This window comes from Micromonospora sp. NPDC049801 (assembly GCF_040656575.1).
Classification (GTDB): domain Bacteria; phylum Actinomycetota; class Actinomycetes; order Mycobacteriales; family Micromonosporaceae; genus Micromonospora.
In genome coordinates this window covers 216,005-266,967 of record NZ_JBFAMS010000010.1, presented here as the reverse complement: position 1 = coordinate 266,967, position 50,963 = coordinate 216,005, and the positions used below count along the sequence as shown (strand labels likewise).

The 50,963-nt window shown below is 68.4% G+C and carries 44 protein-coding genes and 5 pseudogenes (1 of these 49 cut by a window edge); 29 read left to right on the top strand and 20 right to left on the bottom strand.

Going from position 1 to position 50,963, the window contains the following annotated elements:
• Positions 1–728, top strand: a 728-nt coding sequence (locus tag AB0I89_RS19975; protein WP_357128565.1) for a DUF998 domain-containing protein, incomplete at its 5' end; no start/stop codon positions are given.
• Positions 729–1,109: 381 nt separating this feature from the next.
• Positions 1,110–1,547 (top strand): SRPBCC family protein, encoded by a 438-nt coding sequence (locus tag AB0I89_RS19970; protein WP_357128562.1) that lies wholly within the window; start codon positions 1,110–1,112, stop codon positions 1,545–1,547.
• Positions 1,548–2,310: 763 nt separating this feature from the next.
• Here AB0I89_RS19970 and AB0I89_RS19965 read toward each other — a convergent pair.
• On the bottom strand, positions 2,311–3,582 hold the full coding sequence (locus AB0I89_RS19965) for an MFS transporter (protein ID WP_357128559.1): 1,272 nt from the start codon (positions 3,580–3,582) through the stop codon (positions 2,311–2,313).
• 278 nt (positions 3,583–3,860) lie between these two features.
• On the opposite strand from AB0I89_RS19965, the gene AB0I89_RS19960 reads away from it, so the two are divergent.
• The gene (locus tag AB0I89_RS19960; protein WP_357128556.1) at positions 3,861–4,829 is read left to right on the top strand and encodes an LLM class flavin-dependent oxidoreductase; all 969 of its coding nucleotides are present in this window, start codon (positions 3,861–3,863) and stop codon (positions 4,827–4,829) included.
• A 427-nt stretch (positions 4,830–5,256) separates the two neighbouring features.
• On the opposite strand, the gene AB0I89_RS19955 is transcribed toward AB0I89_RS19960, so the two are convergent.
• Together AB0I89_RS19955 and AB0I89_RS19950 are read right to left on the bottom strand one after the other, a co-directional pair.
• Positions 5,257–5,616 (bottom strand): hypothetical protein, encoded by a 360-nt coding sequence (locus tag AB0I89_RS19955; RefSeq protein ID WP_357128553.1) that lies wholly within the window; start codon positions 5,614–5,616, stop codon positions 5,257–5,259.
• Entirely contained in the window at positions 5,613–6,122 is a 510-nt protein-coding gene (locus tag AB0I89_RS19950) for a SigE family RNA polymerase sigma factor (RefSeq protein ID WP_357128550.1), read from the bottom strand. The genes AB0I89_RS19955 and AB0I89_RS19950 overlap by 4 nt, the downstream gene beginning before the upstream one ends.
• A 146-nt stretch (positions 6,123–6,268) precedes the next feature.
• Here AB0I89_RS19950 and AB0I89_RS19945 point away from each other — a divergent pair.
• Together AB0I89_RS19945 and AB0I89_RS19940 are read left to right on the top strand one after the other, a co-directional pair.
• Positions 6,269–6,401 (top strand): annotated as a pseudogene (locus AB0I89_RS19945) (IS5/IS1182 family transposase); the annotation flags it as partial.
• Positions 6,402–6,534: 133 nt separating this feature from the next.
• Positions 6,535–6,681 (top strand): annotated as a pseudogene (locus AB0I89_RS19940) (IS5/IS1182 family transposase); the annotation flags it as partial.
• Positions 6,682–6,723: 42 nt separating this feature from the next.
• Here AB0I89_RS19940 and AB0I89_RS19935 read toward each other — a convergent pair.
• The 3 genes from AB0I89_RS19935 to AB0I89_RS19925 form a co-directional block, all read right to left on the bottom strand.
• Positions 6,724–7,644, bottom strand: a complete 921-nt coding sequence (locus tag AB0I89_RS19935) for a LysR family transcriptional regulator (RefSeq protein WP_357128547.1) — start codon at positions 7,642–7,644, stop codon at positions 6,724–6,726.
• 158 nt (positions 7,645–7,802) lie between these two features.
• Complete coding sequence (locus AB0I89_RS19930) at positions 7,803–8,333, bottom strand: GNAT family N-acetyltransferase (RefSeq protein ID WP_357128544.1); 531 nt, start codon at positions 8,331–8,333, stop codon at positions 7,803–7,805.
• 15 nt (positions 8,334–8,348) lie between these two features.
• Complete coding sequence (locus AB0I89_RS19925) at positions 8,349–8,654, bottom strand: hypothetical protein (RefSeq protein WP_357128541.1); 306 nt, start codon at positions 8,652–8,654, stop codon at positions 8,349–8,351.
• Positions 8,655–9,513: 859 nt separating this feature from the next.
• Between AB0I89_RS19925 and AB0I89_RS19920 the strand changes: the two genes are divergently transcribed.
• Positions 9,514–10,404: a class I SAM-dependent methyltransferase gene (locus AB0I89_RS19920; protein WP_357128538.1), complete on the top strand. Its 891-nt coding sequence runs from the start codon at positions 9,514–9,516 to the stop codon at positions 10,402–10,404.
• A 54-nt stretch (positions 10,405–10,458) separates the two neighbouring features.
• Here AB0I89_RS19920 and AB0I89_RS19915 read toward each other — a convergent pair whose 3' ends face one another.
• Positions 10,459–10,971, bottom strand: coding sequence for a MarR family transcriptional regulator (locus tag AB0I89_RS19915; protein ID WP_357128612.1), 513 nt, complete (start codon positions 10,969–10,971; stop codon positions 10,459–10,461).
• Positions 10,972–11,076: 105 nt separating this feature from the next.
• On the opposite strand from AB0I89_RS19915, the gene AB0I89_RS19910 reads away from it, so the two are divergent.
• Positions 11,077–12,282, top strand: a complete 1,206-nt coding sequence (locus AB0I89_RS19910) for an FAD-dependent monooxygenase (protein ID WP_357128535.1) — start codon at positions 11,077–11,079, stop codon at positions 12,280–12,282.
• Positions 12,283–12,547: 265 nt separating this feature from the next.
• Here the strand turns inward: AB0I89_RS19910 and AB0I89_RS19905 are convergent, their stop codons facing one another.
• Entirely contained in the window at positions 12,548–13,099 is a 552-nt protein-coding gene (locus tag AB0I89_RS19905; RefSeq protein ID WP_357128532.1) for a hypothetical protein, read from the bottom strand.
• 513 nt (positions 13,100–13,612) lie between these two features.
• On the opposite strand from AB0I89_RS19905, the pseudogene AB0I89_RS19900 reads away from it, so the two are divergent.
• From AB0I89_RS19900 to AB0I89_RS19880, 5 genes and pseudogenes are all read left to right on the top strand, one after another.
• A pseudogene (locus AB0I89_RS19900) lies at positions 13,613–13,774 on the top strand (TetR family transcriptional regulator); the annotation flags it as partial.
• Complete coding sequence (locus AB0I89_RS19895; RefSeq protein WP_357128529.1) at positions 13,775–14,203, top strand: TetR-like C-terminal domain-containing protein; 429 nt, start codon at positions 13,775–13,777, stop codon at positions 14,201–14,203.
• Complete coding sequence (locus AB0I89_RS19890) at positions 14,200–14,667, top strand: alpha/beta fold hydrolase (RefSeq protein WP_357128526.1); 468 nt, start codon at positions 14,200–14,202, stop codon at positions 14,665–14,667. Before AB0I89_RS19895 ends, AB0I89_RS19890 begins: the two co-directional genes overlap by 4 nt.
• The gene (locus AB0I89_RS19885; protein WP_357128523.1) at positions 14,652–15,017 is read left to right on the top strand and encodes an alpha/beta hydrolase; all 366 of its coding nucleotides are present in this window, start codon (positions 14,652–14,654) and stop codon (positions 15,015–15,017) included. Before AB0I89_RS19890 ends, AB0I89_RS19885 begins: the two co-directional genes overlap by 16 nt.
• 177 nt (positions 15,018–15,194) lie before the next feature.
• Complete coding sequence (locus AB0I89_RS19880; protein ID WP_357128520.1) at positions 15,195–15,602, top strand: alcohol dehydrogenase catalytic domain-containing protein; 408 nt, start codon at positions 15,195–15,197, stop codon at positions 15,600–15,602.
• Between the two features lie 66 nt (positions 15,603–15,668).
• Here AB0I89_RS19880 and AB0I89_RS19875 read toward each other — a convergent pair whose 3' ends face one another.
• From AB0I89_RS19875 to AB0I89_RS19860, 4 genes are all read right to left on the bottom strand, one after another.
• On the bottom strand, positions 15,669–15,962 hold the full coding sequence (locus AB0I89_RS19875; protein ID WP_357128517.1) for a hypothetical protein: 294 nt from the start codon (positions 15,960–15,962) through the stop codon (positions 15,669–15,671).
• A 249-nt stretch (positions 15,963–16,211) separates the two neighbouring features.
• Positions 16,212–17,621, bottom strand: coding sequence for an aldehyde dehydrogenase (locus AB0I89_RS19870; RefSeq protein ID WP_357128609.1), 1,410 nt, complete (start codon positions 17,619–17,621; stop codon positions 16,212–16,214).
• Positions 17,622–17,721: 100 nt separating this feature from the next.
• Positions 17,722–18,594, bottom strand: a complete 873-nt coding sequence (locus tag AB0I89_RS19865; protein ID WP_357128514.1) for an SDR family NAD(P)-dependent oxidoreductase — start codon at positions 18,592–18,594, stop codon at positions 17,722–17,724.
• A gap of 141 nt (positions 18,595–18,735) precedes the next feature.
• Positions 18,736–19,578: an oxidoreductase gene (locus AB0I89_RS19860; protein WP_357128511.1), complete on the bottom strand. Its 843-nt coding sequence runs from the start codon at positions 19,576–19,578 to the stop codon at positions 18,736–18,738.
• 177 nt (positions 19,579–19,755) lie between these two features.
• Between AB0I89_RS19860 and AB0I89_RS19855 the strand changes: the two genes are divergently transcribed.
• Positions 19,756–20,301 carry a helix-turn-helix domain-containing protein gene (locus tag AB0I89_RS19855; protein ID WP_357128508.1) on the top strand — a complete coding sequence of 182 codons (546 nt, stop codon included), beginning with the start codon at positions 19,756–19,758 and terminating at the stop codon, positions 20,299–20,301.
• Between the two features lie 478 nt (positions 20,302–20,779).
• Here AB0I89_RS19855 and AB0I89_RS19850 read toward each other — a convergent pair.
• Positions 20,780–21,091, bottom strand: a pseudogene (locus AB0I89_RS19850) (cation:proton antiporter); the annotation flags it as partial.
• Between the two features lie 223 nt (positions 21,092–21,314).
• Here AB0I89_RS19850 and AB0I89_RS19845 point away from each other — a divergent pair.
• The 4 genes from AB0I89_RS19845 (at position 21,315) to AB0I89_RS19830 (ending at position 26,020) form a co-directional block, all read left to right on the top strand.
• The gene (locus AB0I89_RS19845; protein WP_357128505.1) at positions 21,315–22,202 is read left to right on the top strand and encodes an ABC transporter ATP-binding protein; all 888 of its coding nucleotides are present in this window, start codon (positions 21,315–21,317) and stop codon (positions 22,200–22,202) included.
• On the top strand, positions 22,199–23,827 hold the full coding sequence (locus AB0I89_RS19840) for a hypothetical protein (RefSeq protein WP_357128502.1): 1,629 nt from the start codon (positions 22,199–22,201) through the stop codon (positions 23,825–23,827). Before AB0I89_RS19845 ends, AB0I89_RS19840 begins: the two co-directional genes overlap by 4 nt.
• A 167-nt stretch (positions 23,828–23,994) precedes the next feature.
• A complete protein-coding gene (locus tag AB0I89_RS19835; RefSeq protein ID WP_357128499.1) occupies positions 23,995–25,344 on the top strand; it encodes a potassium transporter TrkG in 1,350 nt (449 codons plus the stop codon).
• Positions 25,337–26,020: a TrkA family potassium uptake protein gene (locus AB0I89_RS19830; RefSeq protein ID WP_357128496.1), complete on the top strand. Its 684-nt coding sequence runs from the start codon at positions 25,337–25,339 to the stop codon at positions 26,018–26,020. Before AB0I89_RS19835 ends, AB0I89_RS19830 begins: the two co-directional genes overlap by 8 nt.
• Before the next feature lie 156 nt (positions 26,021–26,176).
• Here AB0I89_RS19830 and AB0I89_RS19825 read toward each other — a convergent pair whose 3' ends face one another.
• The 4 genes from AB0I89_RS19825 to AB0I89_RS19810 form a co-directional block, all read right to left on the bottom strand.
• Positions 26,177–27,157 carry a hypothetical protein gene (locus AB0I89_RS19825; protein ID WP_357128493.1) on the bottom strand — a complete coding sequence of 327 codons (981 nt, stop codon included), beginning with the start codon at positions 27,155–27,157 and terminating at the stop codon, positions 26,177–26,179.
• Positions 27,154–28,590, bottom strand: a complete 1,437-nt coding sequence (locus AB0I89_RS19820; protein ID WP_357128490.1) for a hypothetical protein — start codon at positions 28,588–28,590, stop codon at positions 27,154–27,156. Before AB0I89_RS19820 ends, AB0I89_RS19825 begins: the two co-directional genes overlap by 4 nt.
• Positions 28,591–28,813: 223 nt before the next feature.
• Positions 28,814–29,608 (bottom strand): potassium channel family protein, encoded by a 795-nt coding sequence (locus AB0I89_RS19815; protein ID WP_357128487.1) that lies wholly within the window; start codon positions 29,606–29,608, stop codon positions 28,814–28,816.
• Positions 29,609–29,741: 133 nt separating this feature from the next.
• Entirely contained in the window at positions 29,742–30,194 is a 453-nt protein-coding gene (locus AB0I89_RS19810) for a MarR family transcriptional regulator (RefSeq protein WP_357128484.1), read from the bottom strand.
• A gap of 84 nt (positions 30,195–30,278) precedes the next feature.
• Here AB0I89_RS19810 and AB0I89_RS19805 point away from each other — a divergent pair, with 84 nt between their 5' ends.
• The 5 genes and pseudogenes from AB0I89_RS19805 (at position 30,279) to AB0I89_RS19785 (ending at position 35,119) form a co-directional block, all read left to right on the top strand.
• On the top strand, positions 30,279–31,193 hold the full coding sequence (locus tag AB0I89_RS19805) for an ABC transporter ATP-binding protein (protein WP_357128482.1): 915 nt from the start codon (positions 30,279–30,281) through the stop codon (positions 31,191–31,193).
• Entirely contained in the window at positions 31,186–31,974 is a 789-nt protein-coding gene (locus tag AB0I89_RS19800) for an ABC transporter permease subunit (RefSeq protein ID WP_357128479.1), read from the top strand. The genes AB0I89_RS19805 and AB0I89_RS19800 overlap by 8 nt, the downstream gene beginning before the upstream one ends.
• Positions 31,975–32,783: 809 nt before the next feature.
• Positions 32,784–33,089: pseudogene (locus AB0I89_RS19795) on the top strand (transposase); the annotation flags it as partial.
• Positions 33,090–33,173: 84 nt separating this feature from the next.
• Positions 33,174–33,767 (top strand): helix-turn-helix domain-containing protein, encoded by a 594-nt coding sequence (locus AB0I89_RS19790; protein ID WP_357128476.1) that lies wholly within the window; start codon positions 33,174–33,176, stop codon positions 33,765–33,767.
• An 83-nt stretch (positions 33,768–33,850) separates the two neighbouring features.
• On the top strand, positions 33,851–35,119 hold the full coding sequence (locus AB0I89_RS19785) for an MFS transporter (protein ID WP_176730629.1): 1,269 nt from the start codon (positions 33,851–33,853) through the stop codon (positions 35,117–35,119).
• Between the two features lie 39 nt (positions 35,120–35,158).
• On the opposite strand, the gene AB0I89_RS19780 is transcribed toward AB0I89_RS19785, so the two are convergent.
• Both AB0I89_RS19780 and AB0I89_RS19775 read right to left on the bottom strand, forming a co-directional pair.
• Positions 35,159–35,929, bottom strand: a complete 771-nt coding sequence (locus tag AB0I89_RS19780; RefSeq protein ID WP_091606449.1) for an alpha/beta fold hydrolase — start codon at positions 35,927–35,929, stop codon at positions 35,159–35,161.
• A 3-nt stretch (positions 35,930–35,932) separates the two neighbouring features.
• Positions 35,933–43,579 (bottom strand): amino acid adenylation domain-containing protein, encoded by a 7,647-nt coding sequence (locus tag AB0I89_RS19775; protein ID WP_357128471.1) that lies wholly within the window; start codon positions 43,577–43,579, stop codon positions 35,933–35,935.
• 128 nt (positions 43,580–43,707) lie between these two features.
• Between AB0I89_RS19775 and AB0I89_RS19770 the strand changes: the two genes are divergently transcribed.
• Genes AB0I89_RS19770 through AB0I89_RS19740 form a run of 7 tightly spaced genes read left to right on the top strand, consistent with a single transcriptional unit; the run spans position 43,708 to position 50,602 of the window.
• Positions 43,708–45,537, top strand: a complete 1,830-nt coding sequence (locus AB0I89_RS19770) for a non-ribosomal peptide synthetase (RefSeq protein WP_357128468.1) — start codon at positions 43,708–43,710, stop codon at positions 45,535–45,537.
• Between the two features lie 16 nt (positions 45,538–45,553).
• Positions 45,554–45,748 carry an MbtH family NRPS accessory protein gene (locus tag AB0I89_RS19765; RefSeq protein ID WP_091606459.1) on the top strand — a complete coding sequence of 65 codons (195 nt, stop codon included), beginning with the start codon at positions 45,554–45,556 and terminating at the stop codon, positions 45,746–45,748.
• 29 nt (positions 45,749–45,777) lie between these two features.
• On the top strand, positions 45,778–47,061 hold the full coding sequence (locus AB0I89_RS19760) for an acyltransferase domain-containing protein (RefSeq protein ID WP_357128464.1): 1,284 nt from the start codon (positions 45,778–45,780) through the stop codon (positions 47,059–47,061).
• Positions 47,046–48,200, top strand: coding sequence for an acyl-CoA dehydrogenase family protein (locus AB0I89_RS19755; RefSeq protein WP_357128461.1), 1,155 nt, complete (start codon positions 47,046–47,048; stop codon positions 48,198–48,200). The genes AB0I89_RS19760 and AB0I89_RS19755 overlap by 16 nt, the downstream gene beginning before the upstream one ends.
• A 40-nt stretch (positions 48,201–48,240) precedes the next feature.
• Positions 48,241–49,440: a hypothetical protein gene (locus AB0I89_RS19750; RefSeq protein WP_091606468.1), complete on the top strand. Its 1,200-nt coding sequence runs from the start codon at positions 48,241–48,243 to the stop codon at positions 49,438–49,440.
• Between the two features lie 27 nt (positions 49,441–49,467).
• The gene (locus AB0I89_RS19745; RefSeq protein WP_357128458.1) at positions 49,468–50,349 is read left to right on the top strand and encodes a 3-hydroxyacyl-CoA dehydrogenase NAD-binding domain-containing protein; all 882 of its coding nucleotides are present in this window, start codon (positions 49,468–49,470) and stop codon (positions 50,347–50,349) included.
• 1 nt (position 50,350) lies between these two features.
• A complete protein-coding gene (locus AB0I89_RS19740; protein WP_357128455.1) occupies positions 50,351–50,602 on the top strand; it encodes a phosphopantetheine-binding protein in 252 nt (83 codons plus the stop codon).
• A gap of 69 nt (positions 50,603–50,671) precedes the next feature.
• On the opposite strand, the gene AB0I89_RS19735 is transcribed toward AB0I89_RS19740, so the two are convergent.
• A protein-coding gene (locus AB0I89_RS19735) for a hypothetical protein (RefSeq protein ID WP_141714744.1) crosses the window boundary here: on the bottom strand, positions 50,672–50,963 show its 3' portion. The gene runs 185 nt beyond the window's last position; the window shows 292 of its 477 coding nt (coding positions 186–477); its start codon lies off the right edge, out of view; its stop codon occupies positions 50,672–50,674.

Below are 50,963 nucleotides of genomic sequence, written 5' to 3'. Positions count from 1 at the left end.
CCACCCACAACGCCGAGGCGCGGGTGTCGGTGAGCACGCTGATCGAGGTGGTCAAGCGGGTCGCCCTGGTGGCCGAGCGCACCACGCCGGTGCTGGGCCCGGTGATCTATCTCGCCGCCGAAGCGATCGCGGCCGCGGCGTGGAAATCGCCTACCTACAGCTACGCCGAAAACTGGATCAGCGACCTCGGATCCGCAACCGCCGGGGTGTTCCAAGGCCGCGAACTCAACTCCCCGCTGCACGTGGTCATGAACACCGGATTCATCGTTCAGGGCATCCTCTTCGGGATCTCCGCGGTGCTGCTATCGCGGACGCTCAGCGGACGGCGCACCTTCACCGCCGTGATGGGGGTCGTGACCATGATCGGCTACATCCTGGTCGGAACCTTCCACGGTTCCCTACAGGCCCAGCAGAACGGCACGCTTCCCCTGCACTTCACCGGAGCAACGCTGGCCATCGTCGGCGGGAACGTGCTCGCCCTCGTCCTGGGCATCCACTGGCGAAAGATTCCCGAGACGCGGCTGATCGGTCTGGTCAGCATTATCGTCGCGGCGTTCGGCCTGGTCTCCGTGACCGCTCTCTTCCTCACCTTCGATGCCGGCCTGCCCTCAGGTGCGATCGAACGCGGCTCCGTCTACACCATCGTCATCTGGCAACTCGTCGTCGCCGTCACACTCCTGCGCAGCCGGGCCGACTCCCGCGTACCCCACGTCACCGCGACCATTTAGTCCATAAGCACGGCATCCACAAGCAGCTGACCCGCCCGCTCCAGAACCCCGATCGACGACCGGGAACAAGCCCCAGGTCCACAACCCCCATCACTTCCAGTGAGTCGGTTGCGCCTATGCACAGCACACCGCCCCGCTGGATGCGGGTTGCCACGAATGCGACCGCGCGCTGGAGCTTCCACGCAGGACTCGCCGGTCACACCCATCGGCAAGGCCGTCCAGCCCGCACGCCGGCGTCTTACCCCACGGTCGCGGTAACGCGACCGAGTCGGCTGCGACGCCTGCCGCGGCGACGTTGTCGTTCGACGAGATGTTCTACCAGTAGCGACCCGATCCGTTGTCGCCCCGTAGGGCTCAACTCATATTCAAGGAGGCGCCATCGTGAGCATAAACAGCATCGACGAGCAAGCACCCGTCATCTCCAGGCACAGGATCGTGATCGCCGCCCCCATCGGAACCCTGTGGCGGCTGCACACCGATGTCAACGCGTGGCCGAACTGGCAGAAGGCCATCGATCGGTCGCACCTGGAAGACGACTTCCGGCCCGGCACGACCTTTGCGTGGGAGACCTACAACCTCACCATCTCCTCCACCATCTACCAGGTCGAGCCGCAACGACACACGTTGTGGGGCGGACCCACTGAAGGCATCACGGGAATCCACTCCTGGACATTCACCCTCGTCGACGGTGGGGTACAGGTTGACACCGAGGAGTCCTGGAGCGGCGCCCCAGTGACCGCCGACGTTGCGGGCATGCAGACCGCACTGGATGGATCACTCAAGGCCTGGCTCGATCATTTCCGCATCGCCGCGGAGTGACCTTCACCAGCCGCAGCAACTCGGCGTGACAGCTCGGACAAGTCGCAGCCCTCGCAGGCAAGACGCCATGTTCTACGGCGACATCTACCTCACCGACGACGCCACCGCCGCCACCGCCGCCACCGCCGCCTTACCCCGATACCGGCCCATCCCACCCCCCGCGAACTACCCCACCCGCCTCAGCGACGCCGCAGGCCCCCCACGCCGACCGCTTCGACCTACTCGACCGACTGCTCACCAAGGACCGACCCACCGAACCCCACTACTACCTCGCGTTCCTAGCCGTGCAACCCACCGCCAGACGCTCCGGACGCGCCACGGCCTTGCTCAACCAACACCGCAGCCGACTCGACCACGTGAACCTCCTGTCCTGGACCAGCACCACCACCGACGCCGAGAACATGCACATCCGCCACGGCTGCATACCACAACCGACCATCAACTGCCCGAAGGCCCAACCCTGAGCACCATGCGCCGAAACCCGCGTCATCACACCCCTGGCCAACCAAAGCCAGTCCCACCACAACCCAACGAATCCGCGCCATTCCATCCAGTTCCCTGAGCATGCGATCCGCAGGCCATCTGTCGACAGAAAGGACGACGACTCCCTCGCCGGGACCGCAAGCCGGACGGCCCCTCGCCTGCGCCTGTCATCCCCTGGACCTTCCGGTAACGCCAACGGCACCGCGATGTACCCGACATGCTCACCCCACTGTCGGACCGCTCAGAAGCTGTGCCCGACTCCACACACGCGCCATTCCCGTCACGAGTTGGCGCGGCCCGGCCGGCGCCCGTGCGCGCGGCTCGTGGCGATGACAGCCGCAGCCGCACCGACCGACAGTGCAATGGCGAAGCCGATCATCGTGGGTGCGAGCGGTACGTGCCGGATTATTACGCTGAACGCGATCGAGGGCAGGCCCATGCCGAGATACGCGATGACGAAGAAGACGGCGAGTACGCCAGCGCGCGACGCCGGCTCGGCTGCGATGGCCGTTTGCGTCACAGCGCCCTTGAACAACAGTCCCGCGCCACCGCCCGCCAGAATGGCTGCTACGAAAAAGAGCGATAGAGCCGGGTGGTAGAGCGAGACCGCGGTAAGGGCGAGCCCCGCCGGGAACATAACAGTTCCGGTCACGAGCAGCGGCCGCTGAGAGAGTCGGCCGAGGGCAATCTGGGTCACGGCGGAGGAGCCGAACGAGGCGAACAGCGCCAGCCCGACCACGAACTGCGACGTGATGCCCAGTTGTCCTCGGACGATGATCGCGCCGAGCGAGGAGAACAGGCCCATGACCGCGAAGGCGAAGAAGCCGATCACACCTGCGGTTCCGAACGCTACGCGCTGGCCGGCACGCAAGCGGAATCGATCGGGGCGGTCCTGGGTGCGCATCGTCCTGTCCACGGTCTCAGGGCTCAGCAGCACCAGGAAGAGCAGCACCGTCATCGCGACCGCGAATACCAGGTACGAGGTGGAAAGGGGACCGCGAACCCACTGAGTTAGAGCGCCGGCGACGACCGGGCCGAGAGCGAGACCACCGAGATTCGCCACCGATGCAACCAGCGCCGGGGTGGGCGATGCTGGCCGATCTGGATAGGCCCGGCGGTACAGGTCACTCAGGTAGGCGGTGGAAGTGGCAGTCATCAGGCCCACCGCGACGCCGGTCAACAGGCGCCCGATGATCAGGCCGGTCAGCGACGGCGAGGCCGCGAGGACCACTGCCGCCACAATGCCGACCACGAGGGCCGGTGCGATGATGCGGCGACGGCCCATCCGGTCGGAGAGGTGACCCAGCGCCAGGAAGCTTGCGGCCGCGCCGACGACCATCACTGCGAAGGCTACCGTGACGGTCGTGGCGCCAAAGTGGTCACGCGCCTGGTAGAGCGGCCAGAGCGGAGTGGGTACCGTGCCAAATGCCATCAGCGTTAGGAAAGCGACAGCCACGGACCAGAAGCCGGAGATGTGCGAGACCTGAGCCGTACGTGTTCCCGACGGCTGGGTCGCGGCCACTTGGTCCGCGACGGAAGGGGTGGTGCTCATGCGTCAGATGCCTTTCGAAAATCGTCTTCGAGGCGTCCCTATGGATGCCCACGAATAACAACGCTGTCTGTTCCAGATCGTATGCCGAATACGCCGCAGCCGCCGCAGATGGATTCCATCGCAAATACAGATGATCGGCCGGGGGCGGTGAAGCACGACTGCGCCTCAGATCGAGACCATCTCCGTCGCAGGTCGTCGCGACGCCCGTACAAGTGTCAGGCTGTGGGTTCAGCAGGACAGGAGCGTCGCTTCACTCAAGGAGAACCAGTGACTGAACCGTGGACGATAAGTCCGCCGACATCCCGGTCGCACGTGTTGTTGCCGCATCAATCGCAGCAGGCCGCACGATGAGTGAGGTGCATCTCGGACTATTCGTGCCGCTGACCCCGGCCGATCGGTCGGCCATCCACGACCGGGTGCTATCCGCCGAAGCGGCCGGTTTCGACTGGGTCGCATTGATGGACCATCCTTACGTGCCGGACAGCCTGGAAATCGTGGCACTCCTCGGCTACCTTGCATCCGCGACGACTCGCATCAATTTCGTGTCGAATGTCTTTAACCTGCCGCTACGGCCGGCAGCGATGCTCGCCAAATCCGCCGCGACGCTCGACATCCTGTCCGGCGGCAGGCTCGCAGTAGGACTCGGCGCGGGAACCCAGTGGGATCGAATCGAGAGCCTTGGCGGGCCGCAACTCAGTCCCGCAGAGGCATTCCAGGCCGTCGTCGAGGCGGTCGAGGTGATGCGGGCAGTCTGGGGCACTGCCGCGACGGTCACGGCTGGCGGCAGATTTCACCGGCTGCAGAACGCCGTCCCCGGGCCGCGTCCGATTCACCCTATCAAGCTGCTGATCGGTGGTGCGGGCAACCGGATGCTCGACCTCACAGGGCGGCGGGCCGATGGGTGGATCGCGCCAATCGGCACGCCGTTCGAGAGCAAGCCGGCTGCTCAGGATCGAATCAGCGCCGCAGCAGTCGCATCTGGGCGCGATCCCCGAGACGTGCAGCGGATCATCCAAGTGGTCGGATCGATTGTGGACCACAGCTCCACCACCGCCGCTCCTCGCAGCGGACCGGGCAACCAACCCGTCCGCGCGACCGCCGACGGTTGGATTGCAATCATTGTGGAGTTCGTCCGAGAGCGTGGATACGACGGAGTGAACCTGATTCTGGAAACGCACACCGATGAACAGGTACGACGGTTCGAAACCGACGTGCTGCCTGCCGCGCGCGCCGTCCTCAAAGGCTGACTTGGATGAAGTCGCTCCGATTCTGCGTACCCGGCTCCTGATGGTATGGCAAAAACTTCGATCTATGACCTGCAGCCGCAACTCGCCGCAAACCGCCGGTACTGGACTGGCTGGGATGGCAGCGAGCCCGACACCGACCTGCCGATCTATCGCACGGGCCTCCCGCAAGGCCTGCTCAACGGAGTCCTACTGGGACACCAGGTCCACCACCCGCCGACTCAAGTGACACCTATTGCCGGTCGCTCTTAGCCGACAACGGCCGGCGATCGCCGCTGAGGATGCGGGATCGCCGGCCGAGGTCGGTCAGCGCTGCTTTCGATCCATCGTGGTCGTCATCTGCTGATATGTACGGCCCCTGCGCTCCGATTAGGCAGTTACGCCACCGCGACGACGGCGTCAGGTTGAGACATGAGAAGAGGGCTGTCGGTTACCGGGCGGGCTTGGTAGGCAGATCAGTCCCCGGGGCGGGCTTGGTAGGCAGATCAGTCCCCGGGGCGGGCTTGGTAGGCAGATCAGTCCCCGGGGCGGGCTTGGTAGGCAGATCAGTCCCGGGCAGCCGTCCGCTTGGCGCGGACGGCTGCGGGGTGGTGTGTTGGGTCGCTGCTACGGCGATCGGTGCGCCGAGCAGGATCGCGGCCAGCACGCCCGCCCCGCTAAGCATGATCGCGCTGCGTCGGCGGTGTCGGAGCCGTTGCTCGGCACGAGGCAGATGGTTGTTCATGATGGGTGCCTCCTCGGCGAGATCGGAGAGGGTGGTGCGGATGAGATGTTCGAGATGCGTGCTCATCGCCGTACCTCCAGGAGTTCGACGTCCGGCAGGAGCTCGCGCAGCCGCGTGACCGCGCGGTGGGTCCGGCTGCGTACCGTCCCAGTGGAGCAGCCCAGCGCCTCGGCTACCTGGGTCTCGGTCAGGTCCTCGTAGTAGCGCAGGACCAGCACCGTGCGCTGCGCCGGCGGCAGCAGCCGCAGCGCCGCGCGCATCGCCAGGCGGACGTCGGTGCCGCCGTTCGGATCGGGCTCGACTGGCTCTACCGCGCCGCTGAGCATGGACTCCCGACGATGGCGCAGCCGCCGCCACCAGCTGACCTGCTCCCGGTACATCACCGCTCGTAGGTAGCCCTCCGGGTCGGCGTTGCGTAGCGTCTGCCACTTCGGGATGGTTTTGGCCAGCGCTGACTGGAACAGGTCCTCGGCCGCGTGTCGATCGCCCGTGAGCAGATACGCGACCCGTATCAGCGCCGGTGTCCGGCTGGTCACGAACTCAGCCAGCTGCGCCCGGTCGTCCTCGTTCACCAACCCCCCCAGTCAATTGTTGTCACGTATAAAGACGCCGGAGACCGGTTCAGCTATCCACCCGCCGGGCACAATCTCTTGCCACACGGCGTACGGTCGAGCATCGGCTGGTGCAGCGGACGCAGCTGCTGCGCGCCGCGGGGGTCCATCCGCTGGGCTGTCACCGTCGACGGATCCCGGACCGGGTCGTGTTCGAGCACGTCGTAGCCGCTTTGGTCCATGGGATCCGGCTATGAACGCGTCGCGTCGGCTGACTGTTCGGACCGGACGATCCGCCGGTCGACCGCGGCAAGGGCGGCATGAAGCGCTGAACCAGCGCTGCGGCCAACCGGCACGACTCGCCACCGCTGCGCGACACCGTCGAAGCGTGCGGCGCCAACTCCGCCATCACTGGCCCGAGCAGGTCGCGGCCTACCTCGATCGCGCTTACGACAGTAACCGCACCCGTGAGCTGCTCTACGAGATAGGCTTCGACGCCGACATCGCCCACGAGGGCGTGCCCGCCCCGATCCAAATCGGCAAGCGGTGGATAGTCGAGCGCACGAACTCGTGGATGAACGACGTCCGTCGCCGATCGGCCCGGTTCACCGGCGTGTGATTACTAGCCGACCGGGAATCCGCGCTGCTCGGCGGTGGCCTCCTGAAGGTGTTCGGCGAAGGCCCGAGCTGCGGCCGATAGCTCCTCGCCGCGAGGCAACGCCAGCTGTAAGTTCCTGGACGGATGGTGATCGCGAACTTCACGACGGAGCAGAACGCCGTCCGGGCGGGAAAGTGCGGAGAGAGCGACGCCCACCGGCGCAAACCCAATGCCCAACCCGGCTGCCACCAACTCGATGAGAAGTACCCACTCATTGACCTCGCAGCGAATCCGCCGTTGCAGGCCCTGGGCGGCGAACGCGGCGTCGTTCACAAGGCGTGCGGACCATCCCTCGTGAACTTCTACGAACCACTCCTCAGTTAGATCCCGCAGACTGATCTCGCCCATTGCGGCAAGGGGATGGTCGTTCCGGCAGATCAGCATCAGCGGCTCAGCGACGAGATCGATCAGCCGCACAGAGGTCTCCCTTCCCGGCAGGGATGGGACCACCGCACAATTCAATCGACCCTCCTCGACCTGCCGCACCATGTTGAGCGCGGAGTCCTGGGTGACGCGCACGTCGACGCCGGGATACATATGAGCGAAACCTGCCAACGAAGCCGCCAGCGGAACCAGGTATTCGGCAGACTGCATCGCGCCAACTCGCAAGGATCCGGTTAGCACCGCGCTCGTGTCCCGGACAAGGGCGCGAGCGTCGTGAGCCGCCGACAGAATCCGTCGTGCCGGCCCGAGCAGCGCCGCGCCTGCGTCAGTAAGACGGACCGGGCGCGTACCCCGTACGTACAGCAGCGAGCCCACGCTGCGTTCAAGAGCATGGATGGAGTTCGACAGGCCGGACTGGACGATCCTTTCCCGAACGGCAGCCTGGGTGACAGCGCCCTCCTCGGCCAATGCTACGAAGTGGCGCAGTTGACGCAACTCCATGCACCCAACCCCCGATCTGCGATGACTGTACGAGCATCCCGTCCATGGAGCGCGGAGATGCAATCGACGACGAATCTACCCGCAGACCCGTCTCGATTCAGTGATCCGTCCAACACGTTTGGCACCCACATGCTAGATACACGAATGCGTGAAGACGGTTACTCCGAGAGTCTGAAGAGACGGTAACGCGTCACCGTCTCGAAGCCGATCTTCTGGTACGCCCGCTCGCCCTCTTTGCTCGCCTGAAGGGTGGCGATGCGCCGGCCGGAGCCGCGGGTGATCCGCAGCGCCTCCTGGGTGAGAGCGGTCGCGATGCCGCGACGGCGGAAGCCAGGGTCGGTCGCAACGCAGTAGAGGGCCCCGACATCGGTGCCGAGCGATAGCGTGCACGTGCCGACGGTCTTGCCGTCGACGATGCCAGCAAGCCGGACCACGTCCAGGAATGCGAAATCCAACTCCCGGTCGACGACGACACCAAGGTCGCCGGAGAAGCCGAGCGGTCCCGCGTATGCCTCGACGTACTCCTGCATCTCCGCCCGGTCGACGACGGTCCGGATCTCCAGGCCCGCCGGCGCCTCGGTCTGCGCTACGGTTGTCACATCCACCGCCATGACCGGCATGTCGCCGATCTGCTCGGCGCCGCGGGCAATCAGTCCCTCGGCCGTGCCCTCATCGCTGTCCGCCCCCACCCACCAACCCCACCTTCAGCCGGTCAAGTGCTGCTTCGCCCCAGCGATTGCGGCGTCGAGCGGCTGATTTCGGGTGCGTAGCACTCCGTTGAGCAGGACGTGCTGAATGTCCGTGCGATAGGTCGGCAGGTCGGTGTCAGATGGAGCACCCGCCCAACCGCACCAGTACCGGCGGTTGGCGGCGAGCTGCGGCTCCAAGTCGTGAATCGATTGGGTTGTCATACCCTCAAGACTCGATCCGGCCGCCACAAGTTCGATTGCTGGGCCAGGAATTTTGAAGTGCTGGCTGCACGATGTGCAGTACAGCCGCACCTCAGTCACCTGGCCTTTCTTCTCGCCAACCAGCAAGATTCGTCCAGGTTGTTGGCCTCAATGATCTGCGGGACACGCCCCGACCTGACGGACGGCTCCCTTTCGGAGCCGCCACCAGACTCCGCGATTTGTGATCTTTACGCCGGGTGCGCCGCTGGTGACTGGTTAGGTGCCCGGGGCGCCTGGCTATCGTGGTTGGCGCGCCGGAGAGCGAACGGTTACCAGGTCGGAAGGGTGTAGCTCGCGCTGTCCACGCCAGTTCAGGTCATCACCGCGATGTCCACGAGGTCCGCGATCACGATCCGGCGCCGCAGGCTTGCGGCTCGCCGCCGTGACGGGCGGACCCTCGTGTCGGAGGTCACGCGGCCGCCACCATGGCGATCGACACCGCGATCCTCTCAAATGGAATGTTGGCGGCTGGACGGTATCGAGCAGGGCTTCACGATCGGCTACACAGCGCAACTTGCGGAGATGGGTGTGACGCCGCTTCTCCCCCGCGCTCGACGGCCGCGACTGACAGGTGACTCATGATCTCCGCCGCCGGGTAGGCGAGAGGCCGGCTGGACTGTGTCCAAACGGCCTCTGACCTGCGGTGCAATGTGGTGGACGATGCTGGTATCGAACCAGCGACCTCTTCGGTGTCGAACAGGACCCCGCACCGACCTTGACGTGCGGCAACGTAGACCTGTAGGCAGGGCTGGGTGCAGTTGAGCGCTGTTTGATGCCGTTGGACGCCCTTCAAGGCTGTTCAGGTCACCCCGCTGCTCCCACCCTGCTCCCCCAACCGGGCTCGCACCGGGCCGCCCACCGATCATGGTCAAGGCTGGTATACGAATGCCCGTGAGCGCGTCCGGGCTACGGTTACCCGGTGGCACCGGACAAGTGGGCACAGTGGCTCTTGACCCGCCGCGACGGCAACAGCGCGGGCTTGCGCGCCCGCAACGCCCGAGATCTGGCGGCATTCCGTGACGGCGTCCTTGAGGGAGCTGACCTAGCGGCCGACGACGTGGTCCTCGACGTGGGCTGCGGGACGGGACTGATCGGGTTCGGCGCGCTGGATCGACTCGGCCCGGACGGTCATGTCATTTTCAGCGATGTCTCACCGGATGTGCTCGACGAGTGCCGGCGCACCGCCACTGACGACGGGCGGTGCAGCTTTGTCGTCGCGTCCGCCGATGATCTCGCCGGAATCGCCGACGCCTCTGTCGACGTCGTGACCACTCGGTCGGTGCTCATCTACTCCGATCGCAAGCCCGCCGCCTTCGCGGAGTTCTTCCGTGTCCTGCGGCCGGGCGGCCGGATCTCCCTGTTCGAGCCCATCAACAGCTTCGCGACGCGGCTTCGGCCCGACGATCTGTTCGGCGTGGGCACCGCACCTGTGCACGACCTGATCGCCAAGGTACGCGATGTCTACCGGGGCACCACTGAGGAGACCACGCGACCGATGATGGACTTCGACGAACGTGACATTGTCGACTGGGCGGTGACCGCCGGTTTCGAGGCGGTGGAACTGGACTACCGCGCCCAGGTCGACGTGCCCGCCGACCCCATCGAGGACTGGGAGACACTCAAGCGCGTGGCACCCAACCCCTTGGTCCCCACGTACGGCGAAGCGACCGCCGCGGCCCTGACCGACGACGAACGCGAACGTCTCGACACGTACATGACCGCCCTGGCCGCGGCCGGCACGCCGACACGCCGCACGATGGCCACCGCGTTCCTTCGCGCACGGCGTCCGCACAGCAGCAGCGCCGTTTAGCGGAGCGGTGTTCGCCCCAGGTCTGCTGATCGAAACCTGCGACACCTCGCACGTTCAGCTTGGTAGACCATCCGACCGCCGGCGTTTCCGCGTCGAATGTGGCCTGCCACCCTCACGGAGCCGGGTGGCCTCGCGCAGCGCCACTTCGCGGCCGGTACGGGCGAAGTCGGTTAGCAGGCGCAGTTGGTCGTCGGTGAACCCGGCGATGCGCTCGGTCAGGTACGCGGCCATCGGCTGGTAGAGCGCGGACAGTTCGTCGGTCCGGTCGGGCCTGGCGTGCACGGTGATCCGGCGGCGGTCGTGCGGATCATGCTTGCGGCGGACCAGGCGCTGCGCCTCCATCCGGTCGAGCATCTTGCTCACCGCGCCGGTGGTCATGCCCATCCGTTCGGCGAGCTGAGTGGGTGTGACGGCAAGACCCGCGCTGACGAGGTTGAGGCAGTGCAGGTCGTTGACCGGTACGCCGAGCTGGTCGGCGACCGCCGACTGGAACAGCGCGGTGGCGCTGACGAACTGCGGGATCTCCACCCAGGCAGCCGCAACGAGCGCCTCGTGCCCCGTTGACATGCTCACCTCCATCAGGATAACTTCCTCAGGAAGTTACTTCTTGGAGAAGCTACTTGCTGAGTGGGATGACACCCCGTCGAAAGCCTAGAACAGGAACGAGATGGCATGGCTCACGCACTGATCATCGGCGGCGGTGTCGCGGGTCTCACCGCCGCCATCGCACTCCAAAAAGTCGGAGTCGACGCCAGCGTCTACGAGGCGTACGCCACCGCGGCTCACGACGTGGGTGCCAGCATGGGCATCTCCCTCAACGGTCTCGACGCGCTACGCACCCTCGACGCGCACACAGTCGTCCGCGACGCCGGATTTCCCGTACCCCGCGGCGTCATGTGGCTCGGCAACGGCAGATGCCTTGGCGAAGGACACACCGGCATTCCACTGCCCGACGGGACACTCCCCATCGTCATCGGCCGCTACGACCTGTACGCCGCGCTGCGTCAGGAGGCCCTCCGCCGTGGCGTGCCCATCCACCACGGCAAGCGCCTGGCCCACATCGGACAACGCGATGACCGGGTCGCCGCAGTTTTCACCGACGGCACGGAAGCTGTCGGCGACCTGCTCATCGGCGCCGACGGCATCGGCTCGACGACCCGGCACTTTGTCGACCCGCACGCACCACAACCCCGATACGTCGGGCTCCTCGGCACGGGCGGGATCACCCGCATCGCCACACCGCAGTCCGATCCCGGTGTGATGAACATGGTCTTCGGCAGGCGGGCGTTCTTCGCCTCCATGGCCAGTCCGGACGGCAGCGTCTGGTGGTTCGCCAATCTGCCCCGGGCCGACGAACCCACCGCAGCCGACCTTGCCGCGACTTCCGGCGCGCAATGGCAACAGCGATTACTGCAAGTCTTCGCCGGGGACAGGTCGCCGGCCGCGCAGCTCATCCGCGCGACACCGCCGGACTACACGTGGTTTCCCATGCACGACATGGATGCCCCGAAGCGGTGGCACCGCGGACGCGTCGTCCTGATCGGTGACGCCGCACATGTGAGCTCACCCAGCTCCGGCCAAGGCGCGTCGATGGCCTTCGAGGACGCCGTGCAACTGGCCCGCTGTCTGCGAGATCGAGACGATCCGCCTGCGGCGTTCCACGCGTACCAACGGTTGCGCGCCGACCGAGTCAGCAAGGTGCTGGCGGGAGCCAAGCAGGTCAACCGCAGCAAGGCGGCCACCGGCGTGAGTCGAGTCCTGCGCGACGTGACGTTCCCCCTGTTCGTGAGGAAATTCAGCACCCCTGAGGCGTTTGCCTGGCTGTACGACCACCGCATCGACTTCGACCGACCGATAGACGATCAGCAGCGTCCATAAGGCGTTTGATGCGAGGTCAGTCCACCTGCCAGCGTGGGTACGGCGTAAGCCGCGACCACCACGCCCGACAGCCAGTGCAAGGGCCGGCAGGCCGTGGGGTCGCGCCGCCTCTGCTCACCGACGCTGGGATGAGTGCCCTGGCTGACTCCGTCGACCTCAGCATGATCGCGTCCTGACCACGTTCCCCATGGCCTTGCTCGGACGAAACGAAGGAGCCGGCCGCCCCTACCACCGAGACCAGACGACCGGCCACCACGAAAATCAGCTAGTCGAGCTTCACGATGTACCCCTCGTCAGCGCACGCCGTCTGCAACCCCGACACGTGCGTCCCCATCGGCCCGATCAGCGCCAACGCACCCCCGCCGTCCTCCATGCCCTGCACTTGCCACAGAATGTCGATCAGCGCCGTCCCGTGCTCCCGGATCTTCGGCTTCCGCGAATCCTCGAAAATCTTCCGCGCTTCCCGGTACTCGGCCTCCGTCAACTTGTCGTCATCCGCCGACTTCGGTTTGCCGTCCATCTGCTTGCCGTCGGCCATCGCCTTGCAGGCGGCGATCCCCGAGTCCTCGCGAATGAACCCGTCGTAGACGGCGTAGCCGCCGACGCCGAGCACGAGAACGGCGGCGAGCGCGAGCGCGGCGACGATGAGCGGCTTACGGCTCGACTTGGCCGGCTGCGGCGGCACGGCCTGCCCGGGATAGCCGAACCCGGGTTCATGGGCGCCGACCTGGCCGGGCTGGTACTGCTGCGGCGGGTAGCCGGTGCCCTCCTGCTGGTTGGAATGCTGCGGCTGCTGGGTGTGGTACGGGTCGGTCAAGGACTGCTCCCCACGTGGTTGCTAACTTGTTGATGTTGGTTGGATCTTGTTCGCCGGGCTACAAACTGTCGGGTTGGTGACTGCGGTTGTGGCTGGTCAGGTGCGGACGTCTGCGGTTCGGCCCGCAAGGCTCGGGCCAACGGCCGAAGGGGGCGATCCCGCCGGCCCAACCCCCGGCAGACCGAGCAGCTGCGTACCGGCGCAACCGGCGGCGACGATCGTTCCGATCTTTGACCCCCGGAACGGCGTCAGGTCGCCCGGGTCGACGCGGCTCCTTCGATGGCCCGGTAGTCCTGGAACGACTTCCATCCCTTCTCGCCGTAATCGTCCAAGTGGCATCGCCGCACGGTGTCTTCCACATTGTGCGATCCGTGTAGCGTTCGGTGACGGGCACGGGGCCGACGTCGTACACGCCGCTGCGGCAGCGCCTGCAGCGCGCCGGTGTGAACATGGCCTCAATCTGGGCGTTGGTGCGGCTCATGTCGGTTCCCCTTCGCGGCATCGCGGTCGCGGATCTCTCGCAGGGGACAGGGTCTGACGACTGAGCGCGTCCCCGAGGCCGCGGCCGAGCTGGCCGACACGCTGGGCCTGGAACGCCTCACGGTCGCGGCCGTCGCCCGTCATTTCGGGGTTGCCGACGCCAGCCTCTACGGGCACGTTCGCAGCCACGAGGCGTTGCTGCACAAGGTCGCGGTGCTGGCCGCGGCGTCGTTCGGCGACCGTCTCGCGCTCGCCGTAGCCGGCCGCTCCGGGCGTCAGATCCTGATCGGTTTCGCCGACGCCTACCGGGCGTTCGCGGTGGCCCACCCTGGGCAGTACGCGGCGACCCAGCTCCAACTCCCAGCCGAAATAGGCAAGTGCCCGGTCGGGCACCTACGGATGATCGAGCTGAGTTACGCGACTCTGCGGGGGTACGGCCTCAAGGAGCCCTACCTGACCGACGCCATCCGATTCGTGCGGAGCACGCTCCACGGGTTCGCGGCGCTCGAGACGGCCGAGGGGTTCGGGCATCCCCGAGACCTCGACGCGTCCTGGCGCGGTGTCCTGTGCGCCATCCACACCGCACTCTCGAACTGGGAAACGACAGAAGGAGAGCAACGATGAACAGCAACGACGAGGAGATCCGATCAGCGGACGGCACCAGGCTACTGGTCCGGCGGGCAGGTGCAGGCGACCCCGTGGTCCTGCTGCACGGCTCGGGCGGCGGCCTGCACTCGTCGGCTTCGGTCGCCGCGCGGCTCGCTGGGTCGTACGAGCTGTGGATGCCGGCCCGACGCGGATATGGTCCCAGCGACGTCCCGGAAGGCCGCAAGTCGTTCAAGGACGACGTCGCCGACCTGCTGGCCGTGGTCGAGACGATCGGGCGACCGGTGCACCTGGTCGGCGGCTCCTACGGAGCCACGCTGGCGCTGCACATGGCGGCAGCCGAGCAGAGCCGGCTGCAATCGCTGGCCGTCTTCGGGCCGCCGCTGTTCGCGGCCGGCAGTCGATCGCGCCACTGCTCGACCGCTATGCGGCCCTCGAGCGGGAGGACGCGGGTGAGATGTCTACCGTGCTCAACGACGTGACCCGGGGGCCACCCGCAATCGTCGCGGCCTTCGCGGCCGCACCAGGCGACAAACGACCTGACCCGGCCGAGGCCCGGCGTTCGGCGATCGGATGGCTGCACGACCTCGAAGCGCTTACCGACGACAGCACAGGCACAGCCCGCTGGTCGTCGATCACCGTCCCGACGCTGCTGATGCAGGGCGCCGACACCTGGGAGCCGATGCCTACCACCATGAACGAGCTGGCCGCGGCTATCCCCACAGCGCGCCGGGTCATCTGGTCACGCCAGTCCCACTTCGCGACCATGACCGCCCCCGACCTGGTGGCCGTTGCACTCCGCGACTTCTTCGCAGGACCCGACAGTCGGTGAGCGGCACCGAAAGCACCGCATGACACGGCGTGACCACCCGAGGTGCGACCGCCAGAGCTTGTCCGAACGGCGAGGAGCGGTGATCACGCGATGAAGGCGGTGCGATCCCACGAGTACGGCGGGATCGATGCCCTGCGGGTGGATGAGGTGAGGCGACCGACCCCCGGCCCCGGGTAGTTGCTGGTCAAGGTCCGCGCGGCTGCGGTCCAACCCGGCGAGGTGATGATCCGCAGGGCGCGGCATGGGCGGTGGCTGGCGAGGTTCCCCTCTAGGCAGGGCAGCGATCTGGCCGGCGTCGTGGCAGAGGCCGGCCCCCAGGTTCGTGGCATCGCAGTGGGTGACGAGGTCCTCGGCTTCACCCACACCAGGGCGAGCCATGCGGAGTTCGTCGTGGTCGATGACATGAATCTGACCCTGCGGCCGGAAGGGCTTTCGCCGACCATCCCCGCCTCCCCAGCGGGATCCAGACTCCACACGACCTGGTCACGCTCCTGCGCAGCAGGAAGATCACCATCGTCTGCCACCAGGAGCACTGCACACCAAACAACAGAAAGATCCGCGCAGGTCAACCTGCGCGGATCATAATCTATTTAGAGCATCCACGCTTAGCGTGGGTGTTCATGTGCTTAACGTACCAGCTCACGCCCTGTTTCAAAGACGCGTCCCCATTGAGTGGCGCGTTGAGAAGTTTATAGATGCCGTGGCGATTAGCTTGAGCGGTTCGCTCGAGCCAGGCAGGCGGGCCTTGACGGCGTCGAGGAGAACGCCTTCGAGGAGGCTGCCGAGCATGATGACGGCACTGGAGTAGGCGCCGTTGCGGTCGCAGACCCATGCTTCGTTGAGTCGGCTTTCGAGGATGGTGGCGAGGTCGGCGTCGCGGACGAGGTCGGCCAGGCCCCGCGCCGGGCCCTCAGCATGCCAACAAAGCGGCAACAGAAACGCCAACCAACTTCATCGAACAGCAGCTATGGATTCCCACTCTAGTGAAAGACCGAGGCTAATCCTCGAAGGAGACCTGCGCGCCGCCGCTGGGCTATCTCCTCCGGGGCCTGGCACTGGATTACCTGCCCGACGAAAGTCGCGAGGAGTTGGGGCACCTTGCCTGCGGCCGAGCGGGGGCGCAGGTGGTGAGCGCCACGGATGCGGCCGGCGGGGACCGGGGCGCACCAGCGATTCAAAGCCCGCCGTCGGCTGTCACCGCAGGCGGGTGACCGTCTTGTGCTCGATGTAGCCGGTCAGGCCGACCTGGCCGTACTCGCGACCGAGGCCGCTGGCCTTGTAGCCGCCGAACGGGCCATCGAAGCTAATCGGCGAGCCGTTCAATGTGACAGTGCCGGTGCGCAGTCGGCGGGCCATGTCCAGTGCCCGCTCGGGGCTCGTCGTCCAGATTCCGCCGGAGAGACCGTAGTCGGAGTCGTTGGCTATCCGCACTGCCTCGTCCTCGTCGTCGTAGGCGATCACGGCCAGGACCGGGCCGAAAATCTCCTCCTGCGCGATGCGCATGTTGTTGGTGACATCGGCGAAAACGGTCGGGGTGACGTAGTTGCCCTGCTCCAGGCCCTGGGGCACCTCGGGGCCACCGGTCACCAGGCGGGCGCCTTCCGCGATACCCAGCTTGATGTAGTCGATCACGCGGTGCTGCTGGTCCGGCCGGATCATCGGGCCGACGAAGGTGTCCGGCTCTGACGGATCTCCGACCTTCAGCGACTCCACCATCTCCTTCAGCGCCGCGACGACCTCGTCGTAGCGGCTGCGCGGCGCCAGGATCCGGGTCTGCAGGATGCAGGCCTCGCCGTTGTTGCCCAGGGAACCGAAGCGCAGCCCCTGCATCACGGCGGGCAGGTCGGCGTCGGCCAGGATGATGGCGGCGGACTTGCCGCCCAACTCCAGGCCAACCCGCTTGAGGTGCTCCCCGGCGATCGAGGCGATACGACGGCCGGCCCGGGTCGACCCAGTGAACGAGATCTTGTCAACGTCCGGGTGCGCGACGAGGTATTCGCTGGTCTCCCGGTCCGCCGGGAGAATGCTGAGCACGCCATCGGGGAGGCCGGCCTCGTGCCAGAGGTCGGCAAGCAGCATCATGCTCAGCGAGTTCTCCGGGGAGACCTTCAGTACCACGGTGTTGCCGGCCAGCAGCGCGGGGACCAGCTTGGCGGTGGCGGCGGAGAACGGCGAGTTCCACGGGATGACCGCGGCGACCACGCCGATCGCCTCGCGCCGAACGATGGTGTCGAAAGCCACCGTGAGGTCGGAGGGCTCGACGACCTCTTCCCAGCCGAACTCCTCGGCCGCCTTGAGGTAGGCGTTGACCTGCCGGGTCAGGAAAGGCTGGCCGGCCTTCGTGAACCAGCCGGCCGATCCGTTCTCGGCCGAGATCGCTGCCGCAATCTCGTCGGCCCGCGCGGCGCGTAACGCGTCGTAGCGGCGGATGACCTCTTGGCGCTCCTCCGGGATCGTATGCGGCCACGGCCCGTTGTCGAACGCCGTGCGGGCGGCGGCGACAGCCGCGTCCACATCGGCGTTGGCGGCCTGGGCCACCTGGCCGAGCACGGACTGGTCGTGCGGGGAGCGGATCTCCAGCAGCTTCGAACTGCTGGGCGTCATCCAGGTACCGCCGATGTAGAGCTTGTCGCGAACAATCATCAGTCACGTCTTTCTAGTGAGGGGAGGGAAATCGGGCGTCAGGCGCGGTGGGGCGTGCGCCCTAGCTGATTGGGGAAGTTGGGGGGCGGACCATCTTGGCGACCGAGGTCTCGGTGAAGTCGCCGAGACCGTCGAGATCCGTGGATTGGCTCACCTCGCGCCACGCGGCGTCCTCCGTGGCCCGGGCCTCGGCGATCAATGGCGCGAGCCAGGCCGCGTCCGAGCCCAGGAGGAGCCGCGCCGGCGGCTGCGGCTCCTCCGTGATCCGCAGGATTACCCGCGCCATTTTTGCTGGATCGCCGCGCTGCACGTCCGGATTGTTATGGTACGTCCGTACGAAGGCGCCAACTGTCTCGTCGTACTCGTCCTGCATGGGCGGCACGGACATCGGGGCAGCCGCCCACGGCGTCCGAATGCCGCCCGGCTCGACCAGGGTGGCGTGGATGCCGATCGTCTCCACCTCGCGGGCGAGGATCTCCGTGAAACCGCCCAGCGCCCACTTGGCCGCCTGATATGCCGCCAGGCCGGCCTGGGCGCGTCGGCCGCCAATCGTCGAGACGTTCACGATGCTGCCGGAGCGCTGTGGGCGTAACACCGGCAGGGCGGCCCGCACCATGTTGACCGCACCGAAGAAATTGATCTCGACGATCCGGCGAAACTCGTCCTCCGGCATGTCTTCAATCGAGCCGACGCTGCGGTATCCGGCGCTGTTCACCAGCACGTCGAGGCGGCCGAACTCGCTGACCGCGTACTGGACCGCCGTCTGTGCGTCAGCGCTGGAGGTCACGTCGACTGCGAGTACGCGCAACCGGTCCTGCTGTTGGTCGGGCACCGGCAGGACGTCGGTGGTCAAATCCGTCGCAAGCACGTTGTGCCCGGCCTGCAGCCCGGCATCGACCAGGTGCCGACCGAGGCCTCCGCCCGCTCCGGTCACCAAGAGTGTCTTTGTCATTGCGTCTCACCCACACTTTCACGGAATTTCGGGGCACGGCTGCGCCCTCCACACCGAGCCGCGACAAGCGGCCTGAGCGCATGCTCGGCCACGAACAGTCCGCAGGTCGCCGGGCTCTGGCGGTCAGGACTCAACCGGGTGGTCCGTGGAACGACTGACCTCGGCCCACGTCCGGGCCTCCGTGTTGCGCTCGTCGCCCGATTGCAACGCGATCTCCAGGGCGTCGCTGCCGAGCAGCAGTCGGCGAGGGGGCTCCGGCACGTCGAGGATGTCGACGATCGCCTTTGCCATCCGGGCCGGGTCACCAGGCTCGTTGCCGGCGTAGGCCGCGAACCGCTCCAACCACGCGCCGACGGTCTGCTCGTAGCCCTTGCTGAGCTGGCCGGAGGCGGTCGCGGCCCCGGCGGCCCAACCGGTACGGATGCCGCCCGGCTCGACGATCGTCACCTTGATGCCCAACGGGGCGACCTCGTTCGCCAGCACCTCGGAGAAGCCCTCGACGCCGAATTTCGCCGTCTGGTAGGCGCTGAGGCCTGGGGTGCCGCCGACCCGCCCGCCGATGGACGAGATCTGCACGATGTGTCCGGCGCGCTGGCGGCGCAGGACGGGCAGCGCCGCCCTGGTCACGTTGACGGTTCCGTACAGGTTTGCGTCGACCTGTGCCCGGAACTCATCCTCCGGGAAGTCCTCCACCGAACTGCTGGCGGCGTAACCGGCATTGTTGATCACCACGTCGAGGGAGCCGAACTTGTCGACGGCCGCCGCGACCACGTCGCGGCACGCCTCAGGCGAGGTGACGTCCAGCGGCAGGGTCAGGAGCCGCTCCGGGTGCTCCCGAGTCAGGTCCGTCAGCGAATCTGGGTTGCGCGAGGTCACCGCAACTCGATCGCCTGCCCCGAGTGCCGCCAGGGTCAGGGCCTTCCCGAGACCCTGGGAACCGCCGGTGATCAGCCATGTCCGTGCCATGGTGCCTCCTTCTGTCTAGAACTGAACCCACTCGGATTCAGCCTGCCTGTGCCACGAGATGTGCGTAGCAGATTCTCACCTAACCACCACTTGACTGTAGCACTAACTGACTTGAGCAGCTCCTCTATGAGGATGATCGTGAGGTTATCTACTACCACTGTTACGCTTGGAGCTATCATGAGAGCTGACGCCGCCCGCAACCTCGCTGCCGTCCTGCGCACCGGGGCCCGCCTGCTGGCGGAGGACCCGAGCACCTCGATCTCCGCCATAGCCAGCGCGGCGGGAGTGGACCGCACCACCGTTCACCGCCGCTTCGCCAATCGCGAAGCCCTGCTCAGCGCCGTCTTCCAGGCCAAGCTCGACTCGGCGGAGCGAGTCCTCGACGACTCGCGGCTTACGGAGGCGCCGGTAGCGGTCGCATTGCACCGCTACGTGGAAGGGATCATTCCGGTCAGCCGTGACTGGCCCGTCGACACGCGCCACATGATGCGCGCGGATCCCGCCGCCGACAGACGACGTCAGCAGCAGAGTCAGCGACTGAATGACTTCCTCAAACGCGCTTCCGATGAGGGCTACCTTCGCCCCGACACCTCCCCGGCCTGGGCGCGGGCGGTCCTCGACCAACTGGTGGAGACCGCCGCCCATCACTTCCCCGAAACGGCTCCCCCACGGGCGGCCGACCTGGTCGTGGAGACCTTCCTCAACGGCCTCGGCCCGTCGTGACAACCGGGAGCCGCCACCGAAGTTCGGCCTAGGTCCGGGATCCCGCTTCTCCGGCACCAGGGGTCGGCGGTGTCACATTGACGGCTGATCTTGGTTGTTGCAGTGGGCTGCTTCCTCAATCGCCAGCGCCGCACCTGCGGCGGCGACACGACCTGGGATCGGGCCCAAGGCGACGGCGCAGCCGCAGCTCGATGCCATCACTGTGACCCGCGAGAGCTCCACCGGCCCGGTGCACCGGCTTCGTCGGGAGCGTTTGCGTGTAGTTCGACCCGCGCTTCGAGTCCGACGACTCGCGATACAAGCGCAGAGCGCGATGACGTAGCTCGTCGGGGTACTTCTTCGGTGCTGCCACGGACGACTTGCTCCCCCATTGGCCACCGCGCCGAAGTTACCGCTGGGATGTGACACTCTCAGCGACCGGCCGAGAGGCTCCCAGGGCTGGCAATCCCCCTGGTCGAGTTGCCAATGTCGGCGGCGGAAGCACCGCGGTGATCGGCAGGGTGAGCGGTAGTCCCCAACCGAGTGCGCGTCCGGGCAGCCGCCACGCCGAGCGGAGGTCTGCCCAACCGACCCGCATCCCGTCGGTGAACAGCACCGCGAACAGCGCCAGCTCGGCGAGTTGCGCCACGATCGGCGAGTCGGCGCGCAGGTGCAGCACACCGGTGGTGTCCTCGCCGAGCAAAAACCCAGCAAGCAGGAACAGCGCCGCGGTGGACAGGATGGTGCGGTGTGCCAGTGCCGAGACGAGCACAGCGGCCAGCAGGACGGCGGCGAAGCACAGCAGCAGCAAGGAAACCCCTCCGAGAGCGCGAACCAGCACGGTGCCGACCAGACTTCCCGGCGCTCCACGGATCCCGGTGATCGTAACGGCCACCGACACGAGACGCGACTACGGCCAGCGCCAGCCGGATTCGCTGCCCTATCCCCGAGGTGACATACCGGAGTACCGTGATGGCCGGTGTGCCGGGAAGCCTGGTCGGCAGTCGTGCAACGTCGTCGACCGGAGGGACCGTATGACTGCGTCCGCCATCCGCACCCATCGCCTGACCAAACGCTACGGCAAACTGCTGGCCCTGGACGAGCTGAACCTCGACGTGCCGGCGGGCGAGGTGTTCGGGTTCCTCGGCCCGAACGGTGCCGGGAAGTCCACCACGATCCGGCTCCTGCTCGGACTGGCCCGGCCCACCGCCGGCCAGGCCTGGATCTTCGACGCCGATGCCGGGGACGTTTCCGCGGCTCACCGGCTGCTGGCGTACGTGCCGGCCGACGTGGCGCTGTGGCCGCAGCTCACCGGCGCGGAGACCCTGGAGCTACTCGCCGCGACCGGGCCGGCGGTCGATCGCGCTTACCGGGACGAGTTGGTCGAACGCTTCGCGCTCGATCTGTCCACCCCGGCTCGCGCCTATTCCACCGGTAACCGGCAGAAGGTCGCCCTGATCGCGGCGTTCGCCACCCGCGCCCCACTGCTGGTCCTCGACGAGCCGACCAGCGGCCTGGACCCGCTGATGGAGCTTCAGTTCCGCCGTGCTGTCGCGGTCGCCCGGGACAATGGGCAAACCGTCTTCCTCTGCTCGCATCAGCTCGCCGAGGTCGAAGCGGTCTGCGACCGGGTGGCCATCCTGCGCAGTGGTCGACTCGTCGACGTCGCGGGCGTCAGTGCACTGCGCCGGCTGCGGCGCACCGAGGTGACCGCCCGGTTCAGCGGCTCCGTACCCGACCTGCGCGACGTAGCCGGGGTGGAACTCGTCGCTCAGGACAGCGGCATGCTCCGCTTCACGATGACCGGACCGCCGGCACCGGCACTGCGCGCCCTCGCCGCCACCGACGTCACCGCGCTCACCGTCCGGGAGCCGAGCCTGGAGGAGATCTTCCTCGGCTACTACGGGGAGACGTCCCGATGACCGTCATCGTCGCACCGGAGCATGCCCGGCCGGTCCGCGCGAGCGCTGGTGGGACCGTTACCCGCCTGGTCGTCCGGCAGGTACGTCGTGGAACGGCCATCGTGCTCACCGTGGTGGTCGGCATGTCGGTGCTCGTCGCCGTCACCTACACCGAGACGATCAGCGACGGTGGCGGCGCCGAGGCCCTCGCCGCGCTGGCCGGTAATCCGGCGATCCGCACCCTGTTCGGCGAGCCCGTCGGCCTCGACACCGTCGGCGGTTTCACGGTCTGGCGCACCGGCACCGTCCTTGCTGTGCTGTTGTCGGTGTGGGGAGCGCTCGTCACCACCCGCGTCACCCGGGGCGAGGAGGAAGCCGGTCGCTGGGACCTGCTGCTCGCCGGACGGTTGGGCCGCAGCGCACTACTCGCCCGGCACCTCGCGGTGCTGACGGCCGCGATGATCCTTGTGGGGGCGGCGCTCGCCACGGCGCTCGCCTCGGTCGGCACGCCGGTGCGGGGGGCGGTCGTACACGTCACCGGTCTGGCGTTGGCCGGTGCGGTGGCGGTCGCGGCGGCGGCCCTCGCCGCGCAGGTCTTCCCGGCCAGGTCCGCGGCGACCGGAGCCACGCTGGCGTTTCTCGGGGTGGGACTACTGACACGGATGGTCGGCGACGGAGTCACCGTCCTCGGTTGGCTGCGCTGGCTGCCACCATACGGTCCACTGGCATTGGTCGGTCCGTACCGGAACGACCGGTTGGCGCCCCTGGCCGTTCTCGGGTTCACCGCGATCGCGCTCACCGTCGGCGCGCTCGCCCTGATGCGGCGGCGGGACGTCCGGGAAGGACTCCTCTCCCCCGCTTCCGGACGGCCGGCACGGCTGCGGCTGCTCGGCTCGGTAACGGCCTTCAGCGTTCGACGGCTACTGCGGTCGTTGGCGGGTTGGTCGACCGGGGTCGGCGGGTACTTCCTGCTGATCGGTCTGCTCGCCGAGTCGCTGACGACGTTCCTCGCAGACAATCCGCGCTTCGCGGACCTGGCGGCGCAGGCCGGCTTCGCCGGCCTGCACACCGTCCGCGGGTACGCGGCCACGCTCTTCGCCCTGCTCGCCATACCGGTTGGCGCGTTCACCGCCGTCCGTCTCGGCGCGTTCGCCGCAGCGGAGACCAGCGGCCGCCTGACCCTGCTGCACGCCGGGCCGACCACCCGCGTCCGGCTGCTCGGCGCCGAGATCCTCACCACCACGGCGGGCGCGGCGGTCCTCGTCACCGTCGCCGCAGTGGCCGCATGGCTGGGCTCGAACCTGGTCGGTGCCGGGTTGCCACTGCCGGCGGCGCTCGCCGGCGCCTGGAACGTCCTCCCGGTCGTGCTGCTCAGCCTCGCCGCAGCGGTCGTCACACTCGGTCACACGACGCAGGGTGTGGTGGCGTGGGGCGTGGTGCCGACCGCTGGTGGGTTCCTGCTCACGGTCGTCGCCGACAGCGTCGACGCGCCGGGCTGGGTACGCGGGCTTTCGCCGTACACCCATCTCGCGGCCGTGCCCTCGACGACGCCGGACTGGCCGGCGATGGCCGCCATGGTCGCGGTGGCGGCCCTGGCCCTCCTGGTCGGCCTGGCGACATACCGGAGACGCGACCTGCGGCTGTAGCCCACCGGTCCGCGCGGTGAGCTGATGGGTGGGGCGACCGTCCCGAACGGCCGTGAGAGCATGCGGTTCATGATCCGGACCAGCCAGACGACCCCGGCGAGCCTGCGCGCTAGGGGCGCCGGCGTGGGCACCCGGCGCACCGGCGCGGCCGACGGATGCTAGACCCGGTGCCGACGTGGCAGCGGCGAAGTAGGCGACTGTGGCATCCCGCGCAGGTCATCGCGGTCGGCTTCGGCACGGCGGTGGCGGTCGGTACCGGCCTGTTGTCGCTGCCCGTGGCCACCCGTTCCGGCCAGCGCGCCGAACTGATGGATGTGGTTTTTACCGCGACCTCGGCGGTGTGCGTGACCGGCCTGGTCACCGTCGACACCGGCAGCTACTGGTCCAGCTTCGGCCAAGCGGTGATCCTGCTGCTCATTCAGGCCGGCGGCCTGGGCATCATGACGCTGGCGACGTTGTTCACCGTGCTGCTGTCGCGGCGACTTGGCCTACGGGCCCGGTTCCTGGCACAGGCGGAGACGAAGAGCCTCGACCTCACCGACGTGCGCGCGGTGGTCCGCCGGATCGTGCTGTTCAGCCTCGCCAGCGAAGCCGTCGTCGCGGTGGTGTTGACGCTCCGGTTCATCACCGGCTATGACGAGCCGTTCGGCGAGGCGCTGTACGACGGGGTGTTCCACGCGGTGTCGGCGTTCAACAACGCGGGCTTCTCCACCAACGCCGACAGCCTGGTCGGCTACGCCACCGACCCCTGGATTTGCCTGCCCATCGCCGCCGCGGTCATCCTGGGCGGGCTGGGCTTTCCGGTCGTGTTCGAACTGCTCAAAGGCTGGCGCCGCCCCGCGCTCTGGTCGGTGCTGACCCGCATCACCCTCGCCCTCACGGGTACGCTGCTCGTGCTCGGCACCCTTGTGCTCACCCTCGCCGAGTTCTCCAACCCGCGTACCCTCGGCCCGCTCGGCGGCGGGGAGAAACTGTTGGCCGGGTTCTTCGCCTCGGCCATGACCCGCACGGCCGGGTTCAACAGCGTCGACATCGGCGGGATGCGGCCAGAGAGCCTGCTCGCCAGCGACGTGCTGATGTTCATCGGCGGTGGCAGCGCCGGCACCGCCGGCGGGATCAAGGTCAGCACCTTCGGGCTGCTGGCATTCGTGCTCTGGTCGGAGATGCGCGGCGAGCTCCACGTCAACGTCGGCCGGCGGAGCATCCCCGCGAGCAACCAGCGCCAGGCGCTCGCGGTCGCCCTGCTCGGGGTCGGCGCGGTGGTCACCGCCACCTTCGCGCTGTTGGCTATCACCTCGTACCGGCTCGACGTGGTGCTGTTCGAGGCGGTGTCCGCGTTCGCCACCGTGGGCCTGTCCACCGGCATCACCGGAAACCTACCGCCGCAGGCGGACCTGCTGCTGGTGGTGCTGATGTTCGCCGGCCGGGTCGGTCCGCTAACCCTGGCCTCGGCGCTGGCGCTGCGCGAACGCAACCGCCGCTTCGAGTTACCCGAGGAAAGGACGATCGTTGGCTGAGGCACGCACCGAACCCGTGGTCGTGATCGGGCTGGGCCGGTTCGGCTCCGCCCTGGCCCTGGAACTGGTCAGCCGAGGAACCGAGGTTCTCGGCATCGACCACCGCCCGAAGGCCGTCCAGGCCCTCTCCGGACAATTGCCACACGTCGTCACCGCCGACTCCACCGACATCGAAGCCCTGCGGCAACTTGGCCTGGCCGAGTTCCACCGCGCCGTGGTGGCCATCGGCACGGACATCCAGGCCAGCATCCTCACCACCAGCCTGCTGGCCGAACTCGGCATCCCCGACATCTGGGCCAAAGCAATCAGCGGCCAGCACAGCAACATCCTCACCCGCGTCGGCGCCCACCACGTCGTCGCACCCGAGCACGACATGGGCGAACGCGTCGCCCACCTGCTCTCCGGGAGAATCCTCGACTACGTCGAAGTCGACGCCGACTTCGCCGTCATCAAGACCACCCCACCCCGGGACATCGTCGGCCTGCCACTACGCGAATCCCGCCTCCGCAGCAAATGGGGCGTCACCGTCGTGGCCGTCAAACCCCAGGCAGCGGTACCCGGCGGCAAACCCCGCGCCTTCACCTACGCCACCCCCGAGACCGTCCTCGCCTACGGCGACCTCATCCTCGTCGTCGGCACCCTGGACAACGTCGAACGTTTCGCCACCACCGATTAGCACGCCACTGTCCGTCAGTGGACGTTAGATGCCGGTCACGGTTCCGTCTTCTGCGGGCTTGCCGGGGCGCTCCTGAACGATTGCGGGGTCGATGGCTACCCTCGGGCTTCTCCTCCTGCTCATCTCACCGGCATCGAGGCGGCGGTGGGCCAGGATTCAAGGCTCAGCTCCGGTAGATGCCCAGACGTTGATCAGCAGTGCCGCGCCCACAACGGCGGCCAGCGGGACGCCCGTGCCGCTGCCGAGGAACAACACGCCGCATATCCCGCCGAATGCTGCTCCTACCAGGGCGAAGACCGCCGCGCGCCACCACCATGGTCGAGCCCGGGGCGGCGACGCCCCGGCCGGGAGGATGACGAGGTCGCGGAGCGCGTCACTGACGTCGGCTCGTTCGTCCAGCACCACTCGCTTCGGCGGCTGATGTCGTAGCCGGCCAATCGGCACCAGCCGCACCTGGCCCGGCATCTCGATGACCACTCGGCGCTTTGTCGAGACGTCGCCGTGGACCGTGACGTGAACGGTGCCGCTCACCGAGTCCACGACCGGGTGCCACATGACCCGCTGCCAGCGGTCGGGACCGCGGTGTCTGTTCGTTGCGAGGGCGATCCAGGTGCTGTTACCGACCGATATCGGTGGGCCGTCCGGTCTGTCGCCGGCGAGTACCGATGCCTCCAGGAGAGAACTCGGCCGACCCGCGGCTCGTCGGAACAGGATGCCACGTAGCGCCCAGGTCAGCACGACCAATACGGCCACGAAGCCCGAGATCACGATCGGAACCGTCAGATCGTCCTCGTTGCTGGTCTCGTCCGGGTCGGCCGGGAAGCCACGGGGCGTGGGCTCGGCCGGGTCGTACGCGACCGGGAACAGTCGGTCCTTCGTGTACCGGTCGGTGTCGTAGATGCCGAAGCGCTGCACGTGTTCCTGGCCCGCCTGGTCCACCCATCGGACACGGATGTCGTCGAGGTCCCCGATCCCGTCCTCGACGACGATGCCCTCGACCACCGCAGTGGCTCGTGCCTGCGCGCTGGCGTACCGGTACCCCTTCCAGCCGAGGACGCTCCCGACAATGGCGAACGCGAGCATGGTGGCGGCGAGCGCCAGAAGCGCGACGCGCAGAACCGGCCTCTGACCATTCATCGCACGGCCCACGCTGTGAAGCGCGGCAGCAGTTGCCGTACCCGAGCCGGATCACCGCTGTCGACGACGTACTCCACCAGTTCCTCGACGTCGAGCAGCCCACCGGCGGGGTCGACCAGCACGCTCGATGTCCACCGGCTGGCACGTGGCCACCCGGCCTCCTGGAGCGCCCCGCTGATCACATGCCCGACGTAGCCGACCAGAACGGCGCGTGCCGCGGCGGCCCGCATCGGCGCTGGCAGCCTTCCCGTCTCCGGGTCGAGCGCCCGAGCCAGTTGCGCCCACGTGCTGTCCGCCACGGCGTCGGCCGCGATGGCCACCGCGGCGCGTACGGAATCCTGACCCGTCACCTGCATGAGACGCGACGCGACCTCCCGCGTGCTCGCCTCGAAGCGGTCTGGTGCGAGGTCGAGGAGACGAACCGGTCGAGGCTCGTCCGGAACCTCGTGTGCGCTGACGAGGTCCCGCACGCACCATCGCTCCAGCGTGTCGGCGTTCCGCAGGGGCACCGGTGAGCTCGCGTCCCAGCCGAGGCCGAGGTGCTCGGGTAGCGCGGCGAGTCGGACGGCCAGCGGGGGCTCGATCGCGATGCCCATCGGGTCGTCCTCGTCGGCCGCAGTAGCAGCGGCGGCTAGGCGCGGCGCGACGTACGGATCGGCGAGTGCCGCGTCGAGTGCTTCGTACAGGTCCTCCGGGTAGTTCCCGTCCTCGCCCAGCACCTCCGTCCAGGTGTCGCCGAGCGCGTGGAAGGCCGCATCGATGATGCCGATCTCGACGAGAGCACCGCGGATGGCCGGCGTGCCGGCAACCGCGGCGGCATCGGCATCCGCGGCCAAGACCAGCGGCCAGACCCGAGCCCGGCTCGCCCGCAGCAACCGCTCGACCAGGACGGCCGGAGCCCGGAGGCGGTTCTCGATGCTGGCCACCAGGGATCCCCGCGCGCGAAGCAGCAGTTGGGTCCGCCGGTCCCCGGCATGCTGTTCTTCAGCGAACTCGCGTGCCACGAGGGCGGCGATTTCGGCAGCGGTGAGCCGGCGCACCAGCGGCAGACCCAGGAAGAGGGTGAAGGTACGAAACCCCGACGTCCGGGTGGGCAGGACGGCGACCTCCGGCTCGGCCACGATCCGCGCGAGCAGCGGAAAGCCAAAGCCGAGGCGCTCGGCAACCTGCCGCACCAGGGTGGTCAGCTCGGGCTCATCGGCCGGACGCACGGCGTGACCGGTGAATCGTGGCCGATGCGTCAACAAGGGGATCACGTTGAATGCGAGCACCGGGAGCACGATCCACACGAACGGCACCCAGTCGCGGAAGACCGCCACAGCGGCGAGCACGGCCAAGCCGAACAGGAGGACGGCCGGATGCGCGAGGGCGGTCATGGCCGCGACAAGCATCCAGCCGCGCAGGGCAGACAGGCGGGCGGTGGCCGGGCTCATGGTCCCACCTCACCCCTCGCTAGCACGGGGGTCGAGATACGGTGCCCGCCTCCATCGGTGGAAGGTCATTGAGGGCGATACCGAACCGGAGGCGGTGTGTGCTGCGCGGGTCACGGCGGCCAACCAGGCCGGACTCGTTCGTCTGGCCAGACTGCTCGACGGCAGCCGACACAGGAAGGTAAACACTTCTGACCAGCCGGCGCACCGGTGAGGAGTCGAGCGGTCATGGCGAGGGCCTCGGTGCGGGTGCCCGCCCGTCCGGCTCGGTCAAGAATCCTTTCGGCGCAGCCGCCTCGATGTGCTGACGCAGCGCCGCGATCTCCGCCCGCAGCGCCGCGACGTCCGCGCTCGTCGCGGCGGCCGGCTGCTCGGAGGCTGAAGCGACCCGCTCCACGATCCAGGTCGCTAGCGAACCCGTGACGAAACCGATCAGACCGATCCCCCCGATCATCAACCCGAGCGCGACGAACCGCCCCATCGAGGTGACCGGGTAGTGGTCGCCGTACCCGACGGTGGTGATGGTGACTGTCGCCCACCAGAGGGCGTCGTCGAACGACGTGATGTTCGGATCGGCCCCGGACCGTTCGGCATCCAACACCGCGAGCGCGGACACCAGAACCAGCAGCACGGTGGTGGTGGCGACGTAGACGGCGAGTCGGCCCCGCGCCCAGACCTCCGTGCGCCGGCTGATCGTCAACACCACCATGATCAGCCGTACGGCGCGCAAGGGGCGCAGCACCGGTAGTGCCAGCACGACGAGGTCGAACAGGTGGCCCCGCAGGAACCGACGCCGGTCGGTGGCCAGCTTCAGGCGTACCAGCATGTCGAGCCAGAACAGCAACCAGATGACGACCGACGTCACAGCGCAGGCGTCCCGCCACGCCGGCGCCAGATCGGTGCGCAGGATCGGCGCCGCGTACACCCCGAGGAAGACCATCGACAACACCGTCAACGGCGCTGCGGTGAGCCGCTCCCAGTTCGCCGACCGGGCCAACCGCCGATCTGCCCCACCCTGCATCTCTGGCTCCGCCCGAAGATCCGGTCCGCTCATATCGGCAATGATCACCCTCCAGCGTGCGTGGGCTCACTCGGTCATCACGTCAAACCCGGCCAGGATCCCGTGGTTAACCATGTCGGCGCGCAGTGGGGACTTACTGATCGTCCTTCTTGTCCCGCCATCTGTCGATGAGCGCCGGCAGTTCACGCCAGAGGTAGTCGTAGAAGTCGCGCATCTCGGTAAGGCGGGTTGCGGCGAGGCTGCCCACGCCGGCCACCGTGATGCCTTCTTCGGCGGCTTCCCGCATGCTTCCGATCATCGCGTTCTGGCCGGACATGAGGGTCGCCCACGCGCCGTCACGAAGCCGGAAGTGCTCGCGGCGACTACCCGGAGCGGGCACTCGCTCGATCAACCCGACGGTTCCGAGGGACTTGATGGCGGTGGACACGCTGCCGGAACTGATGGCCAGGGTGTCCGCGATCTCGCCAGCGGTCATCGTCTCCTGCTCGGTGAACAGCAACGCCGCCAGCACTCGCGCCGTCATCCGTTGCAACCCGCCCTCGGCGAGGGTCAGTGCCAACTTCTCCGCTGGACCACTCAAAGCCATCCGCGCCCTCCCGCGCTCGATCGACCAGAAGCCTAACATCTTGCAATCTTCAGAAATCTTTGAACATTCGATACTCTGCAAGCCATGGCTGATGTGATCCAGCTGGAGAAGCTGACCAAGACCTACGGCCGCCGCACGGGACTGCGCGGCCTCGACCTGTCCGTCGCCGAGGGTGAGGTGTTCGGCTACCTGGGTCCGAATGGGGCTGGCAAGTCGACCACCATCCGCGTGCTACTGGACCTGATCCGACCGACCAGCGGACACGCGCTGGTGTTCGGGCACGACCCGCGCCGGGACGCGGTGGCGCTGCACCGGCGGATCGGGTATCTCGCCGGGGAGTTCGTGGTCAACCCCCGCCAGCGCGTCGGTGAGTGCCTGACGTTCCTGGCCGACCTGCGCGGAGGCGTGCCGAAGGCCCGCATCGGCGAGCTGGCCGGGCGGTTGGAGTTGGATCTGACCGCGCGGATCAAGACCCTGTCGAAGGGCAACCGGCAGAAGATCGGCCTGGTACAGGCATTCATGCACCGCCCCGAACTGTTGATCCTCGACGAGCCGACGTCCGGGCTGGACCCCCTGGTGCAGCAGACGTTCCTCGACCTGGTCCGCGAAGCCAGAGCCGACGGGCAGACCGTGTTCATGTCCTCGCACATCATGAGCGAGGTCGAGGCGGTCGCCGACCGGGTCGGCATCATCCGCGACGGCCAGCTCGTCGCCCTCGACACGGTGGCTCGACTCCGCGACCGCAGCGTGCACGAATTCCTGGTCACCTTCGCCGACCCGGTCGATGACACCGCACTCGCCGCCCTGCCGGAGGTGACCGGCCTGACCGCTGACGGCCCGACCGCGAGGTTCCGCCTCGCCGGCAGCCCCGACGGGCTCATCCGCGTACTCGCCCAGCAGCGGGTCGTGAGCCTCCGTGCCACCGAACCCGACCTGGAACAGCTGTTCCTCACCTACTACCAGCCCGACGCTGCAAGCAAGGAGACCACGCATGCCTAACCTGCTGACCAAGACGTTGTGGGACGGCCGGCGGGCCCTGGCCGGTTTCACCGCCGGCATCGCCCTGCTCGCAGCGATGTATGCCGGCTTCTATCCCCAGGTCGCCGACCGCGCGATGGGACAGACCGTCCAAGGCTTCTCCCCCGGGCTGCGGCAGGCGCTGCGGATGGAGGACCTCTCCTCCGCCGCCGGGTATCTCGGCTCCAGCGTGTTCGGCATCATCGTGCCCCTGGTCGCCGTCATCTTCGGCATCGTCACCGGCACCCGCGCAGTCGCCGGCGATGAGGAAGCCGGCTACCTCGACCTACTCCTCGCCCACCCGGTCAGCCGCACCCGGCTGCTGCTGCACCGCTTCGCCGCGCTCACCGTCAGCGCCATCCTCATCGCGGTGGTGGTCCTGCTGGCCCTGCTGGCCATCCGGCCCGGCGCACAACTCGACAGCATCACCGTCGGCGAGTTCACCGCCCAGTGTCTCGCCCTGGCCCTGCTGATCATCGTCTTCGGGACGGTCGCGATGACCGTCGGCGCGGCCACCGGCAGCCGACCCGCCGCCCTCGCCGGCAGCGCGGGCATCGCCGTCCTCACCTACGCCGCCAGCACCTTCGCCAGCCAGATCGGCGCCGACGCCCTCCGCTACGCCTCCCCCTTCCACTACTACATCGGCGGAGAACCCCTGCGTAACGGCTTCCAATGGGCCGACCTGACCATCCTGACCGCCACCACCGCGGTCCTGCTGACCGGCGCCGTAGCGGCATTCAACCGCCGCGACCTGACCAGCTGACCGCGACCGCCCTCACCACGCCAGCGGTGTGGCCCGACGCACTGGACGTCATGCAGCCACGGGCATCAACTCCGCCGCGGCCCCCGCGGGCACGGCAGCCCCGATCCTGCCGCCGTCACTGACCGGCACCTCGGACACGATGTGTGAGACAGCCCTGCTGCGCTTGGCGCACGGGCCATGAACGGCGGCGATCGTGGCGAGTCGGTCGGACCGTGCTGAACGCGCCGGGCCGATCTTCACCAGACAACCACAGCACCGCACCGCTGCGACCGCAGGTGCAGGCGGGAAGAAGACAAAGAGCCGCATGTCATCACGCCTGTGGGCACAAACAGAGCGCCGGGTTGGAAAGGACGCAACGAACTGAGCGGAGCACGACCGATCCGCTCGCCGGCACCACCGCAGCACCAACAACATGATCATTGTGTGTGACCACCACGCGTGGACCATCGAAGTCGAGCCCGCGATCTACCCGCTCACCCCGGCGGGGAGCTTCCTCGCCACCACAGCAAAAATCCCCGTCCAACGGGACGGGGATTGCTCGAAACGCGAAGAGAAATCACGCTTCGTGGGGAAATAACGTGTCCTAGGATCGACACGAACCGATACCCAACACGGGTTGCGCCTTATCGGCGCTATTCCACTCGCCTGAAATCAGGCTACCTGTAGGGTCCCGGGCTGACCGCCCGGGATCCGGTCGGCACGAGAGGCTCCTCAGCGTGAAGCGGCGAGAGATTCATCGTTCACCTTGGCCTGGCGCGGAATGTGAGCCGTGGTCGTAACCGGTGGGGTCCGGCCGCGTTGGGCTGATCATGGGTGAGCGTGCGGCGTATCCGAGTGACCTGACCGATGAGCAGTGGGCGGTGGTCGGACCGTTCCTGCAGGCGTGGAAGGACCGCCACCCGTCGGTGTCGGGGCATCAGGGTCGCTACGAGCTGAGGGAGATCGTGAACGCGATCTTCTACCAGAACCGGACCGGGTGTCAGTGGGCGTACCTGCCGCACGACCTGCCGCCGAAGTCCGCCACCTACTACTACTTCGCCCTGTGGCGTGATGACGGCACCGACCAGGTGATCCATGATCTGCTGCGTTGCCAGGCGCGGGAGAAGGCCGGCCAGGTTCGCCGCCCGCCCGCAGCCCGCCGGGCGGGAGATTCCCAAGCATCTGCTTGACATTCGGCAGAAAGCGAGGAGACTCCAAGCATGTCCTTGGAAAGTGGGCGGCGGCGCGTCATCGGCGACCCGGTAGCCATGCGCGCTCTGGCCCACCCGCTTCGACTCAAGCTCCACGCACTCGTCGGCCGTGAGGGCACCATGACGGCTGCGACGGCCGCGCGCGCGCTGAGGATCAGCCAGGCGCTCGCCTCCCATCACCTGCGCCAGCTCGGGAAGTACGGCTTCGTCGAGCAGGCCGGCCGCAGCGACAACCGGGAGCGCCCGTGGCGGGTGACCGCCGTTTCCCAGGACTGGGAGCCCGGCGAGACAGCCGAGGGCCACGAGGGACTGAGCATGTTGGAGCGGTTCGTGCTGGAGCGCAGCGCCGCTCAGTTGGCCGAGTGGCAGCAACGCCGCCCGGAGATGGATTCCCGCTGGAGTGAGCACACCGGGGTCTCACAGAACCTCGCCTATTTGACCGTCGACGAGCTGGCCGAGCTGCACCGCGCCTGGGAGGCCCTCATCTCGCTCTGGGTGCAGCGCCGTCCGCTCGGCGACACCGCGAGCCGGCCCGAGGGTGCCGTACCGATCGACATCACTCTGATCATCGCGCCGCTGCCGCCGACCGCGTCAGGCGGTTGACCGGCGCTTCGGCTCCCCCTTCGTGTTCCGGCGAGGGCCAACCCGTGCGCTCGATGGGTGCACCGATCGAAGGAGGGAATGCTGTGCCACCGCCGACCAACGCCTCGAGGATCCGCCGCGACTATCTGATCCTGCTCGCCCTTCGGTGGTTCCCCAGCGGCCTGATCATTCCGGTGCTGGTGCTCCTGCCGCTTCAGCGTGGACTCAGCCTCGGCCAACTCGGCGTGGTCATGGCGATCCAGGGACTGACGATCCTCTGCCTCGAAGTGCCGACGGGTGGCGCGGCCGACACGTTCGGTCGGCGACCGGTACTGCTCTTCGCCTCCGCGGTCAACATCTGCTCCCTGCTGCTGTTCGCCTTCGCGTCGTCGGTTGCCGCCTTCGCCGTCTACTTCCTGATCCAGGGCGTCTATCGGGCCCTCGACAGCGGACCGCTCGATGCCTGGTTCGTGGACAGCACCCTGGCCCGGGACCCGGACACCTCCATCGAGCGCGGACTCGGTCTGGGTGGCACCGTGATGAGCATCGCCATCGGCGCGGGCTCGTTGCTGAGCGGCCTCCTCGTTGCGGTTCAGCCGATTCCCGGCGTTCCCGGCATCGTCACGCCGGTCGTCATCGCGATCGTGGTGCGGGTGATCGAGCTCGGGTTCGTGACGGTCCTGCTGCGCGAGGAGCCGCGGAACCGGCCGGAACGGTCCGGACGAGACCGCCCGTCGGTCCGATTCGGACGGACGGTCGCCAGTGCAACGCGGCTCATGACCCGCTCCCGTGTGCTGATCTGCCTGCTCGCCGTGGAGATCCTGTGGGGATTCGGGATGGTCAGCTTCGAGACGCTTACCGCGGTCCGGCTGACCGCGGTAACCGGAGACACGGAACAGATCGCCTCGCTGATGGGGCCGTTGACAGCGTTCGCCTGGATCGCCTCGGCAGCCGGCGCGGCTCTGATCATCCCGGTTGCGGAACGCGTCGGCACGCCGCTCGCCGCCGCCCTGATGCGGGTCCTGCAGGGGCTCGCCGTCGCCGCGATGGCACTGTTCGGCGGGCTCGCCGGCATCATCACCGCGTTCCTCGCCTGCTATCTCGTGCACGGCGCGTCGAACCCGCTGCACAACGCGCTGCTGCACCGCCAGGTCGGCACCGACGAGCGCGCCACCGTGTTGTCGCTGAACTCGATGGTCTCGCAGCCGGCCGCCGCACTCGGACTCGTCACGCTGACCGCGCTGGCCGACGCCATCAGCCTGAGCGCGGCGATGGTGATCGGTGCGATCATCCTGGCCGTCGCCGCCCCGCTGTACCTCGCGGCGCGCAACGACCGCCGCCCGGTGACGCCGCAACCCGCTACGACCCGCTGACCGGTCGAGGACCGATCAGCGGGGCAGCGAGGTGCCGGGTCACGAGGAGGAGTGGCGAGGCAGGCAGATGCCGGACAATACGGCCGTGAGTACGGTGAACATCGCGTCCGTCGAACTCTCCTGGTAGAAGTGGCCCCCGTCGAACACGTGCAGCGACGATGGCGCGGTGCTGTGCCTCCGCCAGCCGAGCAGGTCAGCCTCGTCGACCTCGGGGTCGTCACGCCCGCCCAGCACATCGATCGGCACGGTGAGCGGGGGCCGTTCGGCGTACCGGTAGCGCTCGCACGCCTCCAGGTCCGCCCGCAGGATCGGAATGGCGCGGGCGACCAGGTCGGGGTGATCGAAGAACTCGGGCGGCGTGCCGCCCTGCGCCCGTAACATCGTGGTCAAGGCGGCATCGCTGCCGAGGTGGGACGATGTCCGGAGCCGGTTCCAGCGGTCCGGGCTGCGCGCGCTACTGACCACCAGGCGCCGCGGCTCCGGACCGCCCCTGTCCCGCAACATCTGGGCGGTCTCGTACGCGAGCAGACCGCCCATGCTGTGCCCGAACAGGACGAACGGCAGCCGGTACCGTTCGTCCGCTATGCCGTGGGCGATCTCGGCGCTCAACTCGGCGATCCGGGTGCGCGGCGGCTCATCAGCCCGGGCGCCCCGTCCGGGCAGCTGCAACGGACACAGCTCGACGTCCGGTGGCAGCCGATCGGCCCAGCCGAGATATGCCGCCGCGCTGCCGCCCGCGAACGGCAGGCAGTAGAGACGGATCCGCGGCGTCGCAGTGGATCGGCGGTACGGCAGGAGACCGGTGTCCATGGGTCACCCCTGCCCGTTGGCGATGGACATCGGCATGGGCATCGACCCGACCATGATCTCGCCGAGGGTCTCGGCGTCGCCGGCGCACAGGGCGCGCAGCACCTCGAGGAAGGTGTGCGCAACGGTCGCAGCGGCTGGGGCGTCGTACCAGCGGCGGTCGTAGAGCAGCTCCAACCGCAGCCGATCAGCGTCAACCACGTTGACGACCAGCGGATACTCAGTGCTCTCCACTGCGCCGGCCACGGTGAGCGTGGCCCGGCCGGTGCAGACCGTCGGCGACAGCGTCTCGGTCACCACGATGCTGTGGAACAGCGGCACCCCGCGCGGGATCCCGGTGCACTCCTGGACCTCGCTGAGGGGCGCGTTCTCGTGCTCCTGCATACGCACCATCTGCGCCTGGACGTCGTCGAGCCAGGCGGGCACCGCCATTCCGGCGTCGAGGCGCACCCGGACGGGCAACGTGTTGAGCATCGGCCCGACGACCCGGTCGGCCCCCGGAAATGCGGCGGTGCGCCCGGAGACGGTGCAGCCGAAGAGCACGTCGTCGCGATCGGTCAGGTGACCGAGCGCTGTCGCCCAGGCGGCAGTGGCCACACTGGCCAGGGTGAGCCCGTGTCCGCGCGCGTATGCCCGGACGGTCCGCGTCTGCTCGTCGGTGAGGCTGAGCGTCACGTAGTCGCTCCCCCGGCGCTCCGCCTGCGGTGCCGGAACCGGCATCGGGGTGGGCTCAGTGACGTCGTGCAGCTGGGTGGCCCAGTACCGGCCCGATTCGACGGCATCCAACGTCCCGAGCCAGCCGACGTACTGCCGGAAGGCCGTCGCGGGCTCCAGGCGGGCCGGTCGTCCCTCCAGCAACGCCGTGTAGACCGCCATCACGTCGCGCAGGAGCAGATCGACACTCCATCCGTCGAGCAGCAGATGGTGATAGGTGAGGATGCCGGTGACGGCGTCCTCCGAACGGCTCAGCACCAGTTTCCAGAGCACCCGGTCGAGGGTCATGCCCGTACTCCGCTCGGCGACCGCGACTCCGGCCGCATCGTCCACCGTACGGATGAACAGTTCCGGTTCCCGCCAGACGACCTGAACCGGTTCCTGCCCGCTCTGCCAGTCCACGGTGGTCCGCAGGATTGCGTGCCGGCCCGCGGCCTCGCGCCAGGCCCGCTCGAACAGAGCCAGGTCCACCGCACCGGTCAGCCGGAGGTTCTGCTGGTCGATGTAGACGCCCTCGTCCGGGCGCAGAAGAGTCTGGAACAGCATGCCGGCCTGGGTGGTGGTGAGCGGATAGACGTCCTCGACGACTCCGGGCCCGGAGGTGATGAGGCGGACTTCGTCGTCGGTCAGGCGGGCGAGCGGGAAGTCGGAGGAAGTGTGCCCGCCGGGGTGTGCGACGCAGTACCGCACCAGTTCGTTGACGTGGTCGAGGAACCGCTCGGCCACCGTCACCACGCTCGACTCCGCCAGCCGCTCCGGAGGGTAGGTCCAATCGACCAGGAGCCGGTCCTCGCGGATCTCGGCCTCGATCTCGATCGGATGGGTACGGCGCTGCCCGGGTGCACGGTCGGCGCCGCACACCGGTGCCAGCATGCGCAGCGGACCGGTGGCGGACGGCGGTGTCACCCGGCCGTGATAGTTGAACACCACCTCGGCGTCCTGCTCGGCGCGCAACCGATCCGCCTGCGGGCTGGTACTGAGGTGACGCAGGAGGGCATGGTCGAAGCCGCCGTGGGGCATCGAGCGGAGATGTTCCTTGACGGTGTCGAGTGCGGCGCCGAGGTCATCGCCGTCGATCGACGGTGCGAACGGCACCACCGAGGTGAACCAGCCGACCGTACGGGAGATGTCGATGCCGGGCAGGGGATGGTCGCGGCCGTGCCGCTCGACGTCCACCCGCACCGAGCCACCGGCCCAGTCCCGCAGGGCCCGGGCGAGGGCGGTCAGCAGCACGTCCTCGACCTGCACGTGCCGGGCGGCGGGGGCGCCGCTCAGCAGCAGCCGGGTGTCCTTCACGCCGAGCTCGGCGCGCACGGTGCTGGCGGCGCCGACGAGGTCGGAGCCCGCGTCCGGGTCGCCGGGCAGCGCGGTCCCGGTCGGCACGGTGAGCCGGTCACACAGAGCCAGCACCGTCGGGTCGTCAGCGCGCCGCTTGAGCGCTGCGGCCCACACGCCGGGGTGCACCTCCGTGGCCGGCAGGGCGGCGTCCTGCCCGTCGGTGTCACACGCAGCCGCCAGGTCTTCGACCAGGAACCGCCAGGACACCGTGTCGACCGCGAGGTGATGGACGACGACGATCAGGTTGGCCGGCCGGTCCCGGCGCGTGACGAGCGCTGCGCGTAGCAAGGGTCCGCGGGTCAGATCGAGGCTTGCCTGCACCCGGTCCGCGACGGCCGAGAGTTCCTCGTCGTCGGCGATCGACTCGTGGATCAACAGGTCGGCATCCCCGGGTGGCTCGATGTGCTGCTGCCAGCCCGCATCGGTCCGGGTGAAGCGCGCCCGCAGCGCCGGGTGCCTGTTCACGACGGCGCGCAGCGCTTCGGCTATCACCGTCGGGTCCTCGATCTCGGTCTCCAGCAGGACGGACTGGTTGTAGTGGTGTGCGTCGGCCAGGTCGCAATTCAGGAACCAGGCTTGCATCGGCGTCGGTGGCAGGGTGCCGCCGATGTCGCCGGCCTCCGCCCCGGCCGCGTCCGAGGCGGTCGCCACCGGCTCGGTGTGCGCCGCGAGGGTGGCCACCGTCGGATACCGGAAGATGAGCCTCGGCGTGATCTCCAGGCCCTCCGCGCGGGCCGCGGCCATGATCTGGATCGTCAGGATGGAGTCGCCGCCGAGTTCGAAGTAGTTGTCGTGGACACCGACCCGATCGAGGCCCAGTGCTGCGGCCCAGATGGCCGCGACCCGCACCTCCACCTCGTCGCGAGGGGCGTCGTATCCCCGGTCGGCGGGTTCCGCGACGAGGTCCGGGGCGGGCAACGCCCGACGCTCGACCTTGCCGTTGGCGTCCAGCGGCACCGCGTCGATCGCCACGAACAGCGAAGGGATCAGGTAGCCGGGCAGGAGCCGGCCGAGAAACTCGCGCAGTTCACCCGCGCCGGGCACGCCGCCTGCGTCGTCGGTACCGGTACCGCTACCGACGACGTAGGCGACCAGCTGGCGGCGATTCTGCTGATCCGACCGGGCCAACACGATCGCCCGCTCGACGCCGGGATGGGTGGCCAGATGCTGTTCGATCTCGCCGGTCTCGACCCGGTACCCGCGGATCTTCACCTGGTCGTCGAGTCGGCGCTGGAACTGCACGTTGCCGTCGGGCAGCTGGTAGCCCCGGTCGCCGGTGCGGTACATCCGCATGCCGGGGCGACCGGTGTAGGGATCGGGCAGGAAACGCTCCGCGGTCAAGCCGGGTTGGTGCAGGTAACCCCGGGCCGGGCAGACGCCGCCGATGTAGATCTCCCCCGGCACGCCGACCGGCGCCGGGGCCAGATTTCGGTCGAGTACGTACATCGTCGTGTGCGGGATCGGACTACCGATCGGCAGCAGATCCCGATCGACTGGATCACCCACCGGCGTGTACACCGAGTTCGCCACGGACGCCTCGGTCGGACCGTACTCGTTGAGGATGTCACTGTCCGGAGCGAGGCTCCGCCAGCGGCGCAACGCGGAAGACGGAAACGCGTCCGCACCGACGGCGAGCACCCCCGCCAGTCCAGCCGCCTCCGCGGCGGTGAGTTGCTGGGTGAGCAGCTCCAGGTGACCCGGGGTCATCTTGAGGAAGCTGTACGGGCCACCGCGCACCAGTTCCGCGGCCAGTTGCGCCGGGTCGAGCCCTTCCGGCAGCAGGCGGACCGGTCGGCCGAGCAGCAGTGGGGTGTAGAGGTTCGGCACGATCATGTCGAATCCGACGGATGAGAAGAGAGCCGTGCCGCCGTCGCGCCCGCCCGTGTACCGATCGGCGCAGAACCGCAAGTAGTTGACGAGGCCGCGATGGTGGCAGGCCACCCCCTTGGGTCGTCCCGTCGAGCCCGAGGTGTAGATGACGTAGGCGAGCTGGTCGGCGTGCCGGGCCCCGGGCGGGTCGGTGTCGTCCTGCTCAGCTATCAGCTCGGCGTCGCGGTCGAGCAGGCATACCTGTCCAGGTGGGTCGGTCAGCAAGGTCTGGTACTGGTCCTGGGACACCACATGGGACAGCCCGGCGTCGGCCATGATGGTGCGGACCCGCGCGGCCGGGTTGTCCGGCGCCAGGGGCACGTACGCGGCTTGCGCCTTCAGCACCGCGAGCAGGGTGACCAGCAGCTCGGGGCTGCGCTCGACGATCACGCCGACCAGGCTCTCCGGACCGACACCGATGCCCTTCAGGTGACGGGCCAGCCGGTTCGCCCTGGCGTTCAGCTCCCGGTACGTCATCGTCTTTTCGCCCCAGAGCAGCGCAGCGGCGTTCGGCGTGCGGCGGACCTGTTCCTCGAACAGGCCATGGATGGTGGCATCGTCGGGGCCGGGCACCACGGTGTCGTTGATGCTCAGCAGACGGTCGTGTTCGGCCCGGCTCAGCACGGAGGTGTCGCGGAGCAGCCGGCCGGGTTCCTCGGCGAACGCTTCGGCCACCGTACGCAGGTGGTCGGCGATGCGTCGCGCGGTCTCGGGCTGCACGGCGCGCAACTGGTGGCGAAGGAGGAAGCGGATCCGGTCCGGCTGCTCCTCCACCATCAGGATCAGCGGATAGCCGGTGCGCTCGTACGTCTCGGCCAGGCGCAGACCCGCAGCGTGCGCGGCCGGACCGGTGCCCGGCTGGTTCTGGGCGATGACGATGGTGTCGAACAACGGCGTGCCCCTCGGCATGTCGCTCACCGCCTGGATGTCCGGCAGCGCCGCGTGCGCGTGATCGCGCATCCGCACCAGGTCGGTCTGCAGGTCGTTCAGCCAGCCGGCCAGGGTGTCGCTCCCGTGGTAGCAGGCACGTACCGGAATGGTGTTGATGAACAGGCCGACCATGTCCTCCACCGCGGGCAGGTCGGCCGGTCGCCCCGCCACCGTCGACCCGAACACCACCTCGTCCTGTCCGCTGTAGACCACCAGCAGCAGCGCCCAGAACCCGTGCGCCAGCGTGCTGGCGGTCAACCCCGCGTTCCGGGAGGCCGCACGCAGTCGGGCCAGCAGCGGGCCGTCGACGTCCATGGTGACCTCGCCGATCGTCCCGTCCGTGGCGGTGTCGTGGCCCGAACCGTGCACCTCCCAGGCCGTCGGCTCGGTCAGGCCGGCCAGGTACGCGCGCCAGAAGTCCTCGGTGGGTCCGCGATCCTGAGCGCGGAGCCAGTCGGTGAGACGCCGGTACGGCACGCCGTGGATCTCCGCGCGGCGCCCGGCACGCCGAGCAGCGTATGCGACGCCGAGTTGCTCGGTCAGCGTGGCGAGGCTCCAGGCGTCCAGGATCAGGTGATGGTGGCTGAGGACCAGCCGGGTGTGGGCTCCGAAGTCGATGAGAGTGGCGCGCACAGGTGGCGCCGAGACGAGATCGAACGACGCTAACCGGTCCTCCCGGAGGAACGCGGCGAAGAGAGCCGGGCGTTCGGCGTCCGGGCGGTCTCGCCAGTCGATCTTCCGGACCGGAAGCGCGAACCGCCGCAGCACCACCTGGGTCGGGTCGGCGACCCCCTCGAGCTGGACCCGGCTCCGCAGCACCGGGTGCGTGTCGACCAGGTCCTGGAGGGCCGCGGTCAGCGCCTCGTCGTCGACGGGCGCAACGGCGTCGATCACCGTCTGCTGGTGATAGTCCCCGCTGTCCTCGGACAGCTCGCTGTGGAAGAGCATGCCGGCCTGCATCGAGGTGAGCGGGTACGCGTCGGCGATGTCGGCGCGGTTGCGTAGCTCGGCCAGCGCCGGGTCCTCGACGTGACCGGCGACCGCCGGGGCACCCGTGGTCGGAACGACCTCGTCGGCAAGCCGGCGGACGGTCCGCAGACCGAGGATCTGCGCGGCAGTCGTCTGCAGCCCGGCATCCCGGGTGCGGACGATGATCTGCAGCGCGGAGATCGAGTCGCCACCCAGTGCGAAGAAGTCGTCGTCGATGCCGAGCTCGGCCAGGCCGAGCACCTCGCTCCAGACCGCGGTCAGGGTCCACTGCGTCGGGTTCTCCGGGGGTGAGTACGGCGATCGCAGGTCGGCGCGGGTCAGCATGGGTACGGGCAGGGCCGCCCGATCGACCTTGCCGCTGGTGGTCAACGGAATGTGCGCCAGCGGCAGGTACATCGCCGGCAGCATGTAGGCCGGGAGGTCGCGGGACAACCACGACTCCAGCTCGTCGCGACCGGGCAGGGGACGGTCACCCGTACCGACGACGTAGGCCACCAGGCGGGTGTGCTGGTTCTCGCTGTGCGTCACCACGACGGCATCGGCCACCGCAGGGTGACCGCGCAGTACGGCGGAGATCTCCCCCAGCTCGATCCGGTTTCCATTGATCTTCACCTGGTGATCGACGCGACCCAGATAGTCCAACTGCCCGCCCGGCAGCGCGCGGACCACGTCACCGGTGCAGTACATCCGGTGCCCGCCGCCCGCGAACGGGTCGGGCAGGAACCGGTCGGCGGTCAGGTCGGCCCGGCGGTGATACCCGCGGGTGACGGCGACGCCGCCGATGTACAGCTCACCCTCTGTACCGGCCGGCACCGGTTCGAAGTTGTCGTCCAGCACGTACCAGGTCACGTTGTCGATCGGGTCACCGATCGGAACGCTCGTCCCGTCACTGCCCGGCTGCCAGGTGTGCGCCGACACCTCGATCGAGGTCTCGGTCGGCCCGTACATGTTGTGCACCTGCGCCGACATCAGCTTGGCGGCCCGGTCGGCCAGATCGGGCGGCAGTGCCTCGCCGGTGCAGAAGACATCGCTGACGCAGTCGAGATTCGCCACGGCGGGCTCGGTGACGAACTGGGCGAGCATGGACGGTACGAAATGGACGATGTCCACTCTCTCGGCTGCGATGATCTGCGCCAGATAGGCCGGATCGCGGTGTCCGCCGGGCCGGGCAAGGACCAACCGGGCACCGCTCACCAGCGGCCAGAACAACTCCCAGGCGGACACGTCGAAGCTGATCGGTGTCTTCTGCAGGATCGTGGTGCCGGGGCCGATGGGTCGCACGCGCTGGTGCCACAACAGCCGGTTGACGACCCCGCGGTGGGGGACCAGCACCCCTTTCGGGCGGCCGGTCGATCCCGAGGTGTAGATGACGTAGACCAAGTTGTCCGGATCGGCGGGCGACGGGGGTGCCTCGCCCGGCGGAAGCGAGTCGATGTCGAGCACCGGTACGCCGGCGCCGTTACCGTTCATCAGACCGTCGTGGGTGAGGACCACCGGCGCCGCGGTGTCGGTCAGCATGAACGCCAGCCGGTCGACCGGATAGTCCGGGTCCAGCGGCACGTACGCGCAGCCGGCCCGGATGATGCCCAGCAGGCCGGCCATCATCGCCACACTCCGCTCGGCGCACAGACCGATCGGGGTCTCCGGCCCGAACCCCCGCCGGCGCAGGGCCGCGGCGACCGCCGAAGCCCGTGCGTCGAGGTCCGTGTACGACAACGTCACACCGTCCGCGGTGATGGCCGGTTCCTGCGGCGTGGCCGCGACCTGGGCTCGAAACAGACTGTCGACCGTGTCATGGGGGTTCGCTCGCATGGCCGCACCATCCCGAGGCCGGCTATCCACGGTCTATCGGCGCCCTATCCCCCCGGGACCGGAGCGGCATCCGGCGCCGACAGGGATCGAACAGGGCCTCGATAGGTCGACCGGGCAACGTCGCCGGCATGACCAAGCCAAGGGCCATCCTGCACTCGGCCGTCGTGGCGCAGAGTGACCGGACGCCGGATGCGATCGCCGTGATCGACGGGAACACCGCCCTCACCTACCGCGACCTCGTCTCGGGAGCGGATCGGATCGCCGGCGCCCTCGTCGCCGGGGGAACCCGTACGGACGACGTGGTGGCGATCGTGCCGGACCGGTCGGCGGCCATGGTGACGGCGCTGCTCGGGATCCTCCGCGCCGGCGCGGCCTACCTGCCGATCGAGCCCGGCACCCCACCGGCCAGGACCCGGCAACTGGTCGCCGACGCGCGGGCCCGGATCTGTCTGGCCGGGCCCGGCGAGATCGCCAGCACGGCCGAGGCGCTCCGGTCGGTCGCCGTCGTCCTGCCGTTCAGCGTCGCCGGGCCCACCCCGGGACCCGCACTGCCGGACGTCCACCCGGACGGCCTCTGCGCCGTCTACTACACGTCCGGCTCGACGGGGCACCCGAAGGGGGTGGCCTGCACGCACCGGGGCTGGACGAACCGGATGGACTGGATGCAGCGGCACCACCCGCTGAGTCCCGCCGAGACGGTTCTGCACAAGACGACGTTGACCTTCGACGACGCCGCGGTGGAGCTGTTCTGGCCACTGGCCGCCGGTGGCCGGACCGCGATGCTGGCGCCGGGCGCGCACCGTGACCCTCGCGCGATCATCGACGCGGCGATCAGGTACGAGGCGGTACACCTGAACTTCGTACCGTCGATGCTGGAGCTGGTCCTCGACGAGCTGACCGACGCCGATGTCCACCGGTTGCACCGACTCCGCAGCGTGCTGTCCAGCGGCGAGGCGCTGCCCGCCCGGCTGGCCGAGCGGTTCCTGGCCCGCTTCGGGGACGCGGTGACCCTCGACAACACCTGGGGCGCCACCGAGGTCTCGATCGACTCGACCTGTCATACCTGCACGCCTGAGGACCGCTCCGGGCCGGTCGCCTCGGTCAGCATCGGCCGTCCGATCGACCGCAACGAGGTCCTGGTCCTCGACGACCGCATGCAGGCTGTCCCGGACGACGAAGCGGGCGACCTCTACATCGGCGGAATCGGCCTGGCCCGCGGTTACCTCCACGCGCCCGGGCGCACGGCGGCAGCCTTCCTGCCTCATCCGTGGCGGCCCGGCGAACGGGTGTACCGCACCGGCGACCGCGGCCGCCGTGACCGTGCCGGCCGGCTCCACTATCTCGACCGTCAGGACCGGCAAGTCAAGATCCGCGGGGTACGGATCGAGCTGGGCGAGATCGAGGCCGTGATGCGGGGATGCGACGGAGTGTCCGATGCCGCCGCGACCACCTGGCGCGGGCCGTCCGGCGACGCCCGTATCGCGTTGTTCCTGGTGGTCGACCAGCCTGGCCTGACGGCCGCCCGGCTGCGCGAGCATGCCGCCGCGACCCTTCCGGGATATGCCGTGCCGTCGGCCATCGAACTGCTCGACCACCTGCCCCGACTGCCCAGCGGCAAGCTCGACCGGCAGGCACTGCCGACGCCTGCGGCGGTCGAGCAGGACGAGCACGTGGCCCCCCGGACACCACCGGAAAAGGTGGTGGCCCGGATCTGGGAGGACATGCTGGGTGCCCCGCGGGTAGGCGCCACCGACAACTTCTTCGCTCTCGGCGGGCACTCCCTGCTGGCCATCCGGACCACCAGCCAGATGATCCGCACCTTCGGCACCGACATCCCGATGAACCTGCTCTTCGAGCATCCGACGGTGGAGGCGGTGGCCGCCCGTATCGAGGAGCTGGTCGAGCGCCAGGTCGCCGCCCTGAGTGACGAGGACGTGCTGCGCATGGCGCGCAGCTGACCGGAAGGACAACGAGATGAGCACCACGGAGCAGTTCCAGGTCGTGATCAACGACGAGGAGCAGTACTCCATCTGGCCGCTGCACCGGACCCCTCCGGACGGCTGGCAGCCCGACGGCACGACCGGCACCAAGGATGACTGCCTCAGCCACATCGACGAGGTGTGGTCGGACATGCGCCCGCTGTCGCTGCGCCGAAGCATGGACGGATAACCGACCCGGCGCGCGAAGGGGAATCCCGAATGACCGACACGACGAACATCCCATCGCCAGAAGCCACGGGCCCCAGCACCGTGGCCGCCGAGGGCTGGCTCCTGCGGCGACGACCCGGTGTGCCGGACGAGGATCGTGTCGTGGCGCTCGGACGCGATGCGGCACATTGCACCGAACTGCTCGACGGCGGGGATTCGTGGCTCGTCGCCCGTGGCCGGCCCGTCCCGCCTGCTTCGGTGGTGCTGATGTTCCCCGGCGTGGGCGACCAGCGTCCCGGTCTCAGCCGCGACCTTTATCACGCCGTACCCGCTTATCGGGCCGAGCTCGACCGGGTCAGCGAGATGCTCCGCCCCCTTCTCGATCAGGATCTGCGCGAGCTGCTGCTCACCGACGAGTCGGGCCCGACCGGGTGGTCCCTGCGGGAGCTCCTCCAGCGGGATGCCGGCGGTCCTCTCAGCCGGACCAGCCTCGCGCAACCGCTGGTCTTCGCCCTGGAGTACTGCCTCGCGCGGCTCCTGCTGCATTGGGGCGTCCGACCCGCCGCGCTGGTCGGATACAGCATCGGGGAGTACGTTGCGGCCTGCGTGGCCGGAGTGCTGGACATCCGGGACGCACTGACCCTGGTCACGCGCCGAGCGGCGTTGATCGAGGAGGTACCGGCCGGCGCCATGCTGGTCGTGATGCTGGATCCGGGCGACCTGGCCGAGCATCTCGGAGACGACCTGTGGCTCGCCGCAGTGAACGGCGCCGGGCTGTGTCAGGTGTCAGGGACGCCCTCGGCCGTCGCCCGGCTGGCGGAACGGCTGACCTCTGCGGGTGTCGCCACTCTTCCGGCGCCGGCCCGGCACGCCTTCCACTCCCCGCTGATGGATCCGGTCGCCCGGCCGCTGGAGCGTCTGCTGGAGAACATTCCCCTCACGCCGCCGAGCATCCCGGTGCTCTCCAACGTCACCGGTGACTGGCTGACCGACGAGGAAGCCTGCTCGCCCGGCTACTGGGCCCGGCACCTCTGCCAGCCGGTCCAGTTCGCCGGCAACCTGGCGCGCATGTGGGGGATGCCGCGCGTGCTGGCGGTCGAGGTCGGTGCCGGGCAGATGCTCACCTCGCTCGCCAACCAGCACCCCGCGCGTCCCCGCGGCCCGGGGACACCACCGGTCGTCGCCACCCTGACCAGCCGCGGCAACGACCATGGCGAGGTGGCCGCGATGGCCCGGGTGCTGGCACACGCCTGGGCGAACGGCGCCTGGGAACCCACCGCGGCCGGATCCGGGCCGGCGGACGCCGAGAGGGGAAAATCATGGACTTCGCGCTGAACGAGGACCAACGCCGGCTGCGCACCGAGATCATCGAATTCGCGCAGGCAAGCCTGGGCGAGCAGGCCGGTGCGAACGACCGCGAGGCACGGTTCGACCGTGCGGGGTGGGACGAGTGTGCCCGGTTCGGGGTGTTGGGCTGGCCCTTCCCGGCCGAGTACGGAGGCGCCGGACTGGATCCACTCAGCTGCGTCGTCGCCTTCGAGGCGCTCGCCTACGGATGCGCCGACAATGGTCTGGTCTTCGCGATCAACAACCACGTCTGGGCCTGCGCCGTGTACATCGCTGAGCACGGCACCCCGCAGCAGCGCAAGCAGTTCCTGCCGGGCCTGATCGACGGCTCGACGATCGGCGCACACGCGCTCACCGAGCCGGACGTGGGCTCTGACGCCCTGTCGGTGACCACCAGGGCCGTCGAGGAGAACGGTCAGTACCTCCTCACCGGAACCAAGTGTTTCATCAGCAACGCACCGGTGGCCGATCTGTTCGTGGTCTTCGCCGTTACCGAACCCGATGCGGCGCCGCAGGGGCGGCTGTCGGCCTTCATCGTCCCGGCGTCGACGCCGGGCGTCCGGGTCGTCCGCGAGATCGGTAAGGCCGGTCTGCGCGGGACCCCGATGGGCGAGGTCAGGTTCGAGGATTGCGTGATCCCGGAGGACTACCTGCTCGGCGCTGCCGGTGGCGGATACCGGCTCTTCACGTCGGCGATGGAGTACGAGCGCGGCTTCATGTTCGCCGCCCAGGTCGGCGCCCTCCAGCGGGTCATGGAGCGGTCCGTGGCGCATGCCAGTGCGCGCCGGCAGTTCGGCCGACCGATCGCCGCTTTCCAGGGCGTCTCACATCCCATCGCTGACATGCGAGTCCGTCTGGAGCTGGCCCGCCTGCTGCTGTACAAGGTCGGCTGGCTCAAGCGGGAGGGCCGGATGGCGATGCTGGAGGCGGCGATGCTCAAGCTGTACGCCAGCGAAGGTCTCGTCGATTCCGCTCTGGCAGCCCTGCAGATCCATGGCGCCCGAGGCTATGTCGAGGACCAGCCGATCGAACGTGAAGTACGCGACGCGCTGGCCGGCACGGTCTACGGCGGCACCTCGGAGATCCAGCGCAACATCATCGCTTCGCTGATCGGCCTGCCCGCATGAACAGCCGGCTCGCGACCTGTCATGCCCGAGGAGGCATCTCTTGACCACCCTCACCATCGCCATGGAACAGCCGCTGTCGTCTGTTTCCGCCGAGGAGTTCGGCCGCCGGATCTTCTTCGCCACCGCTGACATCCTCAACTTCCGCTTCGTCCGGAACGGCGATGAGGTCACCGCCGTCGACCTGACAGTGGCCGACCAGGGAGACGTCGACCAGGTCCGGCGCAAGGTCAACGCTGTACTGAACGACGATGTCCTGAGCCAGCTGACCCGTCCACCGAAGGTCATCTGGTCCTCCCCGGCCGAGCGTCCCGTCCCGGACGGGACCTTCGACCGGCTCATGGCCGACGGGGAGGCGTCGCCTTCCGGCCAGGGCCAGGTGGCGCTGGGCCCACAGATGCTGCACCTGATGGACGCCCTCGACGACACGATTCGCGACATCGTCGTGGACGAGTTCCGCGCGCGCGAACAGCGTTACCCGACGCTGATCCCGGCATCCGTGATGCACCGCTGCGGCTACCTGACGTCCTTCCCGCAGTACCTGATGTTCGTCAGCCGCCTGCACAGCGATCGAGACGTCTACCGCGACTTCGTGACGGACACCAGCACCGGCGGAGCGATGGTGCCCGATGTGCTCGACCGGTGCGCCGGCGTGGACTACTGCCTCCCTCCGACCATGTGCTATCACACCTTCCACCAGCACGCCGACGGAACGCTGCCGGAGGACGCCGGCGTGGTGACCGCCCGCGGCAAGTCGTTCCGCCACGAGGAGAAGTACCACAGCGGTCTGGAGCGGCTCTGGGACTTCACCATCCGGGAGATCGTCTTCCTGGGCGACCGCGACCATGTGACAGCCGGCCGGCAGCGCCTCCTCGACCGCATTCTGGGTCTCACCGAGGATCTCGGCCTCAGCGGCCGGTGCGAGGTGGCGAGCGATCCGTTCTTCGGCGATCTCGACGTGGCCGCCCGCGCCACCTCGCAGCGTCTGCTCGAGCTCAAGTACGAGCTGCGGCTCGACGTCGGCGGCAGCCGGGACATCGCGGTCGGGTCGTTCAACCTCCACGAGCGCACCTTCGGATCGGCCTTCGGCATCCACATGTCCGACGGGGAGGTCGCGCACTCCGCGTGTGCCGGATTCGGCCTGGAGCGGCTGGCCTATGCCGTCGTGTGTCAGCACGGACTCGACCCGGCCGGCTGGCCCGCCCGGGTCGCCGAGTTGCTCGCCGCGCCTGACGGCCGATAAGTCATGACAACTGACAGGGGATTACCCGTGCTAGAGAACATCGCCGTCATCGGGGCGGGAACCATGGGGATCGGCGTCTCGCACGCCTTCGCCGCCGGCGGCCACCACGTGACCCTGGTGGACATCGGCAAACCCGCTCTCGACCGAGCGGCCGAAGAGATAGCGCGTAACGTGCGGCTCTTCGGCATGGTCGGTGGTACGCCGGAGAGCACACCGGGCGCAACGCTGGCGGCGATCACGTTCAGCACCGAGCTCGCTGACGTGGCCGACGCCGACTTCGTGGTCGAGAACATCACCGAGAACTTTTCGCTCAAGCAGCGGGTGTACCGAGAGCTGGACGAGATGTGCAAGCCCGCCGCGGTCTTCGGGGTCAACACGTCCGCGATCCCGATCACCCGCATCGCCGGGCTGACCGAGCGGGCCGACCGGGTCGTCGGCACCCACTTCATGAATCCGGTGCCGCTCAAGCCGCTGGTCGAGGTCATCCGCGGTTTCCACACCTCGCCCGAGACCATCGTCTTCACCCGTGACCTGATCTCCCGGCTCGGCAAGGACACTGCGGTGGTCGAGGACTCGCCCGGCTTCGTCACGAATCGCGCCATGATGCTGATGGTCAACGAGGCCATCTGCCTGTTGCAGGAAGGCGTGGCACCGGCGGCCGAGATCGACCGGCTCTTCGTCCAGTGCTTCGGGCACCGCATGGGACCACTGGCCACCGCCGACCTCATCGGCCTGGACACCGTGCTCTATTCGCTCGACGTCCTCCTGGAGAACTTCAACGAACCCAAGTACCGCCCGAGCCTGCTGCTGCGGAAGCTCGTCGACGCCGGTCACCTGGGCCGCAAGACCGGGCAGGGCCTCTTCGACTACCGCACCACGGACCCCACAACCGTTCCGGAAAGGAACTGACATGCAGAACCACCTGGACGCGATCCGTGCGTTCGTCCGGCGGCAGGCCGACGGCATCGCCGACGACGAGGACATCTTCGCCAACGGTTACGTGAACTCCCTCTTCGCCGTGCAGGTCATCATGTTCGTGGAGCAGACGTTCGGCATCACGGTGGCCGGGGACGACCTCGACATCCGCAACTTCCGGTCCATCGCCGCGATCGACCAGTTCGTGGTCGACCACGCCGGTGATCGGCTGGTCGCCCCGCTGTAGCCCTCGTCCCGCACGACGAACTGGCCGGCTGCCCGTGAGCAGCCGGCCAGTTGGTCTGTGGCGGTGAGGTCACCCAGCCGGCGGGGAAACCGGGGTGGCGACTGCCAGTAACGACCGCATCACCGCCCTGGACGAGCGCATCCGGGCGGCCAGTTCGTGCAGCGCCAGCAGCAGGTGCGCGTCACCGGAGCGGTAACGCAGCACACTGATCCGGATGAGCGGGCCCATCACCGGATCCAGCGGGCGGTCACGCTCGAGGTTCAGCCGCGTGCGGGCGGCCTCGTCCTCGATGTCGATCTGATGGGTCTCCACATAGACCTCCGGCGCTACGGGGCACGGCTCGTAGCGCCAGCCACCCTGG

Excerpts from the sequence above, each read along its gene's own strand:
- AB0I89_RS19965 (WP_357128559.1), bottom strand. The coding sequence starts at position 3,582 with ATGAGCACCACCCCTTCCGTCGCGGACCAAGTGGCCGCGACCCAGCCG.
- AB0I89_RS19955 (WP_357128553.1), bottom strand. The coding sequence starts at position 5,616 with ATGAGCACGCATCTCGAACATCTCATCCGCACCACCCTCTCCGATCTC.
- AB0I89_RS19935 (WP_357128547.1), bottom strand. The coding sequence starts at position 7,644 with ATGGAGTTGCGTCAACTGCGCCACTTCGTAGCATTGGCCGAGGAGGGC.
- AB0I89_RS19915 (WP_357128612.1), bottom strand. The coding sequence starts at position 10,971 with ATGTCAACGGGGCACGAGGCGCTCGTTGCGGCTGCCTGGGTGGAGATC.
- AB0I89_RS19910 (WP_357128535.1), top strand. The coding sequence starts at position 11,077 with ATGGCTCACGCACTGATCATCGGCGGCGGTGTCGCGGGTCTCACCGCC.
- AB0I89_RS19890 (WP_357128526.1), top strand. The coding sequence starts at position 14,200 with ATGAACAGCAACGACGAGGAGATCCGATCAGCGGACGGCACCAGGCTA.
- AB0I89_RS19870 (WP_357128609.1), bottom strand. The coding sequence starts at position 17,621 with ATGACGCCCAGCAGTTCGAAGCTGCTGGAGATCCGCTCCCCGCACGAC.
- AB0I89_RS19860 (WP_357128511.1), bottom strand. The coding sequence starts at position 19,578 with ATGGCACGGACATGGCTGATCACCGGCGGTTCCCAGGGTCTCGGGAAG.
- AB0I89_RS19855 (WP_357128508.1), top strand. The coding sequence starts at position 19,756 with ATGAGAGCTGACGCCGCCCGCAACCTCGCTGCCGTCCTGCGCACCGGG.
- AB0I89_RS19845 (WP_357128505.1), top strand. The coding sequence starts at position 21,315 with ATGACTGCGTCCGCCATCCGCACCCATCGCCTGACCAAACGCTACGGC.
- AB0I89_RS19840 (WP_357128502.1), top strand. The coding sequence starts at position 22,199 with ATGACCGTCATCGTCGCACCGGAGCATGCCCGGCCGGTCCGCGCGAGC.
- AB0I89_RS19825 (WP_357128493.1), bottom strand. The coding sequence starts at position 27,157 with ATGAATGGTCAGAGGCCGGTTCTGCGCGTCGCGCTTCTGGCGCTCGCC.
- AB0I89_RS19820 (WP_357128490.1), bottom strand. The coding sequence starts at position 28,590 with ATGAGCCCGGCCACCGCCCGCCTGTCTGCCCTGCGCGGCTGGATGCTT.
- AB0I89_RS19815 (WP_357128487.1), bottom strand. The coding sequence starts at position 29,608 with ATGCAGGGTGGGGCAGATCGGCGGTTGGCCCGGTCGGCGAACTGGGAG.
- AB0I89_RS19810 (WP_357128484.1), bottom strand. The coding sequence starts at position 30,194 with ATGGCTTTGAGTGGTCCAGCGGAGAAGTTGGCACTGACCCTCGCCGAG.
- AB0I89_RS19805 (WP_357128482.1), top strand. The coding sequence starts at position 30,279 with ATGGCTGATGTGATCCAGCTGGAGAAGCTGACCAAGACCTACGGCCGC.
- AB0I89_RS19800 (WP_357128479.1), top strand. The coding sequence starts at position 31,186 with ATGCCTAACCTGCTGACCAAGACGTTGTGGGACGGCCGGCGGGCCCTG.
- AB0I89_RS19790 (WP_357128476.1), top strand. The coding sequence starts at position 33,174 with ATGTCCTTGGAAAGTGGGCGGCGGCGCGTCATCGGCGACCCGGTAGCC.
- AB0I89_RS19780 (WP_091606449.1), bottom strand. The coding sequence starts at position 35,929 with ATGGACACCGGTCTCCTGCCGTACCGCCGATCCACTGCGACGCCGCGG.
- AB0I89_RS19775 (WP_357128471.1), bottom strand. The coding sequence starts at position 43,579 with ATGCGAGCGAACCCCCATGACACGGTCGACAGTCTGTTTCGAGCCCAG.
- AB0I89_RS19770 (WP_357128468.1), top strand. The coding sequence starts at position 43,708 with ATGACCAAGCCAAGGGCCATCCTGCACTCGGCCGTCGTGGCGCAGAGT.
- AB0I89_RS19765 (WP_091606459.1), top strand. The coding sequence starts at position 45,554 with ATGAGCACCACGGAGCAGTTCCAGGTCGTGATCAACGACGAGGAGCAG.
- AB0I89_RS19760 (WP_357128464.1), top strand. The coding sequence starts at position 45,778 with ATGACCGACACGACGAACATCCCATCGCCAGAAGCCACGGGCCCCAGC.
- AB0I89_RS19755 (WP_357128461.1), top strand. The coding sequence starts at position 47,046 with ATGGACTTCGCGCTGAACGAGGACCAACGCCGGCTGCGCACCGAGATC.
- AB0I89_RS19740 (WP_357128455.1), top strand. The coding sequence starts at position 50,351 with ATGCAGAACCACCTGGACGCGATCCGTGCGTTCGTCCGGCGGCAGGCC.